The 54,003-nt window shown below is 68.5% G+C and carries 57 protein-coding genes, 1 other RNA gene and 1 pseudogene (1 of these 59 cut by a window edge); 24 read left to right on the forward strand and 35 right to left on the reverse strand.

From position 1 onward, the window contains the following. Positions 1-32: 32 nt before the first annotated feature. A complete protein-coding gene (locus VGN58_RS02510; protein WP_327481296.1) occupies positions 33-167 on the reverse strand; it encodes a hypothetical protein in 135 nt (44 codons plus the stop codon). A gap of 84 nt (positions 168-251) precedes the next feature. Then, positions 252-1,508, reverse strand: a complete 1,257-nt coding sequence (locus VGN58_RS02515) for a 6-phosphofructokinase (protein ID WP_327481298.1) — start codon at positions 1,506-1,508, stop codon at positions 252-254. A gap of 121 nt (positions 1,509-1,629) precedes the next feature. Here VGN58_RS02515 and VGN58_RS02520 point away from each other — a divergent pair, with 121 nt between their 5' ends. The 5 genes from VGN58_RS02520 to VGN58_RS02540 all read left to right on the forward strand — a co-directional run bounded on the left by VGN58_RS02520 (position 1,630) and on the right by VGN58_RS02540 (position 7,806). After that, positions 1,630-2,208: an adenylate kinase gene (locus VGN58_RS02520; protein ID WP_327481299.1), complete on the forward strand. Its 579-nt coding sequence runs from the start codon at positions 1,630-1,632 to the stop codon at positions 2,206-2,208. Positions 2,209-2,349: 141 nt separating this feature from the next. Further along, positions 2,350-4,059: a cellulase family glycosylhydrolase gene (locus VGN58_RS02525; RefSeq protein WP_327481301.1), complete on the forward strand. Its 1,710-nt coding sequence runs from the start codon at positions 2,350-2,352 to the stop codon at positions 4,057-4,059. A gap of 74 nt (positions 4,060-4,133) precedes the next feature. Then, positions 4,134-5,501, forward strand: a complete 1,368-nt coding sequence (mpl, locus tag VGN58_RS02530) for a UDP-N-acetylmuramate:L-alanyl-gamma-D-glutamyl-meso-diaminopimelate ligase (protein WP_327481303.1) — start codon at positions 4,134-4,136, stop codon at positions 5,499-5,501. A gap of 239 nt (positions 5,502-5,740) precedes the next feature. Next, complete coding sequence (locus VGN58_RS02535) at positions 5,741-7,126, forward strand: S8 family peptidase (protein ID WP_327481305.1); 1,386 nt, start codon at positions 5,741-5,743, stop codon at positions 7,124-7,126. 101 nt (positions 7,127-7,227) lie between these two features. Further along, the gene (locus VGN58_RS02540) at positions 7,228-7,806 is read left to right on the forward strand and encodes an LON peptidase substrate-binding domain-containing protein (protein ID WP_327481307.1); all 579 of its coding nucleotides are present in this window, start codon (positions 7,228-7,230) and stop codon (positions 7,804-7,806) included. A 103-nt stretch (positions 7,807-7,909) separates the two neighbouring features. On the opposite strand, the gene VGN58_RS02545 is transcribed toward VGN58_RS02540, so the two are convergent. Then, positions 7,910-9,919, reverse strand: coding sequence for a bifunctional DedA family/phosphatase PAP2 family protein (locus VGN58_RS02545; RefSeq protein WP_327481311.1), 2,010 nt, complete (start codon positions 9,917-9,919; stop codon positions 7,910-7,912). A 68-nt stretch (positions 9,920-9,987) separates the two neighbouring features. On the opposite strand from VGN58_RS02545, the gene VGN58_RS02550 reads away from it, so the two are divergent. The 7 genes from VGN58_RS02550 (at position 9,988) to VGN58_RS02580 (ending at position 15,133) form a co-directional block, all read left to right on the forward strand. Further along, positions 9,988-10,644 (forward strand): serine/threonine protein kinase, encoded by a 657-nt coding sequence (locus VGN58_RS02550; RefSeq protein ID WP_327481313.1) that lies wholly within the window; start codon positions 9,988-9,990, stop codon positions 10,642-10,644. 76 nt (positions 10,645-10,720) lie between these two features. Continuing rightward, positions 10,721-11,539, forward strand: a complete 819-nt coding sequence (locus tag VGN58_RS02555) for an NAD(P)-dependent oxidoreductase (protein WP_327481315.1) — start codon at positions 10,721-10,723, stop codon at positions 11,537-11,539. Positions 11,540-11,557: 18 nt separating this feature from the next. Next, positions 11,558-11,995, forward strand: a complete 438-nt coding sequence (locus VGN58_RS02560; RefSeq protein ID WP_327481317.1) for a VOC family protein — start codon at positions 11,558-11,560, stop codon at positions 11,993-11,995. A 92-nt stretch (positions 11,996-12,087) separates the two neighbouring features. Further along, complete coding sequence (locus VGN58_RS02565) at positions 12,088-12,624, forward strand: sigma-70 family RNA polymerase sigma factor (RefSeq protein WP_327481319.1); 537 nt, start codon at positions 12,088-12,090, stop codon at positions 12,622-12,624. Further along, entirely contained in the window at positions 12,621-13,724 is a 1,104-nt protein-coding gene (locus VGN58_RS02570) for a hypothetical protein (RefSeq protein WP_327481321.1), read from the forward strand. Before VGN58_RS02565 ends, VGN58_RS02570 begins: the two co-directional genes overlap by 4 nt. A gap of 92 nt (positions 13,725-13,816) precedes the next feature. Further along, positions 13,817-14,506 carry a hypothetical protein gene (locus tag VGN58_RS02575; protein WP_327481323.1) on the forward strand — a complete coding sequence of 230 codons (690 nt, stop codon included), beginning with the start codon at positions 13,817-13,819 and terminating at the stop codon, positions 14,504-14,506. 90 nt (positions 14,507-14,596) lie between these two features. Then, positions 14,597-15,133, forward strand: coding sequence for a cysteine hydrolase family protein (locus VGN58_RS02580; protein WP_327481325.1), 537 nt, complete (start codon positions 14,597-14,599; stop codon positions 15,131-15,133). Positions 15,134-15,142: 9 nt separating this feature from the next. On the opposite strand, the gene VGN58_RS02585 is transcribed toward VGN58_RS02580, so the two are convergent. Next, positions 15,143-16,027: an ion transporter gene (locus tag VGN58_RS02585; protein ID WP_327481327.1), complete on the reverse strand. Its 885-nt coding sequence runs from the start codon at positions 16,025-16,027 to the stop codon at positions 15,143-15,145. Positions 16,028-16,133: 106 nt separating this feature from the next. Here VGN58_RS02585 and VGN58_RS02590 point away from each other — a divergent pair, with 106 nt between their 5' ends. Further along, a complete protein-coding gene (locus tag VGN58_RS02590; protein WP_327481329.1) occupies positions 16,134-17,363 on the forward strand; it encodes an acetylornithine transaminase in 1,230 nt (409 codons plus the stop codon). Between the two features lie 5 nt (positions 17,364-17,368). Here the strand turns inward: VGN58_RS02590 and VGN58_RS02595 are convergent, their stop codons facing one another. From VGN58_RS02595 to thiE, 6 genes are all read right to left on the reverse strand, one after another. Then, the gene (locus VGN58_RS02595) at positions 17,369-18,649 is read right to left on the reverse strand and encodes a HAMP domain-containing sensor histidine kinase (protein WP_327481331.1); all 1,281 of its coding nucleotides are present in this window, start codon (positions 18,647-18,649) and stop codon (positions 17,369-17,371) included. After that, positions 18,646-19,320, reverse strand: a complete 675-nt coding sequence (locus VGN58_RS02600; protein ID WP_327482046.1) for a response regulator transcription factor — start codon at positions 19,318-19,320, stop codon at positions 18,646-18,648. Before VGN58_RS02600 ends, VGN58_RS02595 begins: the two co-directional genes overlap by 4 nt. Before the next feature lie 18 nt (positions 19,321-19,338). After that, the gene (locus VGN58_RS02605; RefSeq protein ID WP_327481333.1) at positions 19,339-20,454 is read right to left on the reverse strand and encodes a DJ-1/PfpI family protein; all 1,116 of its coding nucleotides are present in this window, start codon (positions 20,452-20,454) and stop codon (positions 19,339-19,341) included. Positions 20,455-20,523: 69 nt separating this feature from the next. After that, entirely contained in the window at positions 20,524-21,153 is a 630-nt protein-coding gene (locus tag VGN58_RS02610) for an HAD-IA family hydrolase (protein WP_327481335.1), read from the reverse strand. Then, a complete protein-coding gene (gene hemL, locus VGN58_RS02615; protein WP_327481337.1) occupies positions 21,150-22,442 on the reverse strand; it encodes a glutamate-1-semialdehyde 2,1-aminomutase in 1,293 nt (430 codons plus the stop codon). Before hemL ends, VGN58_RS02610 begins: the two co-directional genes overlap by 4 nt. Before the next feature lie 104 nt (positions 22,443-22,546). Next, positions 22,547-23,185, reverse strand: coding sequence for a thiamine phosphate synthase (gene thiE, locus VGN58_RS02620; RefSeq protein ID WP_327481339.1), 639 nt, complete (start codon positions 23,183-23,185; stop codon positions 22,547-22,549). A gap of 35 nt (positions 23,186-23,220) precedes the next feature. Here thiE and VGN58_RS02625 point away from each other — a divergent pair, with 35 nt between their 5' ends. Continuing rightward, complete coding sequence (locus tag VGN58_RS02625) at positions 23,221-23,442, forward strand: rubredoxin (protein ID WP_327481341.1); 222 nt, start codon at positions 23,221-23,223, stop codon at positions 23,440-23,442. Between the two features lie 193 nt (positions 23,443-23,635). On the opposite strand, the gene VGN58_RS02630 is transcribed toward VGN58_RS02625, so the two are convergent. The 4 genes and pseudogenes from VGN58_RS02630 to VGN58_RS02645 form a co-directional block, all read right to left on the reverse strand. Beyond that, positions 23,636-24,484, reverse strand: coding sequence for a SirB1 family protein (locus VGN58_RS02630; RefSeq protein WP_327481344.1), 849 nt, complete (start codon positions 24,482-24,484; stop codon positions 23,636-23,638). Between the two features lie 38 nt (positions 24,485-24,522). Continuing rightward, entirely contained in the window at positions 24,523-24,969 is a 447-nt protein-coding gene (locus VGN58_RS02635) for a DUF192 domain-containing protein (RefSeq protein WP_327481346.1), read from the reverse strand. 2,581 nt (positions 24,970-27,550) lie between these two features. Beyond that, positions 27,551-28,012: pseudogene (locus tag VGN58_RS18325) on the reverse strand (restriction endonuclease subunit R); the annotation flags it as partial. Continuing rightward, positions 28,009-30,006: a site-specific DNA-methyltransferase gene (locus VGN58_RS02645; RefSeq protein WP_327481350.1), complete on the reverse strand. Its 1,998-nt coding sequence runs from the start codon at positions 30,004-30,006 to the stop codon at positions 28,009-28,011. The gene VGN58_RS02645 and the pseudogene VGN58_RS18325, both read right to left, overlap by 4 nt. A 96-nt stretch (positions 30,007-30,102) precedes the next feature. Here VGN58_RS02645 and VGN58_RS02650 point away from each other — a divergent pair, with 96 nt between their 5' ends. The 3 genes from VGN58_RS02650 to VGN58_RS02660 all read left to right on the forward strand — a co-directional run bounded on the left by VGN58_RS02650 (position 30,103) and on the right by VGN58_RS02660 (position 31,156). Next, on the forward strand, positions 30,103-30,501 hold the full coding sequence (locus VGN58_RS02650; protein ID WP_327481352.1) for a hypothetical protein: 399 nt from the start codon (positions 30,103-30,105) through the stop codon (positions 30,499-30,501). Positions 30,502-30,575: 74 nt separating this feature from the next. Next, positions 30,576-30,854: a YlcI/YnfO family protein gene (locus VGN58_RS02655; RefSeq protein WP_327481354.1), complete on the forward strand. Its 279-nt coding sequence runs from the start codon at positions 30,576-30,578 to the stop codon at positions 30,852-30,854. Then, positions 30,851-31,156, forward strand: a complete 306-nt coding sequence (locus VGN58_RS02660; protein WP_327482047.1) for a type II toxin-antitoxin system RelE/ParE family toxin — start codon at positions 30,851-30,853, stop codon at positions 31,154-31,156. The genes VGN58_RS02655 and VGN58_RS02660 overlap by 4 nt, the downstream gene beginning before the upstream one ends. A 40-nt stretch (positions 31,157-31,196) precedes the next feature. Here the strand turns inward: VGN58_RS02660 and VGN58_RS02665 are convergent, their stop codons facing one another. Further along, the gene (locus tag VGN58_RS02665) at positions 31,197-31,631 is read right to left on the reverse strand and encodes a hypothetical protein (protein WP_327481356.1); all 435 of its coding nucleotides are present in this window, start codon (positions 31,629-31,631) and stop codon (positions 31,197-31,199) included. A 149-nt stretch (positions 31,632-31,780) separates the two neighbouring features. On the opposite strand from VGN58_RS02665, the gene VGN58_RS02670 reads away from it, so the two are divergent. After that, on the forward strand, positions 31,781-32,170 hold the full coding sequence (locus VGN58_RS02670; protein ID WP_327481358.1) for a hypothetical protein: 390 nt from the start codon (positions 31,781-31,783) through the stop codon (positions 32,168-32,170). A gap of 25 nt (positions 32,171-32,195) precedes the next feature. Here VGN58_RS02670 and rpiA read toward each other — a convergent pair whose 3' ends face one another. The 7 genes from rpiA to VGN58_RS02705 form a co-directional block, all read right to left on the reverse strand. Beyond that, positions 32,196-32,846 (reverse strand): ribose-5-phosphate isomerase RpiA, encoded by a 651-nt coding sequence (gene rpiA / locus VGN58_RS02675; RefSeq protein WP_327481360.1) that lies wholly within the window; start codon positions 32,844-32,846, stop codon positions 32,196-32,198. Between the two features lie 172 nt (positions 32,847-33,018). Continuing rightward, entirely contained in the window at positions 33,019-33,486 is a 468-nt protein-coding gene (locus VGN58_RS02680) for an EVE domain-containing protein (RefSeq protein WP_327481362.1), read from the reverse strand. Next, a complete protein-coding gene (locus tag VGN58_RS02685; protein ID WP_327481364.1) occupies positions 33,483-34,082 on the reverse strand; it encodes a 5-formyltetrahydrofolate cyclo-ligase in 600 nt (199 codons plus the stop codon). The genes VGN58_RS02680 and VGN58_RS02685 overlap by 4 nt, the downstream gene beginning before the upstream one ends. 208 nt (positions 34,083-34,290) lie before the next feature. Next, a non-coding RNA gene (ssrS, locus tag VGN58_RS02690) (6S RNA) lies at positions 34,291-34,477 on the reverse strand. An 84-nt stretch (positions 34,478-34,561) separates the two neighbouring features. Then, positions 34,562-34,858 carry a cell division protein ZapA gene (locus VGN58_RS02695; RefSeq protein WP_327481366.1) on the reverse strand — a complete coding sequence of 99 codons (297 nt, stop codon included), beginning with the start codon at positions 34,856-34,858 and terminating at the stop codon, positions 34,562-34,564. After that, positions 34,855-35,076, reverse strand: a complete 222-nt coding sequence (locus tag VGN58_RS02700; RefSeq protein WP_327481368.1) for a TIGR02449 family protein — start codon at positions 35,074-35,076, stop codon at positions 34,855-34,857. Before VGN58_RS02700 ends, VGN58_RS02695 begins: the two co-directional genes overlap by 4 nt. Before the next feature lie 114 nt (positions 35,077-35,190). Next, entirely contained in the window at positions 35,191-37,449 is a 2,259-nt protein-coding gene (locus VGN58_RS02705) for a putative bifunctional diguanylate cyclase/phosphodiesterase (RefSeq protein ID WP_327481371.1), read from the reverse strand. Positions 37,450-37,584: 135 nt separating this feature from the next. On the opposite strand from VGN58_RS02705, the gene VGN58_RS02710 reads away from it, so the two are divergent. From VGN58_RS02710 to VGN58_RS02720, 3 genes are all read left to right on the forward strand, one after another. Beyond that, positions 37,585-38,127: a UPF0149 family protein gene (locus VGN58_RS02710; protein ID WP_327481373.1), complete on the forward strand. Its 543-nt coding sequence runs from the start codon at positions 37,585-37,587 to the stop codon at positions 38,125-38,127. Continuing rightward, positions 38,127-39,449: an aminopeptidase P N-terminal domain-containing protein gene (locus VGN58_RS02715; RefSeq protein WP_327481375.1), complete on the forward strand. Its 1,323-nt coding sequence runs from the start codon at positions 38,127-38,129 to the stop codon at positions 39,447-39,449. Before VGN58_RS02710 ends, VGN58_RS02715 begins: the two co-directional genes overlap by 1 nt. 492 nt (positions 39,450-39,941) lie before the next feature. Beyond that, on the forward strand, positions 39,942-40,163 hold the full coding sequence (locus VGN58_RS02720; RefSeq protein WP_327482048.1) for a DUF4287 domain-containing protein: 222 nt from the start codon (positions 39,942-39,944) through the stop codon (positions 40,161-40,163). An 87-nt stretch (positions 40,164-40,250) separates the two neighbouring features. On the opposite strand, the gene arsJ is transcribed toward VGN58_RS02720, so the two are convergent. The 5 genes from arsJ to VGN58_RS02745 are packed head-to-tail and all read right to left on the reverse strand — an operon-like array spanning position 40,251 to position 44,442. Beyond that, positions 40,251-41,486, reverse strand: a complete 1,236-nt coding sequence (arsJ, locus tag VGN58_RS02725; RefSeq protein ID WP_327481377.1) for an organoarsenical effux MFS transporter ArsJ — start codon at positions 41,484-41,486, stop codon at positions 40,251-40,253. A gap of 4 nt (positions 41,487-41,490) precedes the next feature. Continuing rightward, the gene (locus tag VGN58_RS02730; RefSeq protein ID WP_327481379.1) at positions 41,491-42,495 is read right to left on the reverse strand and encodes an ArsJ-associated glyceraldehyde-3-phosphate dehydrogenase; all 1,005 of its coding nucleotides are present in this window, start codon (positions 42,493-42,495) and stop codon (positions 41,491-41,493) included. 40 nt (positions 42,496-42,535) lie between these two features. Next, positions 42,536-43,030 carry an arsenate reductase ArsC gene (locus VGN58_RS02735; protein ID WP_327481381.1) on the reverse strand — a complete coding sequence of 165 codons (495 nt, stop codon included), beginning with the start codon at positions 43,028-43,030 and terminating at the stop codon, positions 42,536-42,538. Between the two features lie 21 nt (positions 43,031-43,051). Beyond that, entirely contained in the window at positions 43,052-44,077 is a 1,026-nt protein-coding gene (gene arsB, locus VGN58_RS02740; protein ID WP_327482050.1) for an ACR3 family arsenite efflux transporter, read from the reverse strand. A gap of 32 nt (positions 44,078-44,109) precedes the next feature. After that, positions 44,110-44,442 carry a metalloregulator ArsR/SmtB family transcription factor gene (locus VGN58_RS02745; protein WP_327481383.1) on the reverse strand — a complete coding sequence of 111 codons (333 nt, stop codon included), beginning with the start codon at positions 44,440-44,442 and terminating at the stop codon, positions 44,110-44,112. Between the two features lie 41 nt (positions 44,443-44,483). Between VGN58_RS02745 and VGN58_RS02750 the strand changes: the two genes are divergently transcribed. Continuing rightward, entirely contained in the window at positions 44,484-45,377 is an 894-nt protein-coding gene (locus tag VGN58_RS02750; RefSeq protein ID WP_327481385.1) for a sterol desaturase family protein, read from the forward strand. 32 nt (positions 45,378-45,409) lie between these two features. Next, positions 45,410-46,126: an arsenical resistance protein ArsH gene (arsH, locus tag VGN58_RS02755; protein WP_327481387.1), complete on the forward strand. Its 717-nt coding sequence runs from the start codon at positions 45,410-45,412 to the stop codon at positions 46,124-46,126. Positions 46,127-46,185: 59 nt separating this feature from the next. On the opposite strand, the gene VGN58_RS02760 is transcribed toward arsH, so the two are convergent. Further along, positions 46,186-46,581: a YciI family protein gene (locus VGN58_RS02760; RefSeq protein ID WP_327481389.1), complete on the reverse strand. Its 396-nt coding sequence runs from the start codon at positions 46,579-46,581 to the stop codon at positions 46,186-46,188. 193 nt (positions 46,582-46,774) lie between these two features. Here VGN58_RS02760 and VGN58_RS02765 point away from each other — a divergent pair, with 193 nt between their 5' ends. Continuing rightward, the gene (locus VGN58_RS02765; RefSeq protein WP_327481391.1) at positions 46,775-47,743 is read left to right on the forward strand and encodes a hypothetical protein; all 969 of its coding nucleotides are present in this window, start codon (positions 46,775-46,777) and stop codon (positions 47,741-47,743) included. Between the two features lie 83 nt (positions 47,744-47,826). Here the strand turns inward: VGN58_RS02765 and VGN58_RS02770 are convergent, their stop codons facing one another. From VGN58_RS02770 to VGN58_RS02800, 7 genes are all read right to left on the reverse strand, one after another. Further along, positions 47,827-49,989: a M48 family metallopeptidase gene (locus tag VGN58_RS02770; protein ID WP_327481394.1), complete on the reverse strand. Its 2,163-nt coding sequence runs from the start codon at positions 49,987-49,989 to the stop codon at positions 47,827-47,829. A 272-nt stretch (positions 49,990-50,261) separates the two neighbouring features. Beyond that, positions 50,262-50,687, reverse strand: a complete 426-nt coding sequence (locus tag VGN58_RS02775; protein WP_327481396.1) for an MAPEG family protein — start codon at positions 50,685-50,687, stop codon at positions 50,262-50,264. Next, positions 50,684-51,016 (reverse strand): hypothetical protein, encoded by a 333-nt coding sequence (locus tag VGN58_RS02780; RefSeq protein ID WP_327481398.1) that lies wholly within the window; start codon positions 51,014-51,016, stop codon positions 50,684-50,686. Before VGN58_RS02780 ends, VGN58_RS02775 begins: the two co-directional genes overlap by 4 nt. 72 nt (positions 51,017-51,088) lie before the next feature. Further along, positions 51,089-51,577 (reverse strand): hypothetical protein, encoded by a 489-nt coding sequence (locus VGN58_RS02785; RefSeq protein WP_327481400.1) that lies wholly within the window; start codon positions 51,575-51,577, stop codon positions 51,089-51,091. A gap of 132 nt (positions 51,578-51,709) precedes the next feature. Beyond that, positions 51,710-53,050 carry a Xaa-Pro dipeptidase gene (gene pepQ, locus VGN58_RS02790; protein WP_327481402.1) on the reverse strand — a complete coding sequence of 447 codons (1,341 nt, stop codon included), beginning with the start codon at positions 53,048-53,050 and terminating at the stop codon, positions 51,710-51,712. Between the two features lie 79 nt (positions 53,051-53,129). Then, the gene (locus VGN58_RS02795) at positions 53,130-53,477 is read right to left on the reverse strand and encodes a PilZ domain-containing protein (RefSeq protein ID WP_055940066.1); all 348 of its coding nucleotides are present in this window, start codon (positions 53,475-53,477) and stop codon (positions 53,130-53,132) included. Beyond that, positions 53,474-54,003 carry the final stretch of a DUF1631 domain-containing protein gene (locus VGN58_RS02800; protein WP_327481404.1) on the reverse strand. 1,954 nt of this gene lie beyond the right edge of the window, so the window shows 530 of its 2,484 coding nt (coding positions 1,955-2,484); its start codon lies off the right edge, out of view; the stop codon is at positions 53,474-53,476. Before VGN58_RS02800 ends, VGN58_RS02795 begins: the two co-directional genes overlap by 4 nt.

Raw genomic sequence — 54,003 nt, forward strand, 5'->3', positions numbered from 1 at the left:
GATGACCTTTACAACCATGCAACCGCACCGGCTCACGTCCGGGCGGAGGCCGTCTGACTGGCCGCATTGTCCTTCTGCGCGAGGTGCTGGCCGAAGCGGTAGCCGGCGCCCGCGACGGCCAGGACGAGGGCAACGGCCAACATGCCGATGAGCACTTTGCGGAACATGCGCGCCTCCCATGACATGGTGACGGCGGGCACGCTAGCACCGCGACGCAGGCGGCGACGGTGGCTGAAGTCATCCCGCCCGCATCACCCTTCCCACGCCGGCAGTTTCTTCTTCACCGCCACGTTCTTCAGCGCGACGTATTTCGGCAGGCCGTCGTTGCCGTAGGGCGGATAGGCTTCGCCGCGGATCAGCGGCTGCAGGTAGGTACGGGCCTTGTCGGTGATGCCGTAGCCGTCCTTGCGGATGAAGCCCGGCGGGAATTTCTTTTCGTGGTTGGCCACCTTCGACAGCGGCGCGGCCTCGATCTTCCAGCGGAACGGCGCGTCGGAGGTGCGCACGATCACCGGCATCACCGCGTTCTGTCCCTTCAGCGCGAACTGCACCGCCGCCTTGCCGACCGCCTGCGCCTGTTCCCAGTCGGTCCTCGACGCGATATGCCGCGCCGAGCGCTGCAGGTAGTCGGGCAGGGTCCAGTGCACTTTCAGGCCAAGCTGGTCCTTCACGCGGCCGGCGAGATAGGACGCGACGCCGCCGAGCTGGGTGTGGCCGAACGAATCCTTGCCGCCGCCGGCATCGGCGACGAAACGGCCGTCCGCGTACTGGATGCCCTCGCTGGCGACCACCACGCACCAGCCCACGCGCTCCACTGTCTTCTTCACCTGGGCGAGGAAGTCGGTTTCGTCGTACGGGCGCTCGGGGAACAGGATCAGGTGCGGCGCGTCGTCGCGCGTCTGCCCGGCCAGGCCGGCGGCGGCGGCCAGCCAGCCGGCGTGCCGGCCCATGGCTTCGTAGACGAACACCTTGGTCGAGGTCTCCGCCATCGCCGCCACGTCCAGTGCGGCCTCGCGCACGGACACCGCCGTGTACTTGGCGGCCGAACCGAAACCGGGGCAGGTGTCGGTCACGGCCAGGTCGTTGTCGACCGTCTTCGGCACGCCGATGCAGGTCAGCGGATAGTCGAAGGCCTGCGCCAGCTGCGAGACCTTCCAGGCCGTATCGGCCGAATCGTTGCCGCCGTTGTAGAGGAAGTAGCGCACGTCGTGCGCCTTCAGCACCGCCAGCAGCCGCTCGTACTTCGCGCGGTCAGCGTCCAGCGACTTCAGCTTGACGCGGCAGCTGCCGAAGGCGCCGCCCGGCGTGTGGGCGAGGGCGCGGATGGCGGCGGCGGACTCCTTGCTGGTATCGATCAGCTCCTCGCGCAGCGCGCCGAGGATGCCGTTGCGAGCGGCCAAGACCTTGATTTTCCGGGCCCGCGCCTCGGTGATGACCGCCGAGGCGGAGGCGTTGATGACGGCGGTGACGCCGCCGGACTGCGCATAAAGTAGGGTGCCAGACACCATGTCGGGTTCGTTCCGGAGGGTGGGGATGCGGTAAGCTTCACACAGATGACGCGGTGCAGCGCGGCGCCCGGCGCCCGGCGCGGTCCACCGCCCGCAGGATTCCAGTTTCGGGAGTGACAGCATGCGATTGGTTCTACTGGGCCCACCCGGGTCGGGCAAGGGCACCCAGGCGGCGCGCCTGAAGGACTACCTGCAGGTACCGCACATCTCCACCGGCGACCTGCTGCGCGCCGAAGTGGCCGCCGGCAGCCCGCTGGGCCTGCAGGCCAAGGAAGTGATGGCGCGCGGCGAGCTGGTGAGCGACGACATTCTGCTCGGCATGCTGGAAGCCCGCTTCTCCCGCGACGATACGAAGGCCGGCTTCATCCTCGACGGCTACCCCCGCAACCTGGTGCAGGCCGCCGCGCTGGGCCAGCTGCTGGCCAAGCTGGGGCAGAAGTTCGATTTCGCCGTACAGCTGGACGTGCCCACCGATCTGCTGGTCGAGCGCATCGCCGGCCGTGCCCAGGCCGAAGGCCGCGCCGACGACAATCCGGAATCGGTGCGCAAGCGCCTGCAGGTCTACACCGACCAGACCGCGCCGGTTATCGATTTCTACCGCCAGCAGGGCGAACTGACCGTCGTCGACGGCGTCGGTTCGCTGGATGAGGTGTTCACCCGCATCACCGAGGCGCTGGCGCCGGCCAAGGAAGTGGGCTGAGGTCCACACCGCACGACGCGTGATCCGGAAGCCCCGCGCATGCGGGGCTTCTGCGTTTTGCGGGGGTGTGACTGCGCGCATCGCGGTCACGGGGCGACGGCTGCTATGGTCCGGGTCCCGAGAAACCGTCCGGAGTCGCCGATGACGCGCATCGCCTGCCTGCTGCTTGCCTGCCTGCTGGTTGCGCCGGTCGCGCAGGCCAAGGACTTCCTGCGCACGCAGGGCACGCGGATCGTCGATGCCAGCGGCAAACCGGTGATCCTGCGCGGCATGGGCCTGGGTGGATGGATGCTGCAGGAAGGCTACATGCTCGACATCGATGGCGTGGGCACGCAGCGCAGCATCCATGCGCGCATCGCCGAGCTGATCGGGCCGGAGAAGGCGGATGCGTTCTACCAGGCCTGGCGCGACCACCACACCACCAAGGCCGACATCGATGCGATGGCGCGCTGGGGTTTCAACTCCGTGCGCCTGCCGATGCACTATGCACTGTATACGCTGCCGGTGGAGCAGGAACCGGTCGCTGGTCGCCAGACCTGGGTGGAGGAAGGCTTCCGCCGCACGGACGCGTTGCTGGCGTGGGCCAAGGCCAACGACCTCTACGTGATCCTCGACCTGCATGCCGCACCGGGCGGGCAGGGCAACGACCACAACATCGCCGATCGCGATCCCGCGACACCGTCGCTGTGGGACGACCCGCGCCACCAGGACAAGATGGTGGCGCTGTGGAAGACGCTGGCGCAGCGGTACAAGGACGAGCCCTACATCGCCGCCTACGACATCATCAACGAGCCGAACTGGGGTTTCGCCGACAAGGCGGACACCAACGGCTGCAAGGAGACGGGCAATGCGCCGCTGAAGGACCTGCTGGTGCGCACCACGCGCGCGATCCGCGAGGTCGACACGCGCCACATCATCGTCATCGAGGGCAACTGCTGGGGCAACAACTACCGCGGCGTGCTCGACGACGGGCCGTGGGACGACAACCTGGTCATCAGCTTCCACAAGTACTGGAACGTCACCACCCGCGAGAGCATCGCCGATGCGCTGGCGTTGCGCGACAAGCATCGCATGCCACTTTGGCTGGGCGAGACCGGCGAGAACTCCAACGACTGGTTCGCGCGTACCGTGGCGCTGGTGGAAGGCGAGGGCATCGGCTGGGCGTGGTGGCCGCTGAAGAAGATCCGCTACAACAACCCGCTGCAGATCGTGCCCAACGAGGGTTACCGGCAGGTGCTGGCGTACTGGAAGGGCGAGGGACCGAAGCCGTCCGCGGAAGCAGCAGAAGCCGCGCTGATGCGCTTCGCCACCGAGGACGTGCGCTACGAAAACAACGTGCAGCATCCGGACGTGATCGATGCGCTGTTCCGCGCACCGCACTCGGACCGGTCGGTGCCGTTCAAGCCGCATGTGATCGGCGAGGCGGGCGGCGCCATCGCGGCGGTCGACTTCGACATGGGACGTAACGGCGTGGCCTACCACGACCTGACGCCTGCCAACCACCACATCTCCGACGGCGGCGAGCGCGTGGTATGGAATCCCGCCATGGCCTACCGCAACGACGGCGTCGACCTGGGCACGGACGCCGAAGGTCGCTTGCACGTCGCCGGCCTGCAGCGCGACGAATGGCTCAAGTACACCTTCGATGCCGGCGCCGGCGGCACCTATCGCCTCGTTCTGGAGGGTCGCGGCGAGGGTCGCGTCTCGCTGGTGCTCAACGGCGTGCCGGTAAAGGCGGTGGACCGGACACGCGGATTCCACGGCCTGGTGCTGGCCCCGGGCCGCAACACGCTGATCGTCAGGGGCGAGGACGCCCCGGTCGACCTGGCGACGCTGCGCTTCTCGCGCTGAACCGGCGCCGCCTCGCGCGTGCCGAACCCCGCCCGCTCGGCTAAAGTCTGCGCAGTTTCCACGGAAGTCCCGTCTTGAAGATCCACATCCTCGGCATCGCCGGCACCTTCATGGGCGGCGTGGCCGCGCTGGCGCGCGAACTCGGCCACACCGTCGAAGGCAGCGACCAGGCCATCTACCCGCCCATGTCGACCCAGCTTGAGACGCTCGGCATCGCGCTGGCGCAGGGCTACCAGCCGCAGAACATCGCGCCGGACTGCGACGAGATCGTCATCGGCAACGCGCTGTCGCGTGGCAACCCGGCGGTCGAGGCGGTGCTGGACCAGGGGCGCCGCTATATCTCCGGCGCGCAGTGGCTGTCCGAGCGCGTGTTGCCCGGCCGCGACACGCTGGCCGTCGCCGGCACGCACGGCAAGACCACCACCACGACCATCCTCACCTACCTGCTGGACGCGGCGGGCCGCTCGCCCGGTTTCCTGATCGGGGGCGTGGCCGAGGATTTCGGCGCGTCCGCGCGCATCGGCGGCGGACGCGAGTTCGTCGTCGAGGCGGACGAGTACGACACCGCCTTCTTCGACAAGCGCAGCAAGTTCGTCCATTACCGCCCGCTGGTCGCCATCCTCAACAACCTGGAATACGACCACGCCGACATCTTCCCCGACGTGGCCGCGATCCAGCGCCAGTTCCACCACCTGGTGCGCACCGTGCCGCGCCGCGGACGCCTGATCGTCAACGGCGAGGACGCGCGCCTGGCCGAGGTGCTGGCGATGGGCTGCTGGACGCCGGTCGAGCGCTTCGGCTTCGACGCCTCGCTGGAGTGGAGCGCGCGCCTGATCCGCGAGGACGGCAGTGCGTTCGCGGTACGGCACAACGGCACGGAGATCGGCGAAGTGCACTGGCCGATGCTCGGTCGCCACAACGTGCTCAACGGTCTGGCGGCGCTGGCCGCGTGCCATGCGGTGGGCGTCGATATCGCCACGGTGCTGCCGTCGCTGGCCGCGTTCCGCAGCGTCAAGCGGCGGCTGGAAGTGATCGGCCAGCACGACGGCATCACCGTCTACGACGACTTCGCCCACCATCCCACCGCGATCCACACCACGCTCGAAGGCCTGCGCGCGCGCGTCGGCGCGGCGCGCATCCTGGTGGCGATGGAGCCGCGCAGCAATTCGATGCGCTCCGGTGCCCACGCCGAGGCGCTGGCGCCGTCGCTCGACATCGCGGACGCGGTGGTCTTCCTCCATCGTCCGGAGCTGGCCTGGGATGCCGGCAGGATCGTCGCTGCCATCCGCGGCGATGCGCGCACCGTGCCGGATGTCGATGCCCTGGTCGCTGCATTGAAGGCGCAGGCGCGGCCGGGCGACCACGTGGTGTTCATGTCGAACGGCGGTTTCGATGGCGCGCCGCGGCGGTTCCTGATGGCGCTGTCGGCGACTCGCGCCTGACCGCGCGCTCGCGCGGGACGGTGCGGCGGCGCAGCATCGATGACACTGCAGAGGTGGGCGTCGTACGGTCAAGACGGAATGCAGGGCGCGTCGCGGCGCGGCTTTCCGGACGAAGCGTGATCTGACAATCGCGTGGCCGCTCCTGCGGCGGGTGACGTGGGCCGCGGGCGTCCGTGGAGAGACCTAGAGTGATCGGGCACGGGGGACACCGTGCTTCCAACCACACTAGGAGGTATTCCATGCAGCAGATTGCCCGCGCCATCGGGGTGGCGCTCGGTATGTTCGGTTATGCCGGCGGCGCCTGTGCGGCGACTTATGTCGTGACCGCCAACTCGAACAGTTTCGACCATCAGCTCTCGCGCAAGGTGGAGGCGGCCGGTGGTCGCATCGTGGCGACGCTACCGCAGATCGGCGTGGCCATCGTCGAGTCGGACAACCCGGCCTTCGCGACCGTTGCCGGCCGCATTCCGGCCGTACGCTCGGCCGTGCCGGACGTGGCGATCGCGTTCGACCTGCCCGTGGCGGCCGACCAGGTCACCGCCGACTACGCCAACCCGCCCGCCTCCGGCGACAACGACAGCTTCTTCGACTTCCAGTGGGGCCACGCGGCCATCGATGCCGCCGGTGCATGGAATGCCGGCTATCGCGGGCGTGGCGCCACGGTCGCGGTGCTCGACTCCGGCGTGTACTGCGCGCATGTCGACATCGCGCCCAATCTCAACGCCGCCAAGTCCGCCTCCTTCATCGCCGGGCAGACCCACTGCAACACCAGCGGCAGCACCCACGGTACGCACGTGATGGGCACCATCGGTGCGGCGGACAACGGCATCGGCACGATAGGCGTGGCGCCGGAGGCGGAGCTGATCGCGGTGAAGGTGCTGGATCCGGCGACCGGCAGCGGGTCCTTTTCCGCCATCATCCAGGGCATCGTGCATGCGGCCGATGTCGGCGCCGACGTCATCAACATGAGCCTGGGCGTCAATGGCGGCCTGCAGGTCGGCGGCAACGAGGTGGCCGAACTGGTCAACGCCGCCGCGCGCGCCGTGCGCTATGCCAACAGGCAGAACGCCACCGTGGTGGCCTCCGCCGGCAACGATGGCCGCGATCTGGACAAGGACAGCGGCCGCGTCTGCGACACCGACGGCACGTGCACGACGGTGAACCTGCGTTCGTTCCCGGGCCAGCTGCCCGGCGTCATCACGGTCAGCGCGCTCGGTCCGATCGCGTGGCAGAAGGACACCGCCGGTGCCGACTTCGACATCCGCGCCAGCTACAGCAACTACGGTCAGTCGGCGATCCATTTCGGCGCGCCGGGTGGCAACTACGACTATCCGGGAACCGAGAACTGCACGTTCAAGGGCATCGCCCGCCCGTGCTGGGTCTGGGACATGGTGTTCAGCACCACCTCCGGCACCACCGGCTACGGCTGGTCCGCCGGCACCAGCATGGCGGCGCCGCATGTCGCCGGCGTGGCGGCGCTCATCATCGGCAAGCATGGCGGCGAACTGTCGCCTGCGGCGGTGGAGCGCATGCTGCGCGCGTCGGCGGACGACCTGGGGAAGCCGGGCAACGACGAGACCTTCGGCGCCGGGCGCGTCAATGCGCGTCGTGCGGTAGCCCAGTAAGCCGCTGGCGTTCGCTTCCGCAGACCGACGGCCACGTCCGACATGGCGTGGCCGTCGTCGTCGGCTTCCCGCTCCCGAAAGCCGGTCGGTACACTGCGCGCATGACCTCGGCCGAATCGCTTCCGCTGTTTCCCCTGCACAAGGTGCTGCTGCCCGGTGCCGCGATGGACCTGCGCATCTTCGAGCGGCGCTATCTCGATCTGGTGCGCGATTGCGGGCGGTCGGGTACCGGTTTCGGTGTCTGCCTGATCCTCGAGGGCAGCGAAGCCGGCGCGCCCGCCACGCCGGCGGCCTATGGGGTCGAGGCGAAGATCGAGAACTTCGACCTGGGCGAGGACGGTCTGCTGTCGCTGCGCGTGCGCGGGCATCGCCGTTTCCACGTGGTGCGTACGCGCGTGCGCGACAACGGACTGGTCATGGCCGACGTGGAATGGCTGCATTCGGACGAGGATCTCGAGATCCTGCCGGAGCATGCGCTGCTGGGCACGTTGCTGCAGACGATGATGGAGAAGGTGGGCACCGACATCAGCAAGCTGCCTGCCCGCGTGTTCGAGCATGCGGGATGGGTCGGCTGGCGGCTGGCGCAGGTGCTGCCCATCACGTCATTGCAGCGCGTGTCGCTGCTGCAGGAGAACGACGTCAACGCACGCCTGCAGCGCCTGCTGGAATGGATCGACTGACGCCATGCTGTAGCGCCCCGCTTGCTCGGCTGCGTCGTCTCGGAGGCTCGGTTCGCCTAACGGCAAGCGGAGCAAGCTCCGCTCTACGTTCTCTTCGGAAGGTTCAGGGTGGCGGGATCTGCTCGCCGCCCGTACGCAGGCGTAGCACCGGCAATCCGGAATCCGGATGCGGCGCGATGGCGTGGTCGAGCTCCGACGTGGCCTGCGTCACTGCCTCCAGCGCCGTGCGTGCTTCGCGCAGCGGCCGCCACAGGCGGATCAGGTTGAACGCGCGCTGTTGCTGCAGCACCTGCGCGCTGCCGATCCACAACGGCACGTCGCCGGGCTGCAGGCGCGTGTCGGCCGGCCACAGGCGCAGCACGTAGATCTCGCCGGGCTGGTCGCCGTCGCGCAGCATCAGCAGGCTCTCCGCGCGTGTGTCGAGCGTGGCGGGCAGCACCGGCTGCTCGTCGTCCGACAGGTCGATGTCCAGCAGGTTCAGCGTTTCCTCCCACCCGGCCTGCGGCTGTTCGCGCCAGCCCGCGCCCACCAGCGTCGCCTTCAACGGCGCCAGCGGACCGGCGACCTGCACGTCCAGCGGCCAGCGTTGTTCGTCGTCGAATTCGTTGCGGCGGCCCGGCAGCGACTGCCAGTCCGCGTCCCACCACGCCTGCAGGGCGACGCTGCGTTCGATCACCGGAGCCTGGAACTGCGCCAGCATGTGCTCGACGTTGCGCGGCGCATGCCACAGTCCCGCCAGCACGAAGCTGCCGTAGAACAGCCACGCGATCGGCTTGATCCAGAACGAGCGCACCATGCGGCGGCGGTACGCGATGCCCAGCACCAGCAGCCAGACCAGGCCGAACAGCATGCCGCCGATGATGTCGCTGAGCCAGTGCGCGCCCAGGTAGATGCGGGCGAAGCCGATCAACGCCACCACGATGCCCGATACCAGGTACGGCCAGACCCGCGTGCGGCCCGGCAGTTCGCGCGCGATCAGCACGGCGAAGAAGCCGAAGGTGATGGTCGACATCGTCACCGCGATGGACGGGAAGCCGAAGCCGCTGCTGACGCTCGGCGGCTTGGGGATGTCCACCGAGGCGCCCAGCCAGGCCGTCAGCGCCAGGCCGAAGGCGATCGCCGCCAGCCAGTGCGCGGCCGCCATCCAGCGCCTGCGCCAGCTCAGGTAACCGAGCACGAGCAGCGAAGCCGGCGCCAGTACCTGCTCGTCGCCGAGCGAAGCCAGCGCCGCCAGCGGATAGTCCGCCAGCGGATTGCGCAGCGCGCGCATCAGTTCGTACACCCACAGGTCGACCGCCAGCGGTTCGCCGTGGCCGATCACGATGATGAGGAAGGCGAACCAGATCCAGACGATGGCCAGCAGCAGGATGGCCAGCAGCGCCAGCGGCACCGATTCGCGCCGCGCCGGCTCGAACACCGCGGCCGTGTAGCGGCCCAGCACCGGATGCGCATGCGACCACGCCAGCGCACGCGCCAGCAGCGCATCGGCGTGCGCGGCGAACCAGCGGTAGGTGTACAGGACCAGGGCCCAGGCCAGCGCGATGACGGCCACCAGCAGCCCCAGCACCAGCGCCAGCCGGCCGGCGACGGCGGCCACGGCATCGTAGGCGTGGCCCAGCACCCAGCCGGGCAGCAGGAACGCCGCCGCCCACGCGACGCATGCGGCCGCACTGGCCACCCCGTACCGCCGCAGCGGCATGCGCGAGATGCCGGCGACGGCGGGCACGAACGGGCGGATCGGGCCGACGAAGCGGGCGACGAAGATGCTCTTCCACGCATTGCGGCGGAACAGCAGTTCGCCGCGGTCCAGCAGTTGCGGATACTTGCGGAACGGCCAGACGGTGCGCAGCTGCTGGCCCCAGCGATGGCCGACCCAGTAGCTGGTCGCATCGCCGATCAGCGCACCCAGGGTGGCGCAGACGACGGCATAGGGTCCGGAGATTTCGCCCAGCCCGATCAGCACGCCGACGGCGAACAGCAGCGGCAGCGCCGGCACGATCGCGCCGATGATGATCACCGCATCGCAGAACGCGATGGCGAAGATCACCAGCCCTGCGGCCACGGGATGCGCGCTGATCCAGGCCAGCAGGTTGTCGAACCAGGAGGCTTCCATCGGCGGATTATAGGCGGCGCCACATGACCCGCGTCTGCGACCTATGGACGTAGAATGACGGGGTGGACTTGCGCTCGCCTTCCGAAATCGCTGCACTCAAGGCCGACAGTTTCGGCCGCATCTCGTTGATGCAGGGGCCGGAAGGGCCGTTCGTCAGGCGTGACCTCGCGCACGTTCCGCTGTGGCTGCGGCTGCCGGCGTGGTGGCTGGCGCGACGCGAGGCGCTGGCGCTGCGCCAGGTCGCCGGCATGGCCGACGTGCCGCAGCTGCTGGACTGGACCGGTCGCCGCCTCGACCGCAGCTACATGGAGGGCGCGGCGATGTACCAGCGCCCGCCGCGCGGCGACCTGGCCTATTTCCGTCGGGCGCGCCGGCTGCTGCAGCAGCTGCACCGCTGTGGCATCGCGCACAACGACCTCGCCAAGGAAGCCAACTGGCTGGTCCTGGACGACGGCCGCCCGGCGATCATCGATTTCCAGCTCGCCACCCGCGGCGATCCGCGCTCGCGCTGGATGCGCCTGCTCGCACGGCAGGATCTGCGCCACCTGCTCAAGCACAAGCGCATGTACTGCGCCGCGTCGCTGACGCCGGTGGAGAAGCGCGTGCTCAAGCGCACCTCGTGGGTGCGCGACCTGTGGTTCCGTACCGGCAAACCGGTCTATCGCTTCATCACCCGCAGGCTGTTGAAGTGGGAAGACAATGAAGGGCAGGGACCGAAGCCCTAGCAATGAGGGGAGCGTGGGGAGGAGCGAGTAGAATCCGGCAGAAGGCCTCCATCCGTTTCCTGGACGCATTCCCTCCATGACGACCCTCGCCGGCAAGACCCTCTTCATCACCGGCGCCTCGCGCGGCATCGGCCTGGCCATCGCGCTGCGCGCCGCGCGCGACGGCGCCAACGTGGCGATCGCGGCCAAGTCGTCGGTGCCGAACCCGAAACTGCCCGGCACCATCCACAGCGCCGCACAGGCCGTCAACGAGGCCGGTGGCCGCGGCCTGGCGTTGAAGTGCGACATCCGCGAGGAGGACCAGGTGAAGGCGGCGATGGCCGCCACCGTCGATGCCTTCGGCGGCATCGACATTCTGGTCAACAACGCCAGCGCCATCTGGCTGGCCGGTGCGCTGGACACGCCGATGAAGCGCTTCGACCTGATGCAGCAGGTCAACGCGCGCGGCAGCTTCCTGTGCGCGCAGGCGGCGCTTCCCTACCTGAAGCAGGCGGCCAATCCGCACATCCTGATGCTGGCGCCGCCTCCGTCGCTCGATCCGAAGTGGTGGGCGCCGCACACCGGCTACACGCTGGCGAAGATGGGCATGAGTTTCGTGACCCTCGGACTGGCCGGCGAGTTCGGTCCGCAGGGCATCGCCGTCAATGCCCTGTGGCCGCGCACCATCATCGCCACCGATGCATTGAACATGATTCCGGGCGTGGAGATCCCGCGCTGCCGCACGCCGCAGATCGTCGCCGACGCCGCGCATGCGGTGCTGGTACGCGAGTCCCGCGGCTTCCACGGGCAGTTCCTGATCGACGAGGACGTACTGCGCGAGGCCGGCGTCGTCGACTTCGCACCCTACGCGGTCGATGCCTCGCAGGCGCTGCTGCCCGACCTTTTCGTCGACTGACCACACCGAGCTGATGCCATGAAATACCTGCACGCGATGATCCGCGTCCACGATCTCGAAGCGACCGGCCGCTTCCTCACCGAAGGCCTGGGCCTGATCGAAACCCGTCGCATGGACAGCCCGCAGGGCCGCTTCACGCTGGTGTACTTCGGCGCGCCGGCCAATCCGGAGGCGGAAATCGAACTGACCTACAACTGGCCGCCGGAAGACGGCAGCCCGCCCGAGCAGTACGGCAGCGCGCGCAACTTCGGCCATCTCGCCTTCGAGGTCGACGACATCTATGCGCTCTGCGCGCACCTGCAGTCGCAGGGCGTCACCATCAACCGTCCGCCACGCGACGGCCGCATGGCCTTCGTGCGCACGCCGGACCTGATCTCCATCGAGCTGCTGCAGAAGGGCGCGGCGCTGCCGCCGCAGGAGCCCTGGCTGTCGATGGCCAATACCGGCGTGTGGTGAGCGCCGCCGGCGGCAGCGTCCTGCTGCGGCCGGGCTGTTAACACCCGCGCCCGTCGCGGCGTCCTTGGCAGTGGAAACGGGCAAGGAGTGGCGTGGACGCAACGGAAACCCTGGCGGCACTGGTGGCGGCGGCACGGACCGGCCAGCGCGCGGCGCTGGACGCTCTGTTCCGGCGCTTCGCGCCGGTGGTGCACGGCATCCTGCTGGCGCGGTTGCAGCCCGCCGATGCCGACGACCTGACCCAGGACGTGCTGGAGACCGCACTCACGCGCTTGCCGTCGTTGCGCGAGGACGCCGCGTTCCCTGGCTGGATCGTCAGCATCGCCCGCCACGCGGCGATGGACGCGGCCCGCCGCCGCCTGCCGCTGACGGGCGTGCCGATGGAAGAGGTCGCGGACGGCGCGGATATCGAGGACAGGGTCGAGGCCCGGCGTTCGCTGGAGGCGATCCGCGCGCTGCCCGAGGCCTACCGCGAAACCCTGCTGCTGCGCCTGGTGGAGGGACTGACGGGACCGGAGATCGCCGAGCGCACGGGGCTGTCGCCCGGCAGCGTGCGGGTGAACCTGCACCGCGGAATGGCCCTGTTGCGCACCGCCCTGTCGACGCCTGCACGAGGAGCATCGCCATGAAGCCGACCGACGATATGCCGGACAACGACGACTACCTGTGGGATCGCCGGGGCGTCGTCGATCACGACATCGCGCGACTGGAGCGGCGATTGTCGGTGCTTCGCTGGCGCGGACCGCCGTCGCCTGCCGCGCCCGCCCTGCCGCGACGCGAACCGCGTCGGGTCCGCTGGGCCGTGGCCGCCGCGTTCGCCCTGCTGGCGGTCGGCCTGTATGGCGGGCATGAACACCGCCTGCACTGGCCGGAAGGCCGCGGCTGGCAGGTCGCGGCGGTGGAGGGCGCGGTGCGGGTGGATGGCGTGCCCGCAACGGCGCGCGCGACGCTCGGCGCCGGCAGCGTGCTGGAGACCGGACCGGACGCGCATGCGCGGGTCCGCGTGGCGCGCATCGGCGAGATGGTCCTGGGCGAAGAGGCACGGTTGCGCCTGGTGGAAACGCGCAGCGGCCGCCATCGCACGCAGCTCGAGCACGGCCGCGTGTGGGCCCGCATTTGGGCGCCGCCGGGATCGTTCGGCATCGCCACGCCTGCGGGCGAGGTGGTCGACCTCGGCTGCGAGTTCGTACTGGACGCCGGCCCCGAAGGCACCGGTTCGCTGAGCGTGCGCAGCGGCTGGGTGCAGATCGACAACGCATGGCGCGAGGTGCTGGTGCCGCAGGGCGCGCGCGTCGAGTTCGGCCGCGGCGGACGCCCCGGCATTCCGTACGACCAGGGGGCGAGTACGGCCTTCCTGTCGGCCCTGCGGCAGATCGACGCGGATCCCGCGCGACAGGCAGCGACAGGCGACGCCGTGACGCGGCTGCTCGCGCAGGCGCGCCCGCAGGACGCGATCAGCCTGTTGTCGCTGCTGCAGGCGTATCCGGCGTTGGCCGACGGCCCGGTGTTCGACCGCCTGTCCTCGTGGCTGCCGTCCGATGCGCGTGTCACCCGTGCCGCCGTGCGCGCGCAGGGCGCATCGGCATTGTCGCCGTGGTGGGACGCGCTGCCGTATCCACGCATCAAGCGCTGGTGGCTGCAGTGGCCCGACGGGTTCGATGCGCGTGCCGGCGCCGATGAACTGCTGGAGCAGCGGCCGGCGACGCCGCCATCGCGTTCCGGTCGGTGAGTTAACGCCACGCGCGCTTCCGGCGTCCTTCTCCGGCACGACATCGTCGCGCGGCCCGCCATCCGGCGCGGCCTTCCCAAAGGAGATCCGCCATGAAGACCTTCGCATCGCAGGCTCGTGCCTGTGCCGTCCTGCTGGGACTTTCGCTGTTGTCCATGCCGGCCCATGCCGGTCCGCCGCTGCTCTGCGAGCCGTTCGACACGGCGGGTGCGCCATCGTTGCCCTGGGGAAGCGGCTGGAACACGCCGTCGCCCACCTACGGCATCGCCCATCTGGTCGCGGATACGCGGCGCCTGCTCGCCGACGACACGCCGATCATCGCGCGCATGGAAACCTTGCGTCGCGCGGCCATCTACGCCGGCCGCGACGGCGCGGTCCTGCGCGAGCTGTCGGCGATGCTGGAAGCGCGCATCGCCGCCGCGACCGGACGCCCGGCGCAGGCGCTGGCGCTGTTCGATGCGGGCTACTTCCGCGAGACGCTGCAGGACCTGCTGCGCCTGCAGGGCTACGACATGCCGGGGACCGGCCACGTCGACATGCCCGCGCTGCGTGCGCAGGTGGCGGGCGAGGACGGCAGCGTGCGGATCGCCCGGGCGCTGGCGCTGCAGCCCTCCGACGGCGCGATGCGGTTCGCCGCCGCGCTCGTCGCGCAGGCCGACGAGCGCGCCGCGGATGCGGGCCGCTTCGCCGTGCAGGCGCGACAGGCGGCCGCAGGCGACGCCCTGCTGGCGCGCAACATCGCCCAGCTTGCGCATCGGGAGGCGGGCGCGGGAACCGAATGATGGACGAGTGAACGATCGTCGCGCCCGTGCCTTGGCAGCACGGGCGCGATGAGGGAAGCTGGCACCCTGTTCCCGCATCGCAGGTGACCGATGAACCTCGCCCTGATCGTGATCGACGTGCAGCGTGGCCTGTTCGAGCCGCAACCGGCGCCCGCCGACGCCGATGCGGTGGTCGCGCGCATCGATGCGCTGGCGGACCGGGCGCGCGAGGCCGGCGCACCGGTGATCTTCGTGCAGCACGAACGCGCCGGCGACCTGGAGGCCGAGTCGGAGGGGTGGGCGCTGCATCCGGGCCTGCGCGTGGTCGAGGGCGACCACCGCATCCGCAAGACCACGCCGGATGCCTTCCTGCGCACCGGCCTGGACGAAGTGCTGTCGTTCTGCGGCGTGGAAGGCGTGGTGCTGTGCGGGTATGCCACCGAGTTCTGCGTGGACACCACGGCGCGCAGTGCCGCCGCGCACGGCTACCACGTGGTGCTGGCGTCCGACGCGCATACCACGCACGACAAGGCGCACGCCGATGCGGCCCGGATCCGCGCCCATCACAACGCCACGCTGCCGGCGATCCGCAGCTTCGGCGTGGGCATCCGCGCGCTGCCGGCGGCGGAGGTCGCCTTCGCCGGCTGAGCGGCGGCGTCAGCCCATGGGAGCGTGGAGCCGCGAACCGCAGTTGCGGCAGTGCAGCGCGTCGGGGTCGTGGCCCTCGAGCCCGCATTCCGGGCAACCGCGGCGGTCCAGGTGGCCGCGCTCGTGCGAAGCTTCGCGCAGGCTGCTGGCCAGTTCCGCCGTGTAGATGCCGGTGGGCACGGCGATGATGCTGTAGCCGATCAGGATCAGCACCGACGTGATCGCGCGACCGGCCGTGGTCTGCGGCGCGATGTCGCCGAAGCCGACGGTCGCCATCGTCACGATGGCCCAGTACATGCTGGTGGGAATGCTGGTGAAGCCGTGCTCCGGCCCCTCCACCACGTACATCAGCGCGCCGAAGATGACGACCAGCGTCAGTACCGCGCAGATGAAGACGAAGATCTTGCGCCGGCTGCGCCACAGCGCGCCCACCAGCTGCCCGCTCTCCTCGACGTACTGGGTCAGCTTGAGGATGCGGAACAGCCGCAGGATGCGCAGGATGCGGACGACCAGCAGGCTCTGCGCGCCCGGCACCAGCACCGACAGGTACGTCGGCAGGATGGACAGCAGGTCGATGATGCCCCAGATGCTCACCGCGTAACGCAGCGGCCGCCGCACGGTGGCCAGGCGCAGCGCGTATTCGGCGGTGAACAGCAGGGTGAAGGCCCACTCCAGCGCGTACAGCACGCCGGCGTGGCGTGCGTGGAAGGACTGCACGCTGTCCAGCATGATGACGATCACGCTGGCGAGGATGGCCAGCACCAGCGCCAGGTCGAAATTGCGCGATGGCGGCGTATCGTGCCGATAGATGATGTCGAACCAGCGCCGTCGCCAGCCGTCCTCGGTGGCGGGATTCAGCTGGGGAGCGGAGAACAGGCGCGGCTGGAACTTCATGGGGCGCCATGATGCACCAACGCATCGCCGCCTGCCTCGCAGGGCGGACTGCGGGGCCCGGTCGCATGCGTCACAATACGTTCCCCGCCCTGCTGCCCGCCTGCCCATGAGCGCCACGACTTCCGACCTGCTGTCGAACGGACAGCGCTATTACCTGCCGGTCTACCGTCCGCGCGAGGTGATCCTGGAGCGCGGCCAGGGCGCGCGGGTCTGGGACAGCGAAGGCCGCGAGTACGTGGACCTGTCCGCCGGCATCGCCGTCTGCGGCCTGGGCCACAACGATCCGGACCTCGTCGCGGCGCTCACCGAGCAGGCGGGCAAGCTGTGGCACACCAGCAACGTGTTCTACAGCGAGCCGCCGTTGCGGCTGGCCGAGGAACTGGTCACCGCCTCGCGCTTCGCCGAGCGCGTGTTCCTGTGCAATTCCGGCACCGAAGCCAACGAGGCCGCGATCAAGCTGGTGCGCAAGTGGGCGAGTTCGCAGGGCCGCGCGCCGGACCAGCGCGTCATCGTGACCTTCCGCGGCAGCTTCCACGGCCGCACCCTGGCGGCGGTCACGGCGACCGCGCAGCCCAAGTACCAGGAAGGTTACGAACCGCTGCCGGGCGGGTTCCGTTATGTCGACTTCAACGACGTGACCCAGCTCGAGATCGCCATGTCCTGCGGCGACGTGGCGGCGGTGATGCTCGAGCCGGTGCAGGGCGAGGGCGGGGTGATGCCGGCCGCATCCGGCTTCCTGCGCGCGGTGCGCGAGCTGTGCGACCACCACGGCGCGCTGCTGGTGCTGGACGAGATCCAGGCCGGCATGGGCCGCACCGGCACGCTGTTCGCGCACTGGCAGGATGGCGTGGTGCCGGACATCGTGACGCTGGCCAAGGCGCTGGGCGGTGGTTTTCCCATCGGCGCGATGCTGGCCGGTCCCAGGGTGGCCGGTACGATGCAGTTCGGCGCGCACGGCACCACCTTCGGCGGCAATCCGCTGGCGGCGGCGGTGGCGCGCGTGGCGCTGCGCAAGCTGGCGTCGCCGCAGATCGCCAACAACGTGGCGCGCCAGTCGGCCGCGCTGCGCAAGGGACTGGATGCGATCAATGCCGAACTCGGCCTGTTCTCGCAGGTGCGTGGCCGCGGCCTGATGCTGGGCGCCGTGCTCAACGCCAGGCACGCCGGCCGCGCCGGCGACGTGCTGGACCTGGCTGCGGCACAGGGCCTGCTGATGCTGCAGGCCGGCCCCGACGTGCTGCGCTTCGTGCCGTCGCTCAACATCACCGACGCGGAAGTGGCCGATGGCTTGGCTCGCCTGCATGCGGCGTTGCGGATCTTCGTCGCGCGCGCCTGACGTGCTCAGGTCGCCGGCAGGGTAAGCCGCGCGACCGTCTGGCCGGACACCCCATCGATCCGCAGTGCGATGCCGTACCGCTCGCACAGCCGCCGCACGATCGACAGCCCGAGTCCGGCGCCGTGGCTGTCGGCGCCCCTGGCGAAGGGCACGAAGTCCTCCTCGCGCACGCCGTGGCCGGGATTGGCGATGCGCAGCGTGCGGTCTTGCATGTCGATCACGATGCGACCCTCGCGGGTATGCGCGAAGGCGTTGCCGACCAGGTTCGACAGCAGGATGCCGAGCACGGTCGCGGGCAGCACCGCGAAGACATCGCCCGCGACATCGACCTGCACCTCGACCGGCTTGTTCTCCAGCAGCGGCGATTGCTCGACGATGACGCGCTCGAGCAGCGGCAGCAGCGGGACCGACGACGCCGTCTCGGTGGAGGTCTGCTCCCGCGCCAGCGAGAGCAGCAGCACGACGGTCTGCTCCAGCTGGCGCGCCGATTGTGCGATGTGGTCCAGGCTGCGACGCGCGCTGTCGGAAAGATCCGCTTCGGTGGCCAACCGCTCGGTCGCCGTGCGGATCACCGTCAACGGCGTGCGCAGTTCGTGGCTGGCATCGCGGGTGAATTCCCGCTCGCGCTCGACGAAGTCCCGCACGCGCGCGATCAGCTCGTCGAGTCGGCGCGCGACCAGGCCCACTTCATCATCCGGGAAGCCGGCGGCGAAGCCGGGGGGCAGTCGGTCCGGTGCTGCATCGCCCACGGCATCGGCCAGCCGCGACAGCGGTGCGGTGGTGCGGCGCGCCAGCCAGCCGCCCAGCAGCAAAGCGAGCGCCACCATCGCGATCCCGGACCAGGCCAGCAGGTGCAGGATCTGCGCGCGCATCGGCCGGACCACGAGCAGCGCGCTGACTTCGGCGACCAGCCAGGCGGTCGGCTGGTTTCCGGCGGGCGCGCGCAACGGGCGGAGGTGGTAGTGACGGCCGTCGGCGCCGGCGACTTCGCGCCGACGCGGCTCCGCGAGCAGCACCTCGCCGATGCCGTCCGGCAGCGCCGACGTCGTCGCCACCACCGACATGAAGCCGTCGCGCGGCGTGGTCCAGCGGCCGTGCTGCCGATGGTACGCCTGCTGCGCGGCGACCTCGCGGTCCAGTATGGTCTCGAACAGCTGGTCTTCCACCGCGTACACGAACAGCAGCAGATACAGCGCGAACACGGTGGCGACCAGCACGGTGAAGCCGGCGAATGCCAGCATCAGGCGATCGCGCAGGCGACGGCGCGGCAGGCGGGACGTCGTCATGCGTCGGCTTCCAGCCGGAAGCCGACGCCGTGCACGGTCTTCAGCATCGGCGTGGCGAACGGCTTGTCCAGCACCTGCCGCAGCAGATAGAGGTGCGTGCGCAGCGGATCGGACTCCGGCGGCGCGTCGTCCCACAACCGCTGTACCAGGTCGCTGCGCGTCAGCGTGCGCGGCCACGCTTCGGCCAGTGCAAGCAGGATCTGATAGCCGGTGGCATGCAGTTCCAGCGGGCGTCCCTGGCGGCTCGCGTGGCCGTGCCTGCGATCGATCCGCAGCGTGCCGATCTGCAGCACATGCGTCTGGCCGGCCCGGTGCCGTTGCGACAGCGCAGCGCAGCGCGCCAGCAGTTCCGCCCCGGCGAACGGCTTGACCAGGTAGTCGTCGGCACCGGCGCGGAAGCCCTGCAGCTTGTCGTCCAGCGCATCGCGCGCGGTCAGCATCAGCACGGGGATGTGGCGGTCAGCCTCGGCACGCAGGCGTTCGCACAGGCGCAGGCCGTCCAGGCCCGGCAGGCCGAGGTCCAGCACCAGCACGTCCGGCGGTGAGGCCAAGGCCATCTGCAGCCCGCTCAGGCCGTCGCCGGCGAAGTCGGCCTCGATGCCTTCCGCCGACAGCAGTCCGTGCAGCTGGGCGCGCAGCAGCGCGTTGTCCTCGATCACCAGGAGGCGCAGCGGGGAAGGCGTCACGGGTCAGCCATCGATGCGGTGCAGGAGGGCCCTAGCTTCCGCCATGTCGGGCGTGGCAGCCAGCACCTGCTGGACCAGGGCCCTGGCCCGATCACGCTCGCCAAGGCGGAGGTGTGCTTCGGCCGCGCCGAGTTTCAGCTCCGGCTGCGCCATGTACGGCATCGCCAGCTGCATCAGCTGCAGCGCATGCCGCACCTCATCGTCGCCGGTCGCGGCCTGCGCCTGGTAGTAGCCGAGCAGACCGAGCAGGTCGACGTGGTAGCGCGTCGTGTCCTTGGCCAAGGCGTCGGCAACGTCCTGCGCACGACCCTCGCGGGCCTGCGCGGCAAGCGCCATCGTCAGTTCGTCGCGCCAGGGCTTGCGTGCCACGGGCGTGCGTCCGGTCGCGCCCACGATGGCCTCGGCGACGCCCGGGGTGGAATAGGGGTTCTGGCCGGTGACCAGGCGACCGTCGACGACCACCTTCGGCATCATCAACGGCGCTTCCTGCCAGCGTGCGCCGCGCTCGCGCAGCCTGTCTTCCAGCAGCCACGGGAATTCCTTCGTCCAGCGCTTGCCGAACAGGGCTTCCTCTTCGTTGCTGAAGCCGGTCAACGTCCTGCCCTGCACCAGCGGCGTGCCGTCGCGCAGCCGCACGTCGGCCAACGCGGCCGGTCCATGGCAGACCGCACCGATCACCGCGCCGTGCCCGTACGCGTCGGCGAGCAGCGTCCGCAGCGCCGGGTCGCGTGGCAGGTCGAACATCGCGCCCTTGCCGCCGACCACGTAGATGGCGGCGTAGTCCGTCGCCTTCACGTCCGCTGTCCTGCGGGTATCGGCCAGCACGCGCATGGCGTCGGCGTCGGCGAGCAGGGCGGCATTGAAGGGTTCCTGCGGGTTGTACGTGTCGGCTTCGACCGCCCCGCCCTGCGGGCTGGCGATGTCGATGGCGAAGCCGTTCGCCTTGAAGATCAGCCAGGCCTGCGAGAGTTCGTCGAACTCGTAGCCGGGCCGGGTCTTGCCCTGGTCGCGGCCTTCGCCGCTGACGACGATCAGGATGCGCCCGGGCGCGGTGGCGTGAAGCGGTGCGATGGCGGCGAGCAGCAGGCCGGCCAGCAGGACGCGTGCGAGCAGGAACATGAGGGAGGTCTCCGGTGAGTGACCGGCAGTGTCCCGTCCCCGCATCAATCAAGGATCAAACGGCGCGGCTCACCAGCCGGTCTGCGGACCGAAGACGTACCGCTTCAGCGCCTTGCCCAGGCTGCGCCCGTCGGTCACGGTCTCCGCATGCAGGCCGGCCTCGCGCGCGCCCTGCACGTTGGTGAACAGATCGTCCACGAACAGCGTACTCGACGCATCCCAGCCGAGCAGGTCGAGCGCATGCGTGAATGTCGTCGGCGCCGGCTTGCGCCGTTGCAGGCCGCCGCTGGTGAGCACGCGGCCCTCGATCCGAGGTGCCAGCGGCGCGACGATGCGCGGGATGGCCTGCGTCATCATCGCGCCGTTGTTGGTCAGCACGCCCATCGCCACCTCCGCATGCACGGCGGCGAGCCTGGTCAGCACCTCGTCGATGGTGGTGCTGCCCGCCATCCGCGCGGCGATCCAGGCGTCTTCGTCGATCGTCGCACCCAGGCCCTCGCCGAGTCGGCGCAGGTACGTGGCGGTGTCGAGGGTGCCACTGTCGTACTCGAGCTCGAGTCCGGAGACGAAGAGCACATCGCGTACCCGCTCGTGTTCGCAGCCGGCATGCGCTGCCAGGTGCGCGATGCGCACCGGGTGCCGGTAGTGCGCCAGGACGCCGTCGAAATCGAGCAGCACCTGGTGGATGCGGGGCTTCATCCCGCGGCGACGACCTGGAAGGCCTCGCGTGCGGCGGCGATGGTCGCGTCGATGACGTCCGGCGTATGCGCGCTGGACATGAAGCCGGCCTCGAACGCCGACGGCGCCAGGTACACGCCGCGCTCGAGCATGGCATGGAAGAAGCGGTTGAACGCGGCGGTGTCGCAGGCCACGGCCTGCGCGTAGGTATCGACCTGCTGGTCGGTGAAGAACAGGCCGAACATCGCGCCCACGCGTGTCGTGGTCAGCGGCACGCCGGCATCGCGCGCCGCGGCTTCCATGCCTTCGCACAACGTTGCCGTCGCGGCGGCGAGACGGTCATGGAAGCCCGGCGCCTGGATCAGCTCCAGCATCGCCAGGCCCGCGGCCATCGCCACCGGATTGCCGCTCAGCGTGCCGGCCTGGTAGATGGGGCCGGCCGGTGCGATCTGCTGCATCAGGTCGCGGCGTCCACCGTACGCGCCCACCGGCATGCCGCCGCCGATGATCTTGCCGAAGGTGGTGAGGTCGGGCGTGATGCCGTAGTGCGCCTGCGCGCCGCCGAGGGCGACGCGGAAACCGGTCATCACTTCGTCGAAGATCAGCAGCGCGCCGTGCTGCGTGCACAGCGCACGCAGGTGCTCCAGATAGCCTTCGCGCGGCGGCAGGCAGTTGGCATTGCCGACCACGGGTTCGATGATGAGGCAGGCGATCTCGCTGCCGTACTGTTCGAACAGCGCGGTGGCGCCGTCGACATCGTTGTAGCTGAGCGTCAGCGTCAGTTCGCTCAGGCCCGCCGGCACGCCGGGCGAGGTCGGCACGCCCAGCGTCAGCATGCCGCTGCCGGCCTTGACCAGGAACGAATCGCCATGGCCGTGGTAGCAGCCCTCGAACTTGACGATGCGGCTGCGCCCGGTCGCGCCGCGCGCCAGCCGGATCGCCGACAGCGTGGCTTCGGTCCCCGAGTTGACCATGCGCACCATCTCGCACGACGGTACCAGCCGCGTGATGGTCTCGGCCATCGTCACTTCGGCGGGGCAGGGCGCACCGTACGACAGGCCGTTCTGGATCGCCGCCTGCACCGCCTCGCGCACGGCCGGATGGTTGTGGCCGACGATCATCGGGCCCCACGAACCCACGTAGTCGATGTAGCGGTTGCCATCCACGTCATGCAGGTACGCACCGTCAGCGCGCTGCACGAAGAACGGTTCGCCGCCCACCGACTTGAACGCGCGCACCGGCGAATTGACGCCGCCGGGCAGCAGCTGCTGCGCGCGGGCGAAGAGGGCGTGGGACTGGTCGTGGTTCATGGGGATTCCGGGAAGTAGGGGGTCGTCCTGTGGGAGCGACGTAAGTCGCGATGAACCACCATCGGCCCATCATCGCGACTTACGTCGCTCCCACACCAGGGTGGTCAGCGGTTTCCGAAGCGCTGCCGGTAGGCGATCGCCGCAGCCACCGGGTCAGGCGCCTCGAACACCCCGCCGATCACGGCGACCAGGTCGGCACCGGCGGCCACCAGCGGGCCGGTATTGTCCGGCGTTATGCCGCCTATCGCCACCCGCGGGACACCCAGCGCGGCAGCGGCGGTCAGCAGGGCGGGCGTGGCGCGCCGCGTGGTGACCTTGCTGGCGGTGGGGAAAAAGGCACCGAAGGCCACGTAGCTGGCGCCTGCCGCCACCGCGCGTTCGGCCAGCGCGACGTCGTCGTAGCAGGACGCGCCGACGATGGCCTGCGGGCCCAGCAGGGCACGCGCGGCGGCGATATCGCCGTCGTCTTCGCCCAGGTGGACCCCCGCCGCCCCCACGTCGGCGGCGAGCGCGACATCGTCGTTGACGATCAGCGGCACGCCGGCCTGCATGCACAGCGCCTGCAGCGCCCCGGCCTGCGCGAGACGGAGGCCGGCATCGGCGTTCTTCTGCCGGTACTGCAGCCAGGTCGCATATGGCAGAACGGCCGCCACGCGGTCCAGCAGGCGCGCGGTGTCCGGTTCCTCCGGCGTGATCAGGTACAGGCCGCGGGCAGGGCGGACGGACGGCGGCAGCGAGGTCATCGGCGAACTTCCGGTGCGCGGGCGGCGATGGGACAATGGCCGCTCCTTCCAGCCGGCATTATCCGATGACCGACGCCACCACCACCATCTTCCGCACCTGGATGTGCGTGGTCTGCGGTTTCATCTACGACGAAGCCCAGGGCCTGCCGGAAGAGGGCATCGCCCCCGGCACGCGCTGGGCGGACATCCCGGACGACTGGACCTGCCCCGACTGCGGCGTGGGCAAGGACGATTTCGAGATGGTGGAGCTGGAGTAGGCGGCTTCCTGCATTCCCTGTAGGAGCGACGTGAGTCGCGACCGCATGAGTCGACGATCGTTGTAGCCACATAGGGCGTGGTCTGTCTACGCCATGTCTCTTCGTCGAAACGCGCGCGAACGCGGGTCGCTGGTGATCAAGTCATACGGTCGCGACTGACGTCGCTCCTACAAGATGCTTGCCAGCCGCCGCCTCAATGCATCCGCGATGCGCGGTTCGCGCTGAGCTCCACCAGTTGCTCCCGCATCGCGGCCGCGTCGTTCGCTTCCGGCACCAGCTGCAGGTATCGGGCCAGGTCGCGCAGCGCGCCGGCCTTGTAGTCCATCTTCAGGTAAGCCAGGCCGCGGTCGCGCAGTGCGTCGGGCTGGTCGGGGGTCAGCTTCAGTACGCGGTCGGCACTGCGCGCGGCGCGGTCCCACTCGTCGCGCTCGGCGTAGACGCCGTGCAGGTTGCGCAGCGTGCGCACCAGGATGGCGCGCGGCGAGGCGGGATTGAGGATGTGCAGCAACGCCGCATCGTCCGGCATGTCGCCGCCAAGATGGGGCTTGGCGCGTTCGCGCAGTTCGTCCACGCCCAGCGGACGGCCGCCGTTGAAGGGATCCATGACCAGCAGGCCGTCATCGACCGGAAGGCGGACCAGGAAATGACCGGGGAAGGACACCCCATCCAGCGGCACGCCGAGCCGGCGCGCGACCTCGATCTGCACCATCGCCAGCGACACCGGATTGCCCAGCCGGCGCTCGAACACCTGGTTGAGGTAGCTGTTGCGGGGGTCGTAGTACTCGTCGTGGTTGCCGGTGTAGCCCAGCTCGTCGAACAGGTGCCGGTTGATCGCCGCCATCTTCAGCGGCCACGGCTCGATGCTGTCGATCTCGTGGCGCAGGTGCTCGGCGTGGCTCTGCACCAGCGTGTCGTACAGGTCGGCGTCCAGGTCGGGATATTCGTCGCGCGCGATCAGCAGCGCGGTTTCCAGCAGCGGCACGGTCTCATCCGCCAGGCTGGCCAACGCATTCCATTCCGGCAATGTCAGTCGATCCCCCATGGCCGAAGACTGCGGCCAATCGCCGCCACAATCAAGCCTCAGCGGACGGGCGGAATACCCTTGCCGAATCCCATTTCCGCGCCGTCCTGCAACTTCAGCCGCTCGGCTTCGCCGGCATTCAGTTCCAGCACGTAGCGGGCGGGCTTGTCGCTCGGGTAGGACGGGCAACGGTCGCCGCCGGAGCAGGGCGGCACGTTGCGCTGCTGGGTCACCAGCCTGCGGGCATTGTCGAAATACAGGATGTCCAGCGGGATACGCGTGTTCTTCATCCAGTAAGCCTGCGGTTCCTCCGCCTCGTGGATGAAGAGCATGCCGGTGCCGTCCGCCAGTTCGTCGCGGAACATCAGCCCGCGCGCGCGTTCGGCATCGTCGTCGGCGATCTCCACGCTGAACCGCTCGCCGCCCACTTCGACCCAGGGGCCGCCGTTGGCGCAGCCGCTGAGGAGGAGGGTGGCGATTGCGGCGACAGTCTGCAGAGGACGCATGGGGCGTTTCCGGAAGAGGGCTGCCGCCGAGTCTACCCGCAGGCCGCGTCGCCGGCAGCCCTCGGGACGGTCACAGCGACAGCGTGCCCTGCGCTGCGGCTGCATTCACTGCCCTGATGCGGCAGAAATCCAGAAGCTCGCCCATCCGTGCGTGCTTGCCACGCCAGTCATCGAACAGGCTCTCGCCCACCAGCGCGTAGTGCCATTCCCGGCCGCCCCGGTCGTACGGCGGCAGGTCGTTGATGCGGGCGCACCAGGTCGCGGCGGCTTTGCGCTTGCGTTGCACATTGGGGTGGCGGGTCTGCTGCTGGGCTTTGGTCTCCACCATATAGACCGCGTTACCGGTGCGCACCATGAAATCGGGGAAGTAGAACGCCGGCAGCCCGTCGTCGCGGACATAACGCAGGCGCGCGAAATCGTGGCGGTTCTCGCTGAGCTTGCAGAACGCCTCCACGCCGCTGTCCGCCTGGCACCATTCGATGAACGCGCGCTCCAGGCCGCCGTTGCGCGACGGCCAGCCCTGTCGCGGATAGATGCACTTGGTCACCTCCATCGAGGTGCTTTCGCGCATCGTCAGCCGGTCCACCTCGGACAGCCTCCGGTGGCGCACGTCCGCCGGGCCACCGGTCTGCCGCTCCTCCGCTTTCACCAGGGCCAGGCCGAAGACCTTGACGACGTGGTCGATCACGGGTTGCAGCAGCAACAGGCGCCAGTTCTCGTCTTCGAACGGCTCGAAGGGCTCCTGGAACAGGCGGTCGCGGATGTAGTCGTCCAGCGCCTGCGCCAGCACGCGGCTGTCGACCTGCATGTAGGGCGTCGCCAGGTGCTCGGCCACGCGATTGCCGCGGGGAAGCGGGCTGCTCAGTGCCTGGCCGATCCGCCGCGTGAGCCGCGAGAGGTACTCGTTGTAGCCGCTGACGTTCATCACGCTGCCTTCGACGCGGTAATCGCCGAACAGCGTGCTGCTCTGCAGGTCCTGCGACACGAAGGTGTCGCCCTTGCCGAGCAGGCCGGCCAGCGCGGTACGGGGCATCTGGGCGAAGGGGGACAAGGCATCGATGTCGATAGGCAGGTGTTCGACGGTTTCGTCCTCTTCCCGCAAGATGAACGGGATGGCGAAGTCGTAGCGTTCCCAGCCATCGCGGAGGGGTACGGTGACCAGGTCGCCGATCGTGGATCCGCCTTCGTCGTCGTCCCCCGTCGTGCCGACCAGCCCATCCCGCATCAGCTCGTCGTAGAAGGTCTCGAAGCGCGGGTGCTCTACGATGGAAAGGATGTCGATCAGGCTGCCCGGCTCCTCGCCGCGGTTGATGCGCTCGCGGTTCTCCCGCTTGATGTCGTCGAACTCGGCCTCCCGCCACATCAGGCGCAGGCCGCGCCCGATCGTCTGTTCGAGCAGGATCTGCGCACCACTCGCGCGGAGCGGAACGATCACGCAGATGTTGTTGACGTCGAAGCCCTCGCGCAGCATCAACACGCTGACGATCACCCGCGGCTGCGCATGGTGGTCCACGTCGAACAGGCGCTGGCGCAGCGGCGCCCAGTCCTTCTCGCCCAACTCCGCCTTCTTGCCGGAATCGACGGTCAGCACGTCGTCTTCATGCAGCCCTTCGCCGTGCAGGAACTGCGCGACGAGCGGGCTCACGGCGGTGTCCTCGCAGACCACCAGCATCTTCGGCTTGCGCGACGGGTCGATGGTGGCGAAATCCTGCTCCAGCCGTTTCAGCTTCTGCAGGCCTGCACGCAGCATGACCCGCTGCCCTTCGGACAGCCGCAGGGTACCGTCGTCTTCACGCTCGGCCTTGAAGTCCAGTGCTTCCAGCGGCATCGCCCCGATCTCGCGACGCTTGTCCAGCACCAGCGACTTGACCAGACCGGAGCCCATCGCCTGCCTGAGATCGAAGTCCACCACGATGTGCGGGAACCAGACCTTGGTACTGGCCGCATTGCGCCCGCGACCGGCACGCTCGTTGTAAGGCGTGGCCGAGAAGTCGATCTGCACGAAGCGCCGTCCCTTGCCTTCGGCGATGCGACTGAGGCTCTTCTGCCATTCCACTTCGTCGGCCTCGCCGTCGCGGCGCAGCTCATGAATATGGTGGGCCTCGTCGTTGAATACGACCAGATCGGGCAGCGCCTGCAGGAACGCGATCACCCGGCCGCGCGCCCAGCGGGTGTCCAACACGTCCAGGCTGTTGCCGGTCGCCCGGCCGGGCACGACCGGCAGCACATGCCGGACCACGTCGTGCGCCTCGGGCAGGATACCGGCGGCCTCCAGTTGCGCCTCATCGGCTTCGGCATCGGCCAGCTCGTCGCCAGTCTCCTGCAGCAGGTGCCAGTTGGTCACGGCCACCATGCCATTGCCGGTCGCTTTCAGGCCGATGTCCTGCTTGGCGCAGACATTGCCCTGCACGAACTGGCGCACACGCTCGCGATACGCAGGCGGCACGAACAGGTCGGCATAGCGTTCGGTGTCGGAGGTGGCGAAGTCGCGTCCGCCGCCCCCTTCCCGTTCCTTGCCGATGAAGGCGTCCAGCAGCCGTTCGTAGACGATCAGGCCCGGCGCCACGATCAGGAAGCGGCGGCTGAAGCGCGGATCGTCGATGCCTTCGTCCAGCGCCGCGGTCTTGTTGAGCATCTGCCAGACCATCAGGGCCTGCAGCACCCAGGTCTTGCCGGTGCCGGTGGCCATCTTCAGGGCGTACTTCGGATGCGCGTGTTTCGGCTGCGAGACCTCGGCCAGACGGGCGCCTCTCAGCAGCGCTTCTCCACAGACCTGTTCGTAGAGGTGTTTCAGGTCATGACTGACCAGCACCTCGTGCGCCACGATCGTGTTGAGGATGGCATGGCTCTGGCCGGGGTGGAAATTGAACCGACGGGTCTGGCGCGCCTCACGTCCGAACCACCAGCGCAGGAGTTCGGCAGTGGTCGGCGTGACCAGGTCGTAAAGGTCGGCGGTGCCGTCGTCCAGGCGGGCGCTGAGTTGTTCGGTGCGCCGGGTCAGCGACTTGGCGAGGATCAGCGGGTCGTCCGGATTCACGCTCATGGCGATGGCTCCGGCACCACCTGCACGGTTTCGGCCTCGAAGCCGAACACATCGACCACGCGCACGCAGATGCGTCGCTCGCCCGCTTTGCGCGGAACGGTGAAGCGGGCGCGGTCGACGACCCGCAGGGCATCGCCATCGTTGGCGGTGTTGCCGCGGTAGTCCTGCCAGACCGAACGGAATACCTCGCCGTCGAAGTCGGGATCCACCGCCCAGTATTCGATCAGCGCCAAGGGTTCGGCATTCATGACCTTGAGCAGCTTCCTGCGGTTGTCTTCGTCGAGGTTGATGGCCTCGGGCGACAGCAGGACGTAGTTGTCCAGCTGCACATCGACGCGCTCGTCGCCGTCGGCTGCGACCTGGCGTGCGGCCGATTTGAGTGTCACGTACTGCAGGCTGGCGAAACGAACCTGGCCACTCAGCTTCTCCACGCCGCCTTTCTTGCGCAGGCGGTCGAGAAGATCGGGCGGAATGACCAGGACCTCCAGCCTGTCGTCGTTGAGCGCCGAAATGCTCTCGCCGATGGAAGGTTCGAAGTTCCACCCCAACACCACGACGCGGTCCCAGCCGCCGAGCAGGTTGTCGCGCTGCGCGATCGCCTTGCGCAAGGTGGCATCGCCGGTGAGCTTGCTGGGCGCGTCCACCAGCACCAGGGTCTTCCTGCCGGCGAAGATCACACTGCCGAGGTTGCGTAACGGATTGTCCTCCGGCTGGAGGGGCAGCGCGCCGTACAACGACAGCACGATGGCCGACAGGTCGCCGACGCGGTAGTTGCGCCCGAAATGCGTCTTGGCCGTTTCGACGTGGTAGTCGCCGATGGCCTGGTACAGGAACGGTTTGGCGCCCTGGTCGATCAGGCGTTTGCGCATGATCATGCAGGCGGGCTTGCCGATGTCGCTGGTGATCCAGCGGCGCCCCAGTTTCTCGGCGACGGCCGCGGTGGTGCCCGAGCCGCCGTTGAAGTCGGCGACGGTGCCATGAGGCGGGCAGGAGTGCTCGATGATGCGTTCGAGGAGGCGGCCGGGTTTTTGGGTGTCGTACCCGGTGATCTCCGAGTGATGGGCCTGGTCGGACTTGTAGGCCCGCGGATCGGCGTAGATCTGCTTGATGTCGGTCCAGACCGTCGATGCGGGAACGCCTTTGCTCTCGTCCAGGTACTGCCGTTCCCAGACCGCCTTGCCGTCGGCGTCGCGCCCCCGTTGACGCCGCTGGTACACGCGGCCGTCCTCGTCGGTGTACTTGAACCAGTCGCTGATGTACTTGTCGTCGTAGGGCAGATACACCTTCTGGGTGTACCTGGTGTCGTACGACTTCGCGTAGTGAGCGATGTACTCGTGGATCTTCACCATCTTGGGCCCCGCGGCACGGCCGCCCGACGGGGATCCGTAGGCCCAGATCACTTCCTGGATGAAGTTGTCCTTGCCGAAGATGTCGTCCATGACGATCTTGACGTAGTGGCTGACCTGGATCCCGAGGTGTACGTGGATCGAGCCGCTGGGGGCGAGCAACTCGCGCATCAGCACCAGGCGGGGAACCAGCATCCGCAGGTACGACGCCGTGCCCTCCGACCAGGTATCCGAATACGCGAACTGCTCGATCACGGTCGGGCGCTGCTCGATCTCCGCGCCCGGCAACTGTACCCGCGTCCGGTAGTCGGCCCTCGAATCGAACGGCGGGTCGATGTAGATCAGGTCCACCGCACCGCGCAGGCTGGCAGCGCCGTCGTCGCCGGCCAGCAGTGCGGCCATCGCATGCAGGTTGTCGCCGTAGATCAAACGGTTGTGCCAGTCCCCTTCGCCTGCGTCACCCATGCGCGACGCGCGCTCCGCCTGCGCGATCCAGTCGACGGCGGCCACGTCCTTCGAGGGCAGTACCCACTCCCGTGTCTGCAACCGCACCCGATGGCGGCCTTCGAGACTCTCGAGGATCCGCTCGGCTTGCTGCCGGCCTTCCCGGACGATGACGGGCAGTTCTTCCAGCAGCGACTTGGCCATTGCAGTGCCGATTCCGTTGGCAATTGAATCGCCAATTCAATCCCAGATTGAATAAAACTTCAACACGAAACGGAAGCGCCGCTTCACCGTGGCCGCATGGATGAGAAGCAGCTGTTCTCCGCGAGGCTGAAAGCCGCTCTGGCAGCGGCCGGTGTGTCCGAACGGCCCGGCGATCTGGAGAAGCTGTTCAACCTGAGGTACGCCGGCAAGCCGGTCACGTTCCAGGCGGTCCGCTACTGGCTGACGGGCAAGACGGTTCCCACCCAGGACAAGATCGAAGTCCTGGCCGACCTGCTCGGCGTCGACCCCTACGAACTCCGGTTCGGTCGCAAGGGCGGCCGCCACCTTGGCGAGCCCAAGCTGGCCTGGTCGACGGAACGGGCGGATGTCCGCGACCGGATCGCCATGGAGCAGTATCACAGGCTCTCCGACCCGCACCGCAAGGCGGTCCGCGACCTGATCCAGGCACTCGCCAAGGACTCCGACCAGAAGTAACGAGTGCGGGATGGCTTGCCCGGTCGATCCGGGAGGCGCATCATGCGTCGCAATTGCAACGCATGCGACCGATCATGAAAACCTCCACCTTCCCCTCGCTCCGTGTCGATCCTGCCTTGCGCAAGGCGGCGGAGGATGTTCTGCGCGACGGTGAATCGCTGTCCGGTTTCGTCGAGCAGTCCATCCGCGCGCAGATAGCGCTCCGACAGCAGCAGGAAGCGTTCATCACGCGCGGCCTCGCCTCACGTGAGGGTGCCCGGCGCTCGGGCGTGTATCACGATGCCATCGACGTGGTGGATGAATTGCGGGCTGCGTTGCGACAGGCCAAGGCAGGCACCACGGGACGGCGCTGATGTTCCGCGTTCGCTTCACGGAAGAAGCGCGAGCCGACCTGGTGCGGCTGTACACGTTCGCGCTGCAACAAGGCGAGGGAGGCATCGAGGCCGCCGAGGCTTCCCTGCGCGCCATCGAGAATGCACTGACGCTGCTGGAAACCTCTCCGTTCGCGTGCCGGCCGGTGACGGGCCGTCCCTTCCTGCGGGAGCTGGTGATCGGTTTTGGCGCCACCGGCTACGTCGCCCTGTTCGAAGTGGAGGATGCAGCCACGGTGACCGTGCTGGCGCTGCGGCACCAGCGCGAGCAGGACTACCAGTGAGCGCCGCCGCGTCCCGGCGTGGCGCGCCGATCCCGTCGGCTCAGCCCAACGGCAACCGCGCCGCCACGCGCTCGGCCACCTGCCGGTTGTCGCGGTAGTACGCCGCGTTGTCGGCCAGCGCCTGCCAGCGCTGCTGGTCCTCCACGTGGTGCCGCAGCTGGCGGACGACCCCCGTCAGCAAGCGGCGATGGCCGGCGTCTTCCGCGCGCTGCGCGAGGTGCAGCAGGTCGAGCAGCAGCAGGATGCCGTCGTAGTTGCGTTCGGCCTGGCGTCGGGCGGCCAGGAACAGGCGGTCGAGACCGGCGGGCGCCAGGCGCGCGAGGCCGGGATCGGCCAGGCTGTGGCCGGGATCGGCCTGCAGCAGGTGGAGGGCATCGTCGAGCGGTGGCGGGGACGCCTCGCGCGGCAGCGGCGGCAGGCCATCCGCGTCGGCGGGCGCATGCGTGTCATGGGTGTCACGATCCTTCGATGTCATCGGCGTCTTCCTGTGTCCCGTGGGTGGCGCCACGTCTGGCGACTCTCCGCCTGCTGTGTGGCGCGCGGCCACTCTATGAACTCGAAAAGTGCGCGTCAATTAACTTAGATAGTGAATAAGTGTGATATCGCGCCGCTAACGTGTCCGGCATGGGAAACGAGCGCGAAAAATTCTCGCAACGGCTGGCGAATGCCATGCAGCAGGCGGGATATGAGGCGCGCCCCAAAGTGCTGTTCCATCTGTTCAACACCCGCTATCGCGGTCGCTCGGTCACCTTCCAGACGACATCGCGCTGGCTGGCCGGCGGCGCCATCCCGGCGCAGGACAAGCTGCAGGTGATCGCCGATGTGCTGGGCGTGGAACCGCATGCCCTGCGTTTCGGCGCACCCGCACGGTCGCGCGTGGCGGAAACGCGCGCAACCTGGCCTGCCGGCGTCGGCAGCCGCGAACGCCAGGTCGTCGACGCCTACCTGAAGCTGCCGCCGAAGAAGCGCGAGGTGGTCGGCGAGCTGGTGAAGATGCTCGCGGAAGACGTGTAGGCGCGGGCCTGCGCCTACGCCAGGATCAGCGCAGCACCACCGGCGGCTCGCCGCCCACGATCACGATATCGGCGGGACGCCGGGCGAACAGGCCCACGCTGACCACGCCGGGGATCTGGTTGAGTTCGCGCTCCATCGCCACCGGGTCGGTGATCGACAGGTGGTGGATGTCCAGCACCACGTTGCCGTTGTCGGTGGTCACGCCATCGCGCCAGACCGGTTGGCCGCCGGTCATCGCCAGGATCTCGCGCGCCACCAGGCTGCGCGCCATCGGGATCACTTCGACCGGCAGCGGGAACTTGCCGAGCACCGGCACCTGCTTGCTCGGGTCGATGATGCAGACGAACTGCCTGCTGGCTTCGGCGATGATCTTCTCGCGCGTCAGCGCCGCGCCACCGCCCTTGATCAGGCGCTTGTGCGGGTCGCACTCGTCGGCGCCGTCCACGTACAGCGACAGCGTGCCGGTGTGGTTGAGGTCGAGCACCTCGATCCCGTGCTGCTTCAGTCGCGCGGTGCTCTGTTCCGAACTGGACACGGCACCCTTGATGCGGTCCTTGATGCCGGCCAGCGCGTCGATGAAATAGGCCACGGTGGAGCCGGTGCCGACGCCGACGATCATGCCGTCCTCGACGAACTCGATGGCCTTTTCGCCGGCCAGGCGCTTTGCTTCGCTCATGGGTTGAACACTCGTGTAGAGGAGGGGCGTTGTAGGAGCGACGTCAGTCGCGACCGGGAGCAAGTGACATCGGGGAAACCCGGGGCGCCAGGAAAGAAGAACTCACCAAGCTGCTGCTCCGGTTGCTCAAGGCGCACGGTCGCGACTGACGTCGCTCCTGCAGGAAGGGCGGCTATTCCAGTGCCAGCAGGAACTTCCATTGCGCGGCGGTCACCGGCAGCACGGACAGGCGGTTGCCGCGCTGGATCAGCGCGAAGCCTTCGCCCAGTTCGTCCGCGTGCTGCTTGATCTCGTCCAGCGTGATGGTGCGCGTGAGCTTGCGTTCGAACGTCACGTCCACCAGCGACCAGCGCGGCTCCTCGCGCGTGCTCTTGGGATCGTAGTAGTCCGATTTGGGGTTGAACTGGGTCTCGTCCGGGTAGGCCGTGGCCGCGACGGTGGCGGTGCCGACGATGCCCGGTTCCTTGCAGTTGGAGTGGTAGAACAGCACGCCATCGCCCACCTGCATGGCGCGCATGAAGTTGCGCGCCTGGTAGTTGCGCACGCCGTTCCACGGCTCGGTACCGACCTTCTTCAGGTCGTCGATCGAGAACGTATCGGGCTCCGACTTCATGAGCCAGTAGTGTTTGCGGGAGGTCATGGCGTGGCGTCCGGCAGGGAAGAGGAAAGCAGGGTGTCGCGCTCGGTGCAGACCGCATCCAGCGGCACGTCCCAGGCCTGCGCGTCCAGCGCGTCGACACGCTGCACCTCGAAGCCCACCCCCACCAGCCACGGCGGCGCGGGACGCTGCAGGCGCGGCGCCAGCGTCCGGTCGTACCAGCCGCCGCCCATGCCGAGACGGTGCCCGGCCGCATCGAAGCCCACCAGCGGCACCACGATCATGGCCATGTCGGTGGCGGCAAGGCCCGAGCGCGGATCCACGTCGGGCTCCGGGATGCCGTAGCGATTGGTGACCAGCGCATCACCCGGTCGCCACGGCGCGAAGCGCAGCGTCTCGTCGTCCGACAGCACCGGCAGGCAATAGACCAGACCTGGCGGCAGGCGCAGCTGCCAGCTGTGCAGGCCGATCTCGCCGTCCATCGCCCAGTAGCCGGCGACGTAGCCGGAGGCGGGGAAGAAGGGCAGTGCCAGCAGGCGAGCGGCCAGTGCATCGGCGCCGGCGATGCGGTCGGCGGCAGGCAGCGCACGACGACGTGCACGCAGTTCGCGCCGCAGCGCATCGCGCTCGACGGTCATGGCGAGGAAAGGGAAGGGACAGGCATGCGCGAATTTTACGGCATGCGCACCGGGCTTGCCGGTGGAGGGACCGCGGGAGCGGCGTCAGTCACGGCCCTGTGCGTCGGGTCCCTGGTGCAATCGGCTTCGTTTCGAAGTCATCCCGCTCATGGGCGGGTGCAACTGGACCGGCCGGGTCGCGGCTGATGCCGCTGCCGCGGGAAAAAATACGTCCTCCGCCATGCACGATGTTCGCGAAACGACCTTGAACCCGGGGTTCAAGTGGGAAGGTTGGGCAACCATCGGGCTTTCCGCTGCGAGGCAGACCTGCACTCCCGGTAACCGTCACCCTCCCGTGGTCGCAATTAAGGGACAAGGCGAATGTTTGCGCTCACTGTCGAGTACAGCAGAGGACGCAGGCGCAGTATAGCGAGTGGGGATTTTTTGCCTAGCCCGTTCGTCGGCGGATTCAGTGCGCAGTCGGCGACGTGCGCGCGGCGTCACGGTGCGCCGAGCACGCCATCCAGCGTGCGATGCAGATCCTGCAGCGTCCGTTCGACATCGCGATTGCGCGCGTGCTGTTCGTCGCGCAGCTGCTGCAATTCGTGTGCCAGATTGAGCGCCGCCAGCACGGCGATGCGGTCCACCGCCGCCATGCGGTTGCTGCCGCGCACTTCACGCATGCGGCTGTCCAGCAACTTGGCGGCCGCCATCAGGCTGGAGCGCTCCTCGGGCGCGACGCCGACGGTGTATTCGCGGTCCAGCAGATGGACGCTGACCGGCTCGTTGGCGCTCACGTGTGCTGCTCCAGGGATTTCAGGCGGCTGATCATCGCTTCCACGCGCGAACGCGCCTGCTCGTTCTTGGCCAGCAGCTGCGAACGTTCTCCGACCAGCTGTTCCTGCTGGTGGCGCAGGCTGCGGTTCTCGTCGGCGAGCCGCTGGCAGCGGTCCGCCAGCTCTTGGATGCGCGTGCTGAGCGCGCGGAGCTGATCGAGGAGGTCGGCGGTGTCCATGGCGGCCACGATAGGCATGCGGTCGGTGGCCGGTCAAGCGGCCGGGGCGGTGGGAGCGACGTCAGTCGCCATACCGGACCCGCGATCACGACTGACGTCGCTCCCACAAGGCGGTCACGAAGCGACGCGGATGCCCGAGCCGGGGTAGTAGTCGCGGATGAACCGCAGGCACTGGTCGGCGCCGAGCGCCTGCGAGACCCAGTGGCCCTGCACCTCGTCGCAGCCGTGGTTGCGCAGGAACTCGTATTGGTCCCACGTTTCCACGCCTTCGGCCACCACCTTCAGCGCCAGCGACTGGCCCATGGTGATGATGGTGCTGGTGATCGCCTCGTCGTCGGTGTCGTGGGTCAGGTCGCTGATGAACTCGCGGTCGATCTTCAGCGTGGTCAGCGGCAGGCGCTTGAGGTACGCCAGCGACGAATAGCCGGTGCCGAAGTCGTCGATCGCCAGCGAGATGCCCAGGCGGCGGCAGGCGCGCAGGGTGTCGGCGTTCTGCTCGGGGCTGGCCATCACCACGCTTTCGGTCAGTTCCAGCTCCAGCCGGTTGGCCGGCACGCCGGTTTCCTCCAGCGCGCGCGCCACCACCGTCGGCAGGTCGCCGCGCTGCAGCTGGGTGGCCGAGACGTTCACCGCCACGCTGAGCTCTTCCAGGCCGGCGTCGTGCCATTCGCGCAGGGTCATGCAGGCGTTGCGCAGGGCCCAGGCGCCGAGCTCAAGGATCATGCCCGACTCTTCGGCCAACGGGATGAACTGCGCCGGCGACACCATGCCGAATTCCTTGCTATCCCAGCGTAGCAGCGCCTCCACGCCGGTGATCCGCTGGCGCGAGATCGACAGGCGCGGCTGGAACACCAGCGACAGCTCGTTGCGGTCGATCGCGCGGCGCAGCGCGCTGGCGAGGATGGCGCGATGGCGGTTCTTCTCGTCCATCGACTCCGAATACACCTCGTAGGTGTGCCGGCCCATGGCCTTGGCCTGGTACATGGCGGTGTCGGCGTGCTTCAGCAGCTCGGTCGGCACCTGCGCATGCTCGGGGTACAGGCTGATGCCGATCGACGGCGACACCGCCAGCTCCAGCCGCTCGCCGAAGTTGAGCGGCACGCGGAACGCATCGATGATGCGCTGGGCTACGTGTTCGGCATCGGGCATGCCGTTGATGTCCTCCAGCACCACGGTGAACTCGTCGCCGCTCAGGCGCGCCACGGTGTGCTGCGTGCCCACGGTCTGCTGCACGCGCGCGGCGGCCGAGCGCAGGATGCGGTCGCCGGTGGCGTGGCCGAGCGAATCGTTGATGTCCTTGAACCGGTCCAGGTCGATGAACAGCACCGCGACATGCCCGTGCTCGCGACGCGCCCGCACGATGGCGCGGGACAGGCGCTCGGACAGCAGCGAGCGGTTGGGCAGGCTGGTCAGGGTGTCGTAGTTGGCCAGGTAGCGCAGTTCCTGTTCGGCGCGCTTCTGCTCGGTGATGTCGGTGAGCACCTGCACGTACAGCGGACGCTCGCCGCTGGCGTCGGGCACCACGTTGGTCTCGATGCGGCAGAGGATCTCCTCGCCGTCCTTGCGTACCTTCCAGATCTCGCCCGACCAGCGCCCGGTGAGGCGCAGCTCGCGGTTCATGCGCTCGAAGAAGGCGTCCTCGTGCTGGTCGCTGTCCAGCATCGTCATCGGCTGGCCGATGATCTCCTCTTCGGCATAGCCGGTGATGCGGGTGAAGGCCGGATTGATGGTGATGAACTGGTGCGCCCAGTCCAGCACCGCCACCGCCTCGTTCATGCTGCGCATTACCTCGCCGGCGATGCGGTGCTCGTACTCGGCGTTGCGGCTGGCGGTGATGTCGCGGGCGGTGCCGGCGATACGGATCGGCTGGCCGTCGGCATCGCGCTCGACCACCCGGCCGCGCGCGCGCACCCAGACCCACGTGCCGTTGTTCTGCATGTCCATGCGGTGTTCGGACATGAAGAGCGGGGTCTTGCCCTGCAGGTGCTGGCGCAGGCGTTCCTGCACCAGCGGCAGGTCTTCGTCGTGGATGGTGGGCACTTCGCCCTGGCGCGTCAGTACGGTGATGTCGGCGGCCTGCGCCGCGGTTTCGTCCGCGCGCATGCGGTAGAGCCGGCGCTGCACCAGGTCGTAGTCCCAGAACTGCTCGCCCGAGGCCCACAACGCCAGTTTCAGGCGCTCGTCGCGGTTGCGCAGGGATTCGCTGCGCAGCGGCTCCTGCGGTGCGTGCCGGCTCTCCAGCCAGGCCTGCCACCAGCGGCGCGTGCCGATCACGATCACGCCCACCAGCACCACGCCCGCCAGCGCCATGGCCAGCCGGGACGACAGCGGCGACGCCGTTGCCAGGATTGCAGCGACAGAAGGGACGTGCATGGAGGAGGACGATCGTCCGGGGGTAGGCAGTACGCGAGTTTAGGCATGCGTCCACACGCACAACAAGGAGGATGGCGGCTTTTCATTGCTACACTTGCGGGGTTGTCCGAAACCCCCGGCGGATTGCGTTCTCTTATGCCCGACCTTCCCGAAATCGCCGACGTCGCGGCCGCGTCCCGCCAGCTTGGCCTGGCCATGGACGCGTCGGAACTGCATGGCGCGCTGTGCGGCTGGCTGGCCGGCGGCGGCATCGCCGACGATACGTGGCTGGCCCGTGCGCTGCCCGATGACCAGCTGCCCGCTGCCGCGGCCGGCAGCGCGCTGGACCAGTTGCGCCAGTGCGCCGTGGCCCAGCTGGAAGACCGCAGCTTCGCCTTCGATCTGTTGCTGCCCACTGCGGACCGCCCGTTGGACGAGCGCGCCGAAGCGCTGTTCTCCTGGTGCCAGGGCTTCCTGGGTGCGTTCGGACTGGCCGCGGGCGCATCGCCGCCGCTGTCCGAGGAGGGGCAGGAGGCCTTGCAGGACCTGGCGCGCCTAGCCCAGGCCTCGCCCGAAAGCAGTGACGACGAAGAAGACGAGGACGCACTGGCCGAACTGGAAGAGTTCGTCCGCGTCGCCGTCCTGCTGCTGCACGGCGACTGCGTGCTCGGGCCCCGGCATCGCCGGAGCCTGAACTGATGAAGGCCGTCGCCGGCATCGGCGCGGCGGAGTTCGCCCGTCGCCGCAAGCAGCTGATGCGGCTGGCCGGCAACGACGCGATCCTGGTGCTGCCTGCCGCCGCCGAGCGCGTGCGCAGCCACGACACGCATTACCCGTACCGGCAGGATTCGGACTTCTGGTACCTCAGCGGGTTTCCCGAGCCGGAGGCCGTGCTGGTGCTGGTGCCGGGCCGCAAGCACGGCGAGACCATCCTGTTCTGCCGCGAGCGCGACCCCGAACGGGAAGGCTGGGACGGTCCGCGCGCCGGGCAGGATGGCGCGGTCAACGACTACGGCATGGACGATGCCTACCCGATCGACGACCTAGACGAAATCCTGCCCGGCCTGCTGGAAGGCCGCTCGCGCGTCTACTACCACTTCGGCCGCGATGCCGACTTCGACCTCAAGCTGATCGGCTGGGTGCGCCACGTGCGTGCGCACGTGAAGCAGGGCGCGCAGCCGCCGCACGAGTTCCTCGAACTCGGCCACCTGCTGCACGACCTGCGGCTGTTCAAGTCGAAGGACGAGATCAAGCTGATGCAGCGCGCCGCCGACATCAGCGTCGAGGCGCACCGTGCGGCGATGTGCGTGGCACGCCCCGGCATCCGCGAGTACGAACTGCAGGCCGACCTGGAGCGTGTGTTCCGTGCCCACGATGCGTGGCCGGCCTACAACAGCATCGTCGGCGCCGGCCGCAACGCCTGCGTGCTGCACTACCGCGCCAACACCGCGCAGGCGCGCGACGGCGACCTGGTGCTGATCGACGCCGGCGCCGAATACCGCAGCTATGCCGCCGACATCACCCGCACGTTCCCGGTCAACGGCCGCTTCACCCCGGCGCAGCGCGCGCTGCACGATCTGGTCGGCGAGGCACAGAAGGCGGCGCTGGCCTGCGCCCGCGTCGGCGTGCCGTACGAAGCCGGCCACGTGGCCGCGGTCGAGACGCTGACCGAGGGCCTGCTCAGGCTCGGCCTGCTGAAGGGCAGGCTGGAAAAGAACCTCGCCGAAGGCAGCTACCGCCGCTTCTACCGCCACAAGACCGGCCACTGGCTGGGCCTGGACGTGCACGACGTGGGGGACTACCGCATCGAGGGCGAGTCCCGCCTGCTGGAAGCCGGCATGGTGTTCACCATCGAGCCGGGTCTGTACGTCAACCACGACGACGAGACCGTCGACGCGAAGTGGCGCGGCATCGGCATCCGCACCGAGGACGATGTGCTGGTCACGGCCGACGGCCCGGTGGTGCTGACCGACGCGCTGGCGCGCAGCGCCGACGAGATCGAAGCGGCGATGGCGGGGTGAGGCGCGTGTGTCGGGCAAGGAAAATCTCCTCGCCTTCAAGCCTCTGAGGCTCGACGCCGCACCGGACGGGTTCGACGCCCAAGCCAAAAGCCTTGCGCCCGGAGCGGAACGGGTCGACCGCAACGCAAAACGCCTCGCCATCCCATGCGAATCATCGCCATGTCGAAGTCTTTTGCCTTGGCGTCTCACCCTTGAGCTTCGCGGCCGGGGCTCAAAGCCTTGGCGATGAAGCAGACGGCCTTGCGGTCGAGGAAAAAAGCCTCGTCATCGCACCTCAATGCCTTGAACCCGCCCCATCGTGGGGCGGCTTCTCACAGTAGTGTCGAGCGGGGCAGGCCCGGCGATCCGACCCCGGCATCCTCGCGCCGCTGGACGTGGCGCCTGGTGCCGGTCATGTCGATCCGGGGCGGGTCTGTTCGTCGAACAGGCAAGACAGACCAGGCGAGCCGGCGTAACGATGCGGCTGCCGCATTCCACCGCGAGGAACACTGCATGACGACGAACGCAAACACGAAAGGCCCGGCCTCCTACTTCCCTTCCATAGAGAAGCAATACGGCAAACCCATCGAGCACTGGTTCAAACTACTGGACACCGTCAGCGACCGCAGGCACATGGAGCAGGTGGCATTTCTGAAGACGCAGCACAAGATGGGCCACGGACATGCGAATGCGTTGGTGGCGTATCACCGTGCTGAAGCGCCGCCGGCTTCGTAGACACATGGAAGCCTGAAAGGGCTCGGTTTCTCCCACAAGAAGCCTGAAATGCCCTGCGCACGCTGAAGCCGACGCGGTCTGTGCGAGCTATGTCGCCCCATCGGGCTGGCCCGGCGTGCGCGAGGCCCTGGGCAGCGCGAGGGACACGACCGCCGCCAGCAGGATCAGCACCGCAGAGATCGCCAGGCATGCCGTCAGGCCCCAGGTCTGGAAGACCCAGCCCGACAGCACAGTACCCAGCAGGCGGCCCATCGCGTTGGCCATGTAATAGAACCCGACATCGAGCGACACGCCGTCCTCGTTGGCGTAGCTGACGATCAGATAGCTGTGCAGGGCGGAGTTGAGTGCGAACAGCACGCCGAACACCGTCAGCCCGACCACCAGCACCCCGGTGGGCGAGGTGCCGTAGGCAAGCAGCGCCGCCATCACGGCCGGGACGGTGGCCAGGACGAACGCCCAGCCGGTCGCCGCACGTCCGTCGGGCACGTTGCCGGCCTTCCGGCCGGTCAGGTAGGGCGCGACCGACTGCACGATGCCGTAGCCGATGATCCACGCGGCGAGGAAGCCGCCGACCTGCCAGAAATCCCATCCGAGCGTGGCGGCCAGGAACACCGGCAGCGCGACCACGAACCAGACATCGCGCGCACCGAACAGGCACATGCGCGCCGCCGACAGCAGGTTGATGGCGCGGCTCTTGGAAAAGATGTCGCGGAACTTCGGCTTGGCTTTCGCCTTGCCCAAGTCGCGCTTCAGCAGCACCAGGCTGAGTATCCACACCAGCAGCAGCGCGCCGGCCATCACGGCCACCGCGGCCGCAAATCCGAGCGTGGTCAACAGGGCGCCGCCAAGGAAGAAGCCGATGCCCTTCAGCGCGTTCTTCGATCCCGTCAGCGCCGCCACCCACCGGTACAGCGTGCCCTGTTGCTCGCCCGGCACCAGCAGCTTGATGCTGCTCTTGGCGCTCATCTTGTTGAGGTCCTTGGCCACGCCGGACAACGCCTGCGCCGCCATCACCCAGGGCACCGTCAGCCACACCGCCGGCACCAGCAGCATGGACAGCGCGATGACCTGCATGGCCAGCCCGATGTTCATGGTGCGGTTGAGCCCGATCCGGGCGCCCAGCCAGCCACCGACCAGGTTGGTGATGACGCCGAAGACTTCGTAGAACAGGAACAGCATCGCGATCTGCAGCGGGCTGTAGCCCAGCTGGTGGAAGTGCAGCACCACCAGCATGCGCAGCGCGCCATCGGTCAGGGTGAAGGCCCAGTAGTTGCCGGTGATCAGCAGGTACTGGCGTACGTCGGCCGACAGGCGCGCGAGCATCGTGTCAGCCCGCCTTGCCGACCAGCTGCACGAGTTCGGCGGTACGGTTCACGTAGCCCCACTCGTTGTCGTACCAGGCGTACAGCTTCACCTGCGTGCCGTTGATCACCATGGTGGACAGCGCATCGACGATGCTGGAGCGCGGATCGGTGCGGTAGTCGATCGACACCAGCGGACGTGTCTCGTAGCCGAGGATGCCGGCCAGTTCGCCCTCGGCCGCGCGCTGCAGCAGCGCGTTCACTTCCTCCACCGTGGTCGCACGTTCCACTTCGAACACGCAGTCGGTCAGCGAGGCATTGGTCAGCGGCACGCGCACGGCATGCCCGTTCAAGCGGCCTTTCAGCTCGGGGAAGATTTCGGCAATGGCCGTGGCCGAGCCGGTCGAGGTCGGGATCAGGCTGCTGCCGCACGCGCGCGCCCGGCGCAGGTCCTTGTGCGGCGCGTCCACGATCACCTGCGTATTGGTCAGGCTGTGGATGGTAGTGAGGCTGCCGTGGCGGATGCCGATGCCTTCGTGGATCACCTTGACCACCGGTGCGAAGCAGTTGGTCGTGCAGGAGGCGGCGGACACGATGCGATGCTGCGCCGGGTCGAAGCGGTGATGGTTCACGCCGACCACCACGTCCAGCACGCCGGGCGACTTGACCGGCGCCGTCACCACGACGCGCTCCACGCCCTGGTCCAGGTAGGGCTGCAGCACGTCCGGCTTGCGGAACTTGCCGGAGGACTCGATGACCACGTCGCAGCCGGACCAGTCGGTGGCCGCGATGGCCTGGTTGCGCGTCACCGGGATGCGCTGGCCCTCGATGACCAGTGCGTCGCCGTCCGCGTGGATCTCGCGGTTCCAGCGGCCGTGGATCGAATCGAACGCCAGCAGATGCACCAGCGTGGCGGCGTCGCCCGCGGGGTCGTTGATCTGGACGAACTGGAGGTCGGGATTTTCCCAGGCCGCACGCAGGGTGAGGCGGCCCATGCGGCCGAAGCCGTTGATGCCAACGCGAATGCTCATGGAAGGTTGCTTGGTTCGGAGAAGGGATGAAAGGGGGTGGTCACGACGCCGCGCCGATCTCGCGGACCCGGGTTTCCAGCGCCAGGCGGTCCAGCGCCTCCGGCTTCAGCGCCATCAGCAATGACAGGCGATGCTGCAGCAGCTGGAGCGCCTTGCCGAAGGCCTTGTGCACCTGTTCCTGCGAGCCGGCGACGGATGCGGGATCCTCGATGCCCCAGTGCGCGGTCACCGGATGGCCGGGCCAGAGCGGACACGCCTCACCCGCGGCCTTGTCGCAGACCGTGATGATCAGATCCATCGCGGGCGCGCCAGGCGCGGCGAACTCGTCCCAGGGCTTGCTGCGCAGCCCGTCCGTCGCGATGCCGGCTTCCTCCAGCACCTGCAATGCCATCGGGTGTACGTGTCCGCGTGGATGGCTGCCCGCGCTGTAGGCGTGGAAGCGGCCTTTGGCCAACTGGTTGGCCAGGGCTTCGGCCAGGATGCTGCGGGCGGAATTGCCCGTGCACAGGAACAGCAGGTTGTAGGGGCGGTCCATGGGAGGTCCTGAAGGGTGGGATTAGGCGCGGCGTTCGTACCAAGGCTTCGACGCGTTGACGATGTGCACGACGGACAGCATCACCGGCACTTCCACCAGCACACCGACGACGGTGGCCAGTGCCGCACCCGAGTGCACGCCGAAGACGCCAACCGCGGTGGCGACCGCGAGCTCGAAGAAGTTGCTGGCGCCGATCAGCGCCGAAGGGCCGGCCACGCAGTGGGCCACGCCTAGCCTGCGGTTGAGCCAGTACGACACGCCCGCGTTGAGATACACCTGGATCAGGATCGGCACCGCCAGCAGGGCGATGATCAGCGGCTGGTCGACGATCTGACGGCCCTGGAAGCCGAACAGCAACACCAGCGTGAGCAGCAGCGCGCCCATCGAAATCGGTCCCAGCCGCGTCAGCAGCGCCTGCAGCGCCGCGTCGCCGCCGCTGCGCAGCACCCGGTGCCGCACCAGCACCGCCACGATCACCGGCACCACGATGTACAGCCCCACCGAGATCAGCAGCGTGGACCAGGGCACCGTGATGGAGGAGATGCCCAGCAGCAGCCCAACGATCGGTGCGAACGCCACCACCATGATCGCGTCGTTCAGGGCGACCTGGCTCAAGGTGAAGCGCGGTTCGCCATCGCAGAGGTGGCTCCATACGAACACCATCGCGGTGCACGGTGCCGCCGCCAGCAGGATCAGGCCGGCGACGTAGGAATCGATCTGCGCGGCCGGCAGATGATCCGCAAACCCATGGCGGATGAAGATCCACGCCAGCAGCGCCATCGAGAACGGCTTGACGGCCCAGTTCACGAACACCGTGACGCCGATGCCCTTCCAATGCTGCCGGACCTCGCCCATCGCGGCGAAATCGATCTTCAGCAGCATCGGGATGATCATCAGCCAGATCAGCAGGGCGACCGGCAGGTTGACCTGGGCCACTTCCGCCGCCGCCAGCGTGGCGAACGCGTCCGGCAGCAGGTAGCCCAGTGCGGTGCCCACCGCGATGCAGCCCAGCACCCACCAGGTCAGGTGGCGCTCGAAGCCGCCCATGCGGCGTGACAGCGAGGGTGCGGCTGCCGACGTCACGGGCAGTCGGGTCCGCAGGTCGTGGCAGGCGCGCACTGCGCCGCGTCGCCGCCGCAGCAGTTGCGGGTCAGGAATGCCAGCAGCGCGTTCATCGCGGCGAAGTCGGCCCGGTAGCAGACGTACCGGCCGCGCGGTTCGCTCTGCACCAGCCCCGCGGCCACCAGTTCCTTGAGGTGGAACGACAGCGTGGCGCCGGGCAATGCCAGGGCGTCGGCGATCTCGCCCGCCATGCGGCCGGACGGACCGGCTTCGACCAGCAGGCGGAAGATCGCCAGCCGGGTGGACTGTCCGAGGGCGGCGAGGGCAGCGGTTGCGTTCTTTATTTCCATGTTTCTAGAATAGTCGAACAGTATCAGGCTAGCAATCGACCATGACAGAACGACGACACGTGCCGTGGCATTGGCCGCACCTGCTGTTGCTGGCCGCCCTGCCGGTGATGGCGACCGCCGCGCTGCGACTGCAGTGGCCGGCGGCATCGGCCCTGGCGGGCTGGCTGGTGGCCAACGTGGCGGTGCTGGGCTTGGCCGAGCGCTGGCGCCCGTTCCGCACCGACTGGCAGGCGACGCCCCGCCATGTGCGGCGCGACGGCACGGTGTGGACGCTGAACGTGCTGACCGACGCCGTCGCCTCGGCCGCCCTGACCGCGCTGATCGTGGTCCACCTGCCGGGCGACAGCAGCTGGCCCTTGGCCGCCCAGGTCCTGGCCGGCGTGCTGGCGGCCGAATTCGCCGCGTACTGGATGCACCGCTGGAGCCATGCCGGCCGCTGGTGGTGGCGCGTCCACCTGCTCCACCATCGGCCGGATCGGCTGAACGTGGCCAACGCGCTCACCGCGCATCCGATCAACGCCCTGTACGACAAGCTGGTGCGGGTCCTGCCGCTGATGTGGCTGGGTCTGTCGCCCGAGGCCATGCTGATCGTCGCGCTGTTCGGCCTGACCCAATCGTTGGCCGTACATGCGAATGTCGCCGGAACGCTCGGCCCGCTCGACCGGTTGGTCGGCAGTGCGGAACTGCATCGCCTGCATCACAGCACGCGCCCGGACGAGGCCGGCAATTTCGGTACGGCGCTGCCACTGTGGGACCAGGTGTTCGGAACATATCGCCGCGGCAACGCGCCGGCCCGCGTGGGCGTATTCGACCCGTCGCGTTATCCCGATGAGTGGCGACTCGGCGCCCTGCTGGCGTGGCCCTTCCTCACGCGCATGCCGTGGCGGGGCCGCACGGGTCTGCCGCGGTGCTGTCGCGGCGCACGCCCGGCCTGAGGTCCACGATCCGACACGCGATGAAGAACCCCATGAACGAATCCACCCTGCCGAACGTGGCGCCCGACGCCCTCGACATCCCCGATGCCGCCCGGCTCGCCAGCGGTGACGCGACGCATCCGCCGCGCATCCTGATCCTCTACGGCTCGCTGCGTCCGCAGTCCTTCAGTCGCAAGCTGGCGCTGGAAGTCGAGCGCCTGTTGCAGCACTTCGGCGCGGAGACGCGCGTGTTCGATCCCCACGACCTGCCGCTGCTGGACAGCGTGGGCAAGGACCACCCCAAGGTGCAGGAGCTGCGCACGCTCTCGGAATGGTCCGAAGGGCAGGTGTGGGTCAGCCCGGAGCGCCATGGCACGCTCACCGCCGTGTTCAAGAACCAGATCGACTGGTTGCCGCTGGAAGAAGGCGGCGTGCGCCCCACGCAAGGCCGCACCCTGGCGGTCATGCAGGTCTGCGGCGGCTCGCAGTCGTTCAACGTGGTCAACGCGCTGCGCGTGCTGGGCCGCTGGATGCGGATGGTGACCATCCCGAACCAGTCCTCCGTGCCGAAGGCCTGGCAGGAGTTCGACGAGCAGGGACGGATGAAGCCGTCGCCCTACTACGACCGTGTGGTCGATGTCATGGAAGAACTGTTGAAGTTCACCCTCATGGTGCGCGGCCACAGCGCGTACCTGACCAGTCGTTACAGCGAGCGCAAGGGCGACCTGGCAGCGCAGGCGCTGGCGTCCGCATCCGCGGCCGCCGAATGAGGCAGGCCCGCTCGGGGAGCACCATCGCCGCGAGCGCAGCGTAACCGGGGCGGCGCGCGTCAGCGCGGGTCGTTGCGCCAGGCCGCCGGCGTTTCGTTGGTCACGTCCTGCGCGCGGGCGGGCGCGGCGTCCAGCGGCCGGATCTCCAAGGTCAGGCCAAAGGCCAGGCAGGGATTCTCCGCCGCGATCCGTGCGGCGTGTTCCAGCGACTCGGCCACGATGAACCAGTAGCCGCCGACCAGTTCCTTCGCCTCGGCGAACGGGCCGTCGGTGATTCCGTCGCGCGAGACCTGTTTGCCCCGGTGCTCCAGCCGGCTGCCGGGCTTGAGCACGCCGTCGGCCAGGCCCTTCTCGTACCAGGCGTAGAAGCGGTCGATGGCGTCCTGCACGTCTTCTTTCGAGGCGCTTTCGTCCCACTGGCCGCGGGAGAAGAGCAGATAGTCGGAGGTCGTCATGGGCCACTCGTGAGCAGGAGGCGCTGGGAAGCGCGCATGGAAGGAATGCCGGATGCTCCGCCGCCTGCGGCGCCATCGCGTCTACCGCATCCTACGCGTTGCCGCTGCATTGAGGCGACGTGCGGCACAGGACGGCGACTTGCCTTGCCGGCTCCGGGGCGATAGCGTCGGCGCGGCGCAGGGAGAGCATCGCATGGGCATACGCAGCAGGGTCGTCTTCCTCATCGCAGGGCTGTGCATGGCGGGGGCGCAGGCCACGCCCCCATCCGCAATACCCGACGGACCCGAGCCGGAAGCCATGGCGGCGCTGCTGGATCGCGACGCGGCGCCCGAGGCGCGCGACCGCGCCATGCAGCAGCTGGTCGCCAGCGCGCAGGCCGGCGACGGCCATGCGGCGTTCTACCTGGGCGCGCTGTACCGGAGCGGCATGGACCATCCCGCGCGACGCGTGGAGCGCGACGTGGAGACGGCGCGCTTCTGGCTGGAGAAATGCGTGGCATCGCAGCGGTGCCCGCTGGTGGCGTTGGCGTCGCTGGCGGAACTGGAGCTGGCGGCCGGCCATGCCAAGCCGGCGATGCAGTGGGCACAGGCCTGGGTGGTGCTCGATCGCGAACGGGAAAAGCGCACGCGCGGCGACCGTCCGCAGGACAACACCCATGACATGCCGTACCGGCATACGGCCTACCACGCCTTCCTGATCGATCGTTGCTACAAGGCGATGGCGCCCGCGCGCGATGCCGACTCGCTCGGCCGCAGCTGGTTCCAGGAACTGGCGCGCACGCATGGCGACCATCTCGAACGCATGCTGCAGGCCTCGCTGGAGGCGCCGCCTGCCGGTGATGCGGAGGGCGGCGAGATCCGCCCACGCCTGCAGATCGCCACCGAAGCCCAGCGCACCAAGGTCATGGGCAACGACGCGCGCATTCCGCTCGGCCCGTCGCTGGGCCTGTTCCTCTACCGTGGCAATCCCGCCGGCGGCCGCGCCGACGGCCTCTGGATGATCGAGGCGCTGCCCAATCCCGCCGGGGCGCGCGGCATCGAAGCGCAGGCGCGTTCGGTGCGCACGCTCCCGTACACGCCCGCCGCCGATGGCCGCCGCGCGTACGCCTATCTGCCGATGACCTTCAGCGATGGGGTGTGGTCGCTGACGCCGCAGCGGTGACCGGCGGGCGGGCGTCCGCTTTCGGGCGAACCTCAATGCACCAACCGGCACGCGACCAACGGAAAGGTCTTCCTGCTCCGGTTTCAGACTGCCCGCTTCAACAGCCTGATCGGACGGATGCCGTGCCGTTGCTCGGCCGCATGGGCGGTGGCCGCCAGTTCCGCCAGCGTCGACTGGTACAGCTCCAGAAAGGCGTCCTCCAGCGGTGAAGTGACCTGGATGAACTGGATGTCGTCGCCGCCCGCACTGGAGAGCCGGCCGCAGCGAGCGCGCAGATGCTGTCCCAGCGACGGCCCGTCCCGCAGCTGGATGCCATCCAGATCGGCGAGCAGTTGCAACGTCTGCTCGCGATAGCGCGCGCCCAGGCGACTGACGTGCTGGCGCAGGGAAGCATCGTCGCCGCGCATGCCACCGTGCAGCCAGAGGCAGACGCGCCCCTCGTTGAAGACGCGCTGCAGACGGGGCCAGACATCGTGCAGTTGCTGCAGTACGCCGAGGCGTGCCTGGGCGTCATTGTGTGCGGATTCGTCCAGCGCGGCGATGCCGTGTTGCAGGCGGCGCGCGGACACGGCCAGGATGCGTGCGGCCAGTTTGCGGTCGGGCGTGTCGTCCGCCACGCAGGCGGCATGATCCTCGCGCAGCCTGGCACCGTCGGGGAGTGATCCGTCGGGCATGAGGAAGTCGACCTGCAGGTCGATCAACGCCACCCACAACGACAGTTGGCCGGCTTTTTCGCGCCGGCGCTCCAGCCGCTGCCAGAGGCCGCTGGCGTCGGGCCCCAGCCGGCGGAGCTCATCCACGCAGCCCTGCCAGTCGAACGCCGACGCCGGCAGCCGCGAGCCTTCAGCCGGATCGAGCAGCGGGCACACGCCGACCATGCCGTTGGTGTAAGCGTCCCAGACCCGCGCCAGCGGCTCCGGTAGCCGACCCAGTCCCAACAACTGCGCGCCGTCGACCAGGTTGCGCGGACCGAATTCCAGCTCCAGGCCCCGGTAGAAGTGCTCGGTCACGCGGCGGCACAGGGCGGGGAAATCGGCGAACAGCGTGGAAGCGGGGCGTTCGTCGCGGAACAGGCCCGCAGCCCGCAAGGCCTGGGCGTTCGCGATGCGGGCCTGGTCGGCGGGATGCGAATCCCAGTAGCGCGTTTCATCGTCCGCATCGAGCTGCTCGGCCACTCTGCGCCAGTCGTCATCGGTCCACTGGGCGAGCCGCAGGCCGACGGTCGCCGGCAGGTCGCCGACGAGCTTGCCCTCGCGCCAGATCTTGCGATTGAGCTGGTCCACTTCATGCAGCGAGAGCGCAAGCGCGCGCAGGCGCAGCGCCGTATCGGCGAAACCGTCGCTGCCCACCACGATGGCCTCGTAGCGGTCGGCGTCGAACTCCATCTCCTGCGACAGCCGTTGGCTCATGCGGAAGCTCACCTGGAACAGGCCGCGCATCAGCATCCGGGTCAGCCACAGGCACCAGAGGGTGAAGGCGCAGGTCAACTGCGCGTAGCCGCCATTGTTCTCGTCGGCGGCCCAGCGGCGCAGCCGTTCGTCCCAGGCATCGGGATGGTACGCACGCGATTCCAGCCAGCGGTTCACGCCGTGGATGAGCACGGCGGCACGCATGCCGCCCTGTTGCGCGAAATGTCCGAATTCGTGCGCCAACACACCCACCAACTGCCGGGCACTCATGCCCGCCACCAGCGGCAGGCCGATGGTCAGCGTCTTGTGCCCGCCCACCAGGCCGGCCAGGCCGGGACTGAACTGCACCCAGGCATTGGCCTGGTGGCTGAGCCGTATCTGATGCGGCGGGCGGATGCCGATGGCCTGGCTGAGCGCCTGGACCGCACCGGTGAACTGCATGTCGTCGTCGGGCGAGAGCGCTACGGCATCGGGCGCCTGCGCACGCGGGGCGAACAGGGGCTTGAGCATGAACAGGATCATCACCCCCATGGCGAACCCCGGCATGATCCACGCCAGTGCCACGAACAGGTTGAAGCGTTCGCGTGGTGCCCAGTCCGCGTAGTAGTGGTAGCCCAGCGACGCCAGGCCGACGATCAGGCCGAGATAGAGCAGCGGCATCAGGCCGGACAGCAGCGCGACCAGCCAGAGGAGGAATGTGTACAGCGGTTTGGTGGGCGGCCGCGGGACGGACCCCGGTGCAAGGCGCTGCAGGGAATGCGCGGGGGTATCGTCGTTGGCGGAGGAAGAAACGGCAGCGGACACAGGCGCGGCAAGCGACATCGACTCGACTTCCATGGCAAGTGAGGTATCGCAGGATCACGGCAGCCGGTCGAAGCTCGCGTCCCCACGCATCGCCTCGTCTTCCCCGCGTGCCACTCCTGCGCGGCGGCACGCGAGGAGCATATCAGTCCGAGAGAGCGCGGAGCAGGTCCACCGCAGTGCATCCGAGCAAGACAGCCGTCACTGTTGCATGTCTCACGATTCCCTCGCGATGGCTCGCCTTCAATCGAACGCTCCATTGACGCAAGCGCGTAGCCTCCTGTCGAACGGCCCCGTGCATCCGCGTACTACGCGCGTCCCGATACCGTATCCAGCAACACGCCCCACAGCCCCAGCACCGACAGGAAGTTCACGGTGAACACGAGGCCTCGCAGGCGCACGTTCGTGGTCAGCACCTGCACGGCGCTGTGCAGCAGGCGGCCACCGACGAAGAGCCAGGCCAGCGTGATGGCCAGGGTGCTGGTGCCGAACATCATCAGCAACACGCAGGCGATGTGGAAGAACAGCGGCCACTCGAACTGGTTGGACAGGTTGGCACTGATGCGTGGTTCCACCGTCGTCCACGGATTGCGGCCGTCCGCGCGACGGCCGATGTCCCAGATGGCGGGTGCCCGCGCGACGGTCAGCAGCACGTAGAGCAACGCCGTGAGCGCGACATGCGCCGTCATCGGCAGCAGCAGGGCGGTATCCAGCGGCGCGGCGGCGAGCGTCATGGCAACGGCGGGTTCGCCACGTAGGCCGCACCGAGGGCGGCGAACAGGCCGAGCAGGATGAAGAAGCCGTAGCGCAGGCGGAACGGGATCGCCGGCTTGCCGTAGCGTCGCTCGGCCTCCCGTCGATCAAGCCGCCAGCCGTGGTTGCACTCCGGGCATGCGAGTTGGTAGCGCCTGCCGTAGACGAAGCCGAACAGCAGGTCGAACTCGCCGTACTTGTAGGCGAGCTGCGGCTGGAAGTCGCGCTCCTCTTCGCAACGCGGGCAGTGCTGCGGTTCCGGCTCGCCCACCGGCACCACGCGTTCGCCCTGGCCGATCATGAACGTCATGCGTGCCGTTCCCTTTGCGTAAGCTGCCAACCTAGCAGCCTATCCGAATCCAACTGGGTGCAATTTCGCGAGTCACACCTCGGGCTGCTTCAGCCTCTTATAGTCTTTGATGGCTAGATGTGCCAAGTGAATGCCCGGATACAGCATAAAGCCAAGCAATACTAAGCCAGCTACTATCTTTCGCCAGAACCACTCGCTGACGCTCTGCACACCAATTCCCTTCACGCGACTGATGTCTGGTGCATCGGGAAGATATTCAATATCAGCTGTATCTGCTAACCGCCATTCTGATGCAGCCTTCGCTAAGACCTGATAGGTCTTTCCGTTTACTGTGTACTCGTAAACACCCACGGCGCCTGAGGTGTATCGGCCTCGGTGGTCCTCTTCCTCAAACTCACCCACGTCCGAAAGTGATCCGGAAGCTATCTGGCTTTCCCTAATCAGAGCTAGGTCATGAAGAGGATTGCCGGCTGCTGACCTCCAAAACCACAGGCCTGCCAACAGAGCAAGCACGGACCAAAGGGCAAGCTTGAATGGCGTTGGTTTTTCACTTGTACTCATGTGCCTTCAAGGTTCCTTACTGATCAGTTAGGAAGCGAAGCCCGAGTGAGCGCAGAGCGCCCGGGAGGGTCTGCCACGGAAGGTGTCCGAACCCCCGGGTGCGGCCGTTGGCCTTACCTGGGCTACGTTGCCTCAGCCTGCTTCCGCGAACGCCGGCCGCGTCAGGTTGTCCGCATCGCCTTCGGTGCACAGCACTTCGTCCTCGATGCGGATGCCGCCGTACGGGCGGAACGCGTCGACGCGCGCCCAGTCGACGCTGGCGGCGTGGCCGTTCTTCTTCACCTCGTCAAGCAGCAGGTCGATGAAGTACAGCCCGGGCTCGATGGTCACCACCATGCCGGGTTCCAGCACGCGGGTCATGCGCAGGTAGGGATGGCCGGCGGGGCGCTCGATGCGGCCGCCGCGGTCGCTGGCGGCGAAGCCGGCCACGTCGTGCACCTGCAGGCCGATCGGATGGCCCAGGCCGTGCGGGAAGAACGCCGCGCTGACGCCGGTGGCGACCGCCGCTTCCGGCGATACGGTGATCACGCCGAAATCCTTCAGGATGCCCATCAGCGTGTGGTGCGCGTCCACGTGCAGTTGCTTGTAGTCCACGTTGGCGCGCACGCCGGCGCACATGCGCTGCTGCGCGGCGTCCACCGCGTCGATCAGCGCCTGTAACTCGCTGCCGGTGTCGTAGGCATACGTGCGGGTGATGTCGCTGGCGTAGCCGTGGAAGCTGGCGCCGGCGTCGATCAGGAAGCTGCGCAGCGGATCGGGCGCCACGCGCTGCAGTTCCATGTAGTGCAGGATCGCCGCGTGTTCGTTGAGGCCGATGATGTTGCCGTAGGGCAGGTCGTTGGCGTCCTGGCCCACCGCCGTGCAGTACGCCATGTGGATGCCGAACTCGCTCTGGCCGGCGCGGAAGGCGGCTTCGGCGGCGCGGTGGCCGCGCACGGCCAGGCGCTGCGCCTGCCGCATCAGTACGATCTCGTACGGCGTCTTGTACGAGCGTTGGTACTCCAGGTACTGGAGGACCGGCTCGGGATTGTTCGGCACATGGTCTCCGAGCGCGCTCTGCGGCTCGCCGAGGATCGCGCTGCGTGCGGCCGGCGGCAGCAAGGCGCCGGCCTCTTCGGGCTTGCGGATGATGTGGACGTCGACGTGGTCCACCCACCAGCCGCTGGGCGCGTCCGGCACCACGTGCCAGTAGTCGAACGGCTGGTAGAAGATGACTTTCGGCCGCTGGCCGGGCGTGTACACCAGCCAGCTGTACGGCAGGCGCGTGAGCGGCAGCCAGGCCTTGAACTGCGGGTTCACCGCATACGGATAGTCGCGGTCGTCGAACACCTGCCAATGCTGCGTGCCGCTGGGCACGACCAGGTGGTCGAAGCCGCCGCGCGCCAGCGCTTCGTCCGCGCGCCGCTTCATCGTCGCCAAGTGGTCGGCGTACAGCGGGACGAGGTCGGTGTCGAAGGAGGCGGGTGCGTTCATGGCGGCGGCTCGTGCGAAAGAGCCGCCATTCTGCCGCAATCGTTCCGCGTGGGCCTTGCGGGGATGGTCGCCTGGCGCGCTATTCGGCTTCGGGGCCGGCGGCCACCCACTGGCGCAGGCGTTCCAATGGTTCGCGATCGATGGTCAGGAAGCGCAGGCCGGCGAAGGCCTGGCCGGGGGTGTTGGCCGGCGCGGACCAGACCAGGTGCGCGCCCACGTCGATCGGCTGGTCCTGACCGCGCGCGTCCTGCAGGTGGAAGCGCAGCTGGTACAGCGCGTCGTCGACCACCGGCTCGGTGGCGACCAGCAGCATGCCCGACTCGGACAGATTGCCCAGCCGGCCGATCACCTGTTCGGTCATCAGGTCGAACACGGCGACCGGTTTGGCCACGGCGCGCCGGCGGGCACGGCGGAACTCGCGCATCATGCGGCGTCTCCTGCGGGTTCGCCGCCGCGGCCGGTGAGGCTGCGCAGCGCGCTGAGGGTGGCGTTCCAGGCGCGGTCGATCAGGCGACCGCGATCCTCGGTGACCACCTGCGCCTGGCCCTTGGCCATCAGGTGGGCGAGCGTGTCCAGCGAGTGCTCGCCCACGCGCTGGCCGCGCTGGTTGACGAACAGCGCGTTGCCGGTCACCGGACTGAACCACGACAGGCGCTGGCGTTGCACGTCGCCCTGCTGGTTGCGGGTGAACTCGAACCAGGTGCCGAACGGCAGCGTGCGCAGGTAGTCGTAGCACTCCTGCTCCTGCGGCGTACGCGCCTGCACGGGCCTCTTCTTGACCTCGCCCTGGCCGCCGAGGCGCGCGCGCGCCTTGAGGCGCGCGGTCAGCTCGGTGCGCGAGGTGGTTTCGTCTTCCTCGGCGCTGGACAGCCGGCGCGCGATCGCCGCCGCTTCGTCCTCGTGGTAGCCCACCTGCACCAGCGATCTTTCGATCTTGCCCGCCAGCGCCGGGT

It is taken from the genome of Pseudoxanthomonas sp., assembly GCF_035999195.1.
Classification (GTDB): Bacteria; Pseudomonadota; Gammaproteobacteria; order Xanthomonadales; family Xanthomonadaceae; genus Pseudoxanthomonas_A.

What these genes read in the sequence shown, in the direction of transcription:
- VGN58_RS02595 (WP_327481331.1), bottom strand. Translation starts at nt 18,649, where the DNA reads ATGACGACGTCCCGCCTGCCGCGCCGTCGCCTGCGCGATCGCCTGATG.
- VGN58_RS02795 (WP_055940066.1), bottom strand. Translation starts at nt 53,477, where the DNA reads ATGATGCGCGAGTTCCGCCGTGCCCGCCGGCGCGCCGTGGCCAAACCG.
- VGN58_RS02785 (WP_327481400.1), bottom strand. Translation starts at nt 51,577, where the DNA reads ATGAGTACAAGTGAAAAACCAACGCCATTCAAGCTTGCCCTTTGGTCC.
- thiE (WP_327481339.1), bottom strand. Translation starts at nt 23,185, where the DNA reads ATGACCTCGCTGCCGCCGTCCGTCCGCCCTGCCCGCGGCCTGTACCTG.
- VGN58_RS02520 (WP_327481299.1), top strand. Translation starts at nt 1,630, where the DNA reads ATGCGATTGGTTCTACTGGGCCCACCCGGGTCGGGCAAGGGCACCCAG.
- VGN58_RS02770 (WP_327481394.1), bottom strand. Translation starts at nt 49,989, where the DNA reads ATGGAAGTCGAGTCGATGTCGCTTGCCGCGCCTGTGTCCGCTGCCGTT.
- VGN58_RS02535 (WP_327481305.1), top strand. Translation starts at nt 5,741, where the DNA reads ATGCAGCAGATTGCCCGCGCCATCGGGGTGGCGCTCGGTATGTTCGGT.
- VGN58_RS02710 (WP_327481373.1), top strand. Translation starts at nt 37,585, where the DNA reads ATGCCCGACCTTCCCGAAATCGCCGACGTCGCGGCCGCGTCCCGCCAG.
- VGN58_RS02735 (WP_327481381.1), bottom strand. Translation starts at nt 43,030, where the DNA reads ATGGACCGCCCCTACAACCTGCTGTTCCTGTGCACGGGCAATTCCGCC.
- VGN58_RS02715 (WP_327481375.1), top strand. Translation starts at nt 38,127, where the DNA reads ATGAAGGCCGTCGCCGGCATCGGCGCGGCGGAGTTCGCCCGTCGCCGC.
- arsH (WP_327481387.1), top strand. Translation starts at nt 45,410, where the DNA reads ATGAACGAATCCACCCTGCCGAACGTGGCGCCCGACGCCCTCGACATC.
- VGN58_RS02610 (WP_327481335.1), bottom strand. Translation starts at nt 21,153, where the DNA reads ATGAAGCCCCGCATCCACCAGGTGCTGCTCGATTTCGACGGCGTCCTG.
- VGN58_RS02700 (WP_327481368.1), bottom strand. Translation starts at nt 35,076, where the DNA reads ATGGACACCGCCGACCTCCTCGATCAGCTCCGCGCGCTCAGCACGCGC.
- VGN58_RS02585 (WP_327481327.1), bottom strand. Translation starts at nt 16,027, where the DNA reads ATGAAGTTCCAGCCGCGCCTGTTCTCCGCTCCCCAGCTGAATCCCGCC.
- VGN58_RS02560 (WP_327481317.1), top strand. Translation starts at nt 11,558, where the DNA reads ATGAAATACCTGCACGCGATGATCCGCGTCCACGATCTCGAAGCGACC.
- arsJ (WP_327481377.1), bottom strand. Translation starts at nt 41,486, where the DNA reads ATGCTCGCGCGCCTGTCGGCCGACGTACGCCAGTACCTGCTGATCACC.
- VGN58_RS02775 (WP_327481396.1), bottom strand. Translation starts at nt 50,687, where the DNA reads ATGACGCTCGCCGCCGCGCCGCTGGATACCGCCCTGCTGCTGCCGATG.
- VGN58_RS02650 (WP_327481352.1), top strand. Translation starts at nt 30,103, where the DNA reads ATGGATGAGAAGCAGCTGTTCTCCGCGAGGCTGAAAGCCGCTCTGGCA.
- arsB (WP_327482050.1), bottom strand. Translation starts at nt 44,077, where the DNA reads ATGGGCGGCTTCGAGCGCCACCTGACCTGGTGGGTGCTGGGCTGCATC.
- VGN58_RS02545 (WP_327481311.1), bottom strand. Translation starts at nt 9,919, where the DNA reads ATGGAAGCCTCCTGGTTCGACAACCTGCTGGCCTGGATCAGCGCGCAT.
- VGN58_RS02525 (WP_327481301.1), top strand. Translation starts at nt 2,350, where the DNA reads ATGACGCGCATCGCCTGCCTGCTGCTTGCCTGCCTGCTGGTTGCGCCG.
- VGN58_RS02760 (WP_327481389.1), bottom strand. Translation starts at nt 46,581, where the DNA reads ATGACGACCTCCGACTATCTGCTCTTCTCCCGCGGCCAGTGGGACGAA.
- VGN58_RS02665 (WP_327481356.1), bottom strand. Translation starts at nt 31,631, where the DNA reads ATGACATCGAAGGATCGTGACACCCATGACACGCATGCGCCCGCCGAC.
- VGN58_RS02745 (WP_327481383.1), bottom strand. Translation starts at nt 44,442, where the DNA reads ATGGAAATAAAGAACGCAACCGCTGCCCTCGCCGCCCTCGGACAGTCC.
- VGN58_RS02555 (WP_327481315.1), top strand. Translation starts at nt 10,721, where the DNA reads ATGACGACCCTCGCCGGCAAGACCCTCTTCATCACCGGCGCCTCGCGC.
- VGN58_RS02730 (WP_327481379.1), bottom strand. Translation starts at nt 42,495, where the DNA reads ATGAGCATTCGCGTTGGCATCAACGGCTTCGGCCGCATGGGCCGCCTC.
- VGN58_RS02680 (WP_327481362.1), bottom strand. Translation starts at nt 33,486, where the DNA reads ATGACCTCCCGCAAACACTACTGGCTCATGAAGTCGGAGCCCGATACG.
- VGN58_RS02670 (WP_327481358.1), top strand. Translation starts at nt 31,781, where the DNA reads ATGGGAAACGAGCGCGAAAAATTCTCGCAACGGCTGGCGAATGCCATG.
- VGN58_RS02765 (WP_327481391.1), top strand. Translation starts at nt 46,775, where the DNA reads ATGGGCATACGCAGCAGGGTCGTCTTCCTCATCGCAGGGCTGTGCATG.
- VGN58_RS02515 (WP_327481298.1), bottom strand. Translation starts at nt 1,508, where the DNA reads ATGGTGTCTGGCACCCTACTTTATGCGCAGTCCGGCGGCGTCACCGCC.
- VGN58_RS02570 (WP_327481321.1), top strand. Translation starts at nt 12,621, where the DNA reads ATGAAGCCGACCGACGATATGCCGGACAACGACGACTACCTGTGGGAT.
- VGN58_RS02510 (WP_327481296.1), bottom strand. Translation starts at nt 167, where the DNA reads ATGTTCCGCAAAGTGCTCATCGGCATGTTGGCCGTTGCCCTCGTCCTG.
- VGN58_RS02575 (WP_327481323.1), top strand. Translation starts at nt 13,817, where the DNA reads ATGAAGACCTTCGCATCGCAGGCTCGTGCCTGTGCCGTCCTGCTGGGA.
- VGN58_RS02720 (WP_327482048.1), top strand. Translation starts at nt 39,942, where the DNA reads ATGACGACGAACGCAAACACGAAAGGCCCGGCCTCCTACTTCCCTTCC.
- VGN58_RS02590 (WP_327481329.1), top strand. Translation starts at nt 16,134, where the DNA reads ATGAGCGCCACGACTTCCGACCTGCTGTCGAACGGACAGCGCTATTAC.
- VGN58_RS02685 (WP_327481364.1), bottom strand. Translation starts at nt 34,082, where the DNA reads ATGACCGTCGAGCGCGATGCGCTGCGGCGCGAACTGCGTGCACGTCGT.
- hemL (WP_327481337.1), bottom strand. Translation starts at nt 22,442, where the DNA reads ATGAACCACGACCAGTCCCACGCCCTCTTCGCCCGCGCGCAGCAGCTG.
- VGN58_RS02705 (WP_327481371.1), bottom strand. Translation starts at nt 37,449, where the DNA reads ATGCACGTCCCTTCTGTCGCTGCAATCCTGGCAACGGCGTCGCCGCTG.
- VGN58_RS02780 (WP_327481398.1), bottom strand. Translation starts at nt 51,016, where the DNA reads ATGACGTTCATGATCGGCCAGGGCGAACGCGTGGTGCCGGTGGGCGAG.
- VGN58_RS02605 (WP_327481333.1), bottom strand. Translation starts at nt 20,454, where the DNA reads ATGTTCCTGCTCGCACGCGTCCTGCTGGCCGGCCTGCTGCTCGCCGCC.
- VGN58_RS02645 (WP_327481350.1), bottom strand. Translation starts at nt 30,006, where the DNA reads ATGGCCAAGTCGCTGCTGGAAGAACTGCCCGTCATCGTCCGGGAAGGC.
- pepQ (WP_327481402.1), bottom strand. Translation starts at nt 53,050, where the DNA reads ATGAACGCACCCGCCTCCTTCGACACCGACCTCGTCCCGCTGTACGCC.
- VGN58_RS02580 (WP_327481325.1), top strand. Translation starts at nt 14,597, where the DNA reads ATGAACCTCGCCCTGATCGTGATCGACGTGCAGCGTGGCCTGTTCGAG.
- VGN58_RS02630 (WP_327481344.1), bottom strand. Translation starts at nt 24,484, where the DNA reads ATGGGGGATCGACTGACATTGCCGGAATGGAATGCGTTGGCCAGCCTG.
- VGN58_RS02750 (WP_327481385.1), top strand. Translation starts at nt 44,484, where the DNA reads ATGACAGAACGACGACACGTGCCGTGGCATTGGCCGCACCTGCTGTTG.
- VGN58_RS02655 (WP_327481354.1), top strand. Translation starts at nt 30,576, where the DNA reads ATGAAAACCTCCACCTTCCCCTCGCTCCGTGTCGATCCTGCCTTGCGC.
- rpiA (WP_327481360.1), bottom strand. Translation starts at nt 32,846, where the DNA reads ATGAGCGAAGCAAAGCGCCTGGCCGGCGAAAAGGCCATCGAGTTCGTC.
- VGN58_RS02625 (WP_327481341.1), top strand. Translation starts at nt 23,221, where the DNA reads ATGGCCGCTCCTTCCAGCCGGCATTATCCGATGACCGACGCCACCACC.
- VGN58_RS02635 (WP_327481346.1), bottom strand. Translation starts at nt 24,969, where the DNA reads ATGCGTCCTCTGCAGACTGTCGCCGCAATCGCCACCCTCCTCCTCAGC.
- VGN58_RS02540 (WP_327481307.1), top strand. Translation starts at nt 7,228, where the DNA reads ATGACCTCGGCCGAATCGCTTCCGCTGTTTCCCCTGCACAAGGTGCTG.